The organism is Pseudomonas sp. HLS-6 TE3448 (assembly GCF_053629555.1).
Map to the genome: position 1 here is coordinate 1,661,879 of NZ_JBRJIO010000001.1, position 57,671 is coordinate 1,719,549.

The window sequence follows — 57,671 nt, forward strand, 5'->3', positions numbered from 1 at the left end:
ATTGCCTGCTCGGTGCTTGACCCCTTTGACGGCATGCTCGGTGTGCGGGATGGCGCATTGCGTGCAGCGGCGCCTTGCCTGGCGATTGCCAGCGGCCTTGCGCGCAGGAGCTTTGACTGATGCGGCGGGTCAACCTGCTGCCGTGGCGCGAGGCCAGGCGCCAGGCACGGGGCAAGCAGTTGCAGGCAATGCTGGTTGCAACGCTCGTGCTGGGAGGCGCAGGCGTGTACCTGGTGGATCGTGCAGTCGAGCGGCGGCTAAGCGGACAGGAGGCGCGCAATGCAGGGTTGCAACAAGACAGTGAGCAGCTTGATGAGTTGATCGCCCGCCTGTCCGATCTGGCAGAGCAACGTGATGCCTTGCTGGAGCAGTTACAGGACGTTGAGGTGCTGCAGGAGGGCCAGGGATTCGACGTGCTTGAACGTTTGGTTTACGCCGTGCCGCAGGGTGTACAGCTTACCGGATTGCTCTTTGAGGCTGCGCAGTTGAATGTCTCGGGGTTGGCCCCTTCAAGTGCAGCGGTTGCCCGCTTCCTGCGTAACCTCGGCACCGTTCCGGGCTTGCAGAGGCCTGAGCTGCAGGATGTGCAGTCGAGCGGAACGGGGGTGGCTTTTCAACTGCTGGTGGGCGTGCAGTTAGCTGATTCGGAGCCTGCGCCATGAGCCGGTTGGTAATGCTTGCCGGCCTGGAGTGGGGCGTGCTGGGCAGTTGGTCCTGGCGGGCGAAGGCCGCGCTGCTGGCAGCCTCCTTGGCTGTCGTGACAGGGTTAGGCTACGGGTTTCAGGTGCGTGATGGGCTGCTGGATCTTGAGCGCTCCATGGGCCGAGAGGCAGCGCTCAGGGGCGAAATTGCCGAAAAGTCGGTGCAGGCCGCGCTGTCGGAGGGCTATCACCAGCAGATCGATGCCTTGCAGCACCGTCTTGAGTCTGCAAGGCAGCGGTTGCAGCAGGGCGGTGTTGCAAGCTTGCTGGAGGATGTCGCGCGGCTGGGCGACGGGCTTTGGGTCGAGCAGTTCAAACTGCTTGATGAGGTGCCTCATGCCTACTTTATCGAACAGCCGCTGGAATTGAACGCCATAGGCGCTTATCCACAACTGACGGCCTTGCTCGCCGGTCTGGCCGGGCTGTCCCGTATCGTCACCTTGACGTCGTTGCAACTGGCCCCGGCGGAGGCGAAGGCACCGGGGCAACTGCAGCTGCGCCTGCTTGCCAGTACCTATCGTGCTGGCGATCAGTCTAAGGCGCTGGAGCATGCCCTGTTGCCGGTGATCGTCGACGCTTCAGCGCCACTGCCACATGATCCGTTTGCTGCCGTTGAGCCACTTGAGTCGCGCACGCTGCTTGAGCGGCTTGCGCTTGAGCAGTTTGAAATGGTCGGCAGCCTGCGCGGCCGGCAGGGGAGAGTGGCTCTGCTAAGAGGGGCGGGTTCGATACACCGTATTCAGTTGGAGGATCGCTTGGGGCCTGATCACGGACGCGTCGTGGCCATCAGCGAGCATCAAGTGGAGCTTGTCGAGCAAGTGTTCATTGAGGGCAGGGGCTGGCTTGAGCGGCCCCGAACCCTTGCGTTGAAGCAGGCGTACCGAGGAGACGGTCGCTGACACTGGAGGTCATGGATGAGCAAGCGGTGTTGGGTGTTTGGGGTGTTTTTTTTAGTCATGGCAGACACAGATCTGCGTGCGGCTGTATCGACAGGCCCTTATGTTGGGGAGCCATTGTCGCTGAACTTTCAGGATGTCGAGGTGCGTTCGGTGTTGCAGGTGCTGGCCGATTTCACCGAGCTGAATCTGGTCACCAGCGATGCGGTGCAGGGCACTGTCACCCTGCGCTTGCAGGACGTGCCTTGGGATCACGCGTTGGACCTGGTGTTACGCAGCAAGGGGCTTGGCAGGCGTCTGGACGGTAATGTGCTGATGGTGGCACCGCTGGAAGAATTGGCGGGGCTGGCGACATTGCAGCGTGAGGTGTTGCAGGTCACGCATGCCAGGGCCGCAGATATCGCGGAGCTCTACCTGGGCTTGTTCACAGGGGATGCAGCAGGCGCTGAGCGCGGTGCGATCGTGATTGATGAACGCACCAACACGATTCTCGCGAGCCAGACTTCGGCGCGCCTTGACGAGTTGCGCCAGCTCGTCGCGCAACTGGATGTGCCCGTGCGTCAGGTGCTGATCGAGGCAAGGATCGTTGAGGCCAATGTCGACTACGAGAAAAGCTTTGGCATTCGCTGGGGCGGTGAGTTGAGCCTGGGCGCTGGCGTGGCGCTCTACGGGCCGGGTGAGGTGGGGCGGCCTTTTGTCGACCTTGGGGCGGAACGGGCGAGCTCGGGTATCGGCTTGGGGTTGGTTCGTGACAGCCAATTGCTGGACCTTGAGCTCACTGCGATGGAAAAATCCGGTAACGGGGAGATCATCTCGCAGCCCAAGGTGGTGACTGCTGACCGAGAGACTGCTCGGATCCTCAAGGGGACCGAAGTGCCTTATCAGGAGTCGGGCGCCAATGGCACCACCTCGATCACCTTTCGCGAGGCGTCCCTGTCACTTGAAGTGACGCCGCAGATCATGGCGGACAACCGTGTGGTGATGGCCGTCAAGGTGACCAAGGATGAGCCTGATTACCTCAATGCCCAGGCTCAGGTGCCGCCGATACGGAAGAATGAGGTCAACGCCAAGGTTCAGGTGGGTGATGGGGAGACCATCGTGATTGGCGGGGTGTACTCGACGGTGCAAAGTAAAGTGGTCGATAAGGTGCCATTTTTGGGCGATGTGCCGTATGTTGGGCGGCTGTTTAAGCGCGATGTCGTACAAGAAAAAAAATCTGAGCTGCTGGTCTTCCTGACTCCGCGTATCATGAGTGACCAGGCGATTGCTGTGAGTCGTTGATTCTGTGCGAAATTTGATACTTGTTGGGCCGATGGGTGCTGGCAAAAGCACCATTGGCCGTCTGCTTGCCAAAGAGCTGCGTCTGCCGTTCAAGGATTCCGATAAGGAAATCGAGCTGCGTACGGGCGCCAATATCCCATGGATCTTCGACAAGGAAGGCGAGCCGGGATTTCGTGATCGTGAGCAGGCGATGATCGCCGAGCTGTGCGAGGCCGATGGCGTTGTGCTTGCAACCGGCGGTGGTGCCGTGATGCGTGAAGCCAATCGCCGGGCATTGCATGCCGGTGGGCGAGTGGTTTACCTGCATGCCTCGGTTGAACAGCAAGTCGGGCGCACCGCGCGTGACCGCAATCGACCGTTGTTGCGTACCGCCGATCCTGCTGCGACCTTGCGTGCCTTGCTGGAGCTGCGCGATCCGCTGTACCGGGAGATCGCCGATCTGGTCGTCGAAACCGACGAACGGCCGCCGCGCATGGTGGTGCTGGATATTCTCGAGCGCCTGGAGAAGTTGCCGCCCCGTTAGGCTATCCTCGGCGGCCAGTCATGCCGTGACAGGGCACCTCGTTACTGCGCGGGCCGCGCTATTGCTCCCGCGCCCTAGTTCATTGTGGGGAAACATGCAGACACTTAAGGTCGAGTTGGGTGAACGTAGCTATCCGATCTACATTGGTGAGGGCTTGCTGGATCAGCCCGAGTTGCTGGCGCCGCACATAGCGGGTCGGCAGGTTGCCATCGTTTCCAACGAGACCGTTGCCCCCCTTTATCTGGAGCGCCTGACCCGTACATTGGGCGCTTATTCAGTGCTGCCAGTGGTATTGCCGGATGGCGAAGCCTTCAAGAACTGGGAAACCCTGCAGCTGATTTTCGACGCCCTGCTGACCGCGCGTCATGATCGTCGGACCACCATTATCGCCCTTGGCGGCGGTGTGATCGGTGATATGGCCGGTTTTGCGGCGGCGTGCTACCAGCGTGGCGTGGATTTCATCCAGGTGCCGACCACGCTCCTGTCGCAGGTCGACTCCTCGGTGGGCGGCAAGACCGGTATCAATCATCCGTTGGGCAAGAACATGGTCGGTGCGTTCTATCAGCCCAATGCGGTGCTGATCGATACCACCAGCCTGAATACACTGCCGGCCCGCGAACTGTCGGCAGGCCTGGCGGAAGTCATCAAGTACGGCCTGATCTGCGATGAGCCGTTCCTGGGCTGGCTGGAAGCGAATGTCGATGCCCTGCGCCGGCTTGATCAAGCCGCGCTTACCGTTGCCATTCAGCGCTCCTGCGCGGCCAAGGCTGCCGTGGTCGGCGCTGATGAGCGTGAGTCCGGCGTGCGCGCCACGCTGAACCTGGGACATACCTTCGGTCATGCGATCGAGACTCACATGGGCTATGGTGTCTGGTTGCACGGTGAAGCCGTTGCCGCTGGCACAGTCATGGCGCTGGAAATGTCCATGCGTCTGGGCTGGATCAGTCAGCAGGCCCGAGATCGGGCCATCCGCCTGTTTCAACGCGCAGGCCTGCCGGTGGTGCCTCCACAGGAAATGACCCCGGCGCATTTCATGGAGCATATGGCAGTCGACAAAAAGGTACTCGACGGTCGCCTGCGGCTGGTGCTGTTGCGCCAGTTGGGTGAGGCCGTGGTTACCGACGACTATCCAAGAGAGATTCTTCAGGCCACGCTGGACGCGGATTACCGCGCGATCGTGGCCCAGCTTTGAGGTTGATAAGAGTTCGATGACTAGTTTGCATGCCGACGAGGCCTTTCTCGGCCATTACCAGTTGAGCCACGACCCCTTCGCTGCGCGGGTGCCTGGTTTCAAATTCTTCCCGGCCCAGCGCAAGCCGGTGTTGGGCCAGCTCCATCACCTGGCGCGTTACAGTCAACTATTGCTGGTGGTCACCGGGCCACTGGGCAGCGGCAAGACCTTGCTGCGCCAGGCCCTGGTCGCCAGTACCAACAAACAGTCCGTACAGAGCATTGTGGTCTCGGCACGTGGGGCCAGCGATGCCGCCAGTGTGCTGGGGCAAGTCGCCCAGTCGTTGAACCTGGCCAAGGCCGAGGTTCCAGAGATTCTCGCTCAGGTGGTGCAGTTGGCGCTGACCGGGCAGGAAGTCTATTTGCTGGTCGATGATGCGGAACAACTCGACGAGTCGGCACTCCAAGCCTTGCTGGAACTGGCTGCGGGCACTCCTGAGGGGCGTCCGCACGTGTTCCTGTTCGGTGAGCCGTCACTGATCGCCGGGCTGGATGCGCTGAATGCCGAGCAGGAGCGCTTCCACATCATTGAGCTGCAGCCTTACAGCGAGGATGAAACCCGGGAGTACCTGGAGCAACGCCTGGAAGGTGCCGGAAGTGGCCTCAATGTGCTGACCAGTGAGCAGATCGCCGATATTCACGAGCATTCGGAGGGTTGGCCTGGCGTAATCAACCAGGTTGCCCGGGATGCCTTGATCGAAGCCATGATTGCCAGCCGCACGACGGCGAAGCGACCATCAATGGGGTTCAAAATGCCTAAGAAGCACGTACTGGCGTTGTCTGCTGTGGTAGTGGTCGCCGTTGCGGCGGCAGTGTTGATGCCCAAGAAGGGCGACCAGGCGCCTGCCGGAGCGCCTGCAGAGCAGGCACAGCTGCCATTGGGCCAGGGGCAGCCAAGCACTGCCCAGTCCAAAAATGGTGGCCCGGCCATCGAATTTGCTGGCTCCTCGCAGCCTATGCCATTGCCACTGGTGGGGCAGTCTCAACCGGTGATGCGTGGTCCGCTGGCTGAAGCGGCGGGCATGGGGGACGGTGATGAAAGTACGCCTGCTGGCGAAACTGCATTACAGCCGCCTACTGTGACGACCATCGCACCCCCTGCTGGTGTTCCCGCTGGCCCTGCACCGACACCTGCCCAACCAGTAGCGTCTACTCAGGTGCAACCTGCTGCGCACGCTCAACAAGCCCCCGTCGCCGCTGCCAGCAAGCCAGTTGCACCTGCGCCTGCACCTGCAGCGAAGCCTGCGTCTGCCCCTGTGCAGGTCGCCGCGGCCAAGCCGGCGCCGAAACCGGTAGAAAAGCCGGCGGAGAAACCAGTCGCGAAGGCCGCCGCCGGTGGTAACTGGTATGCCGGGCAAAAGCCGAGCAACTATGTGGTCCAGATCCTCGGTACCAGCTCTGAGGCGACGGCTCAGGCCTATGTCAATTCTCAGGGTGGCGACTATCGCTACTTCAAGAAAAACCTGCAGGGCAAGCCGCTGTTCGTCGTTACCTACGGCAACTTTGCCAGCCGTGATGCCGCACTTGCTGCAATCAAGGCCTTGCCAGCCAAGGTCCAGGCTGGTAAACCTTGGCCTCGTAGTGTTGCCAGCGTCCAACAAGAGCTGGCAGCGACCCGCTGAAATAGCTCGGTGGCACCACCCCCGCCACCTGCTGAGCGTCTCCTGAATTTCGGTCAAGCCTGCTGCGCCATGCGCGGCAGGCTTTTCTGTCCCAGACTGACGGCCAAAAGCCATTGCAGTCCAGGCTGAAACGCTTCAGACTCAAGCGAAGCCGCTATCACGGCAGTGCTTATAAAACATTCAAAAATGCGACATGGATTTGCGCGATTTCGTCGCCAAATTTGTGGGCTACCTTGTCGCTGTGCAACAATGACTGCCCTTTTGCCCCCGCAAAGCTGGCGTTCGTTCGGCGTGGATGGTAAGTGGTTGTACTAAAAAGAGATTTGCCTTGGTGAGAGGCGAACCTGGTGAGAAAGTGTCTATGAAAACAGGTCTGTACCATCCCGAAGAATTCAAGGATAACTGTGGTTTTGGCCTGATCGCCCATATGACGGGCGAACCCAGCCACCACCTTTTGCAAACGGCCATCGAGGCCCTGACCTGCATGACCCACCGTGGTGGGATCAACGCCGACGGCAAGACCGGTGACGGCTGCGGTCTGCTGATGCAGAAGCCCGATCAGTTCCTGCGAGCCGTCGCTCGCGAGCAGTTCGGCAGCGACCTGCCCAAGCAGTACGCCGTGGGCATGGTCTTCTTCAATCAGGATGATGCCAAGGCGCAGGCGGCACGCGCCAACATGGACAAGGAAATCCTTGCCGCGGGCCTGCAATTGCTGGGCTGGCGCAAGGTGCCGATCGATACCAGCGTTCTGGGCCGTCTGGCCTTGGAGCGCCTGCCGCAAATCGAGCAGGTGTTCATCGGCGGTGAAGGCCTGAGCGATCAGGAATTCGCCATCAAGCTGTTCAGTGCGCGTCGGCGCTCGTCGGTGGCCAACGCCGCCGATACCGACCACTACATCTGCAGCTTCTCGCACAAGACGATCATCTATAAGGGCCTGATGATGCCGGCAGACCTTGCCGCCTTCTATCCGGACCTCAGCGACGAGCGCCTGCAGACTGCGATCTGCGTGTTCCACCAGCGCTTCTCCACCAACACCCTGCCGAAATGGCCGCTGGCTCAGCCATTCCGCTTCCTCGCCCACAACGGCGAGATCAACACCATTACGGGTAACCGCAACTGGGCCCAGGCGCGTCGAACCAAGTTCGCCAACGAACTGATCCCTGATCTGGAGGAGCTCGGCCCGCTGGTCAACCGCGTCGGTTCCGACTCTTCGAGCATGGACAACATGCTGGAGTTGATGGTCACCGGCGGTATCGACCTGTTCCGTGGCGTGCGGATGATCATTCCGCCAGCGTGGCAGAACGTCGAGACCATGGACGCTGACCTGCGTGCGTTCTATGAGTACAACTCCATGCATATGGAGCCATGGGACGGCCCAGCCGGTGTGGTCATGACCGAAGGTCGCCACGCCGTATGCCTGCTCGACCGCAACGGCCTGCGTCCAGCCCGTTGGGTCACCACCAAGAACGGCTACATCACCTTGGCGTCGGAAATCGGCGTGTGGGACTACAAGCCCGAAGACGTGATCGCCAAGGGCCGTGTCGGCCCAGGCCAGATCTTCGCCGTGGACACTGAAACCGGGCAGATCCTCGACACCGACGCCATCGACAACCGGCTGAAGTCGCGTCACCCTTACAAGCGCTGGCTGCGCCAGAACGCCCTGCGTATCCAGGCAACCCTGAGCGATGACCAGGGCGTGGCCAGCTACGATGCTGACCAGCTCAAGCAGTACATGAAGATGTTCCAGGTCACCTTCGAGGAACGTGACCAAGTGCTGCGTCCGCTCGGTGAGCAAGGCCAGGAAGCTGTGGGCTCGATGGGTGACGACACGCCGATGGCAGTGTTGTCGCAGCGCGTGCGTTCGACGTACGACTACTTCCGTCAGCAGTTTGCCCAGGTCACCAACCCGCCGATCGACCCGCTGCGCGAAGCGATCGTCATGTCCCTGGAAATCTGCCTCGGTGCCGAGCGCAACATCTTCCAGGAATCGCCTGAGCATGCCTCACGGGTGATCCTCAGTTCCCCAGTGATTTCGCCTGCCAAGTGGCGTTCGCTGATGAGCCTGGATCGTCCAGGTTTCGAGCGTCAGTTGATCGACCTCAACTATGAGGAAAGCCTCGGCCTTGAGGCAGCGGTCCGCAACATTGCCGATCAGGCTGAAGAAGCGGTGCGCAGTGGCAAGACTCAACTGGTGTTGAGCGACCGCCATATTGCCCCGGGCAAGCTGCCGGTGCATGCATCGCTGGCTGTCGGTGCCGTACACCACCGCCTGACCGAGCAAGGCCTGCGCTGCGACAGTAACATCCTGGTGGAAACCGCGACCGCGCGTGACCCGCATCACTTTGCGGTACTGATCGGTTTCGGCGCGTCTGCTGTCTACCCGTACCTGGCGTACGAAGTGCTGGCCGACCTGATCCGCACCGGGGAAGTGCTGGGTGACCTGGATGAGGTCTTCAAGTACTACCGTAAAGGCATCTCCAAGGGCCTGCTGAAGATCCTGTCGAAGATGGGTATCTCCACCATTGCTTCTTACCGCGGCGCCCAGTTGTTCGAGGCCGTTGGCCTGTCGGATGAAGTGGTCGCGCTGAGTTTCCGTGGCGTTGCCAGCCGCCTGAAAGGCGCACGTTTCGTTGATATCGAGAACGAGCAGAAGCTGCTCGCTGCCGAAGCCTGGAGCCCGCGCAAGCCCATCCAGCAAGGCGGTTTGCTCAAGTTCGTTCACGGTGGCGAATACCACGCCTACAACCCGGATGTGGTCAACACCCTGCAGGCCGCTGTGCAGCAGGGCGACTATGCCAAGTTCAAGGAATACACCGCGCTGGTCGACAAGCGCCCGGTGTCGATGATCCGTGACCTGCTGAAGGTCAAGGTCGCAGACCAGGCCCTGGCGCTGGACGAAGTCGAGCCACTGGAAGCGATCCTCAAGCGTTTCGACTCTGCTGGTATCTCGCTTGGCGCCCTGTCGCCAGAGGCGCACGAAGCGCTGGCTGAAGCCATGAACCGCCTGGGTGCGCGTTCCAACTCCGGTGAGGGCGGTGAAGACCCAGCCCGCTATGGCACCATCAAGAGCTCCAAGATCAAGCAGGTGGCCACAGGCCGTTTCGGCGTGACGCCGGAATACCTGGTCAACGCTGAAGTGTTGCAGATCAAGGTGGCCCAGGGCGCCAAGCCGGGTGAGGGTGGGCAGCTGCCTGGTGGCAAGGTCAACGGCCTGATCGCCAAGCTGCGTTATGCCGTACCTGGCGTGACCCTGATCTCGCCGCCGCCGCACCACGACATCTATTCCATCGAAGACTTGTCGCAGCTGATTTTCGACCTCAAGCAGGTCAACCCGCAGGCGTTGGTTTCGGTGAAGCTGGTGGCAGAAGCGGGCGTCGGTACCATCGCCGCTGGCGTGGCCAAGGCCTATGCCGACCTGATCACCATCTCCGGTTACGACGGTGGTACTGGTGCTTCGCCACTGACCTCGATCAAGTACGCCGGTGCCCCGTGGGAGCTGGGCTTGGCCGAGACTCACCAGACCCTGCGCGGCAACGATTTGCGTGGCAAGGTTCGCGTGCAGACCGACGGCGGCCTGAAAACCGGCCTGGACGTGATCAAGGCAGCCATTCTGGGTGCTGAAAGCTTCGGCTTCGGTACGGCGCCAATGATCGCCCTTGGCTGCAAATACCTGCGTATCTGTCACCTGAACAACTGCGCCACTGGTGTAGCGACCCAGAACGACAAACTGCGCAAGGACCACTACATCGGTACCGTCGACATGGTGGTGAACTTCTTCACCTACGTCGCCGAAGAAACCCGTGAGTGGCTGGCCAAACTGGGCGTGCGTAGCCTCGGTGAGCTGATCGGGCGTACCGATCTGCTGGAAATGCTCCCGGGCGAAACTGCCAAGCAGCAGCACCTGGACCTCAGCCCGCTGCTGGGCAGTGAGCATGTACCGGCTGACAAGCCGCAGTTCTGCCAAGTTGACCGCAACCCACCGTTCGACAAGGGTGCGCTGGCCGAGAAGATGGTCGAGATGGCCCTGCCAGCGATCAAGGATCTGGCGGGCGCCGAATTCAACCTGGACATCTGCAACTGCGACCGTTCGATCGGCGCGCGGATTTCCGGCGAGATCGCCCGTCTGCACGGCAACCAGGGCATGGCCAAAGCGCCTGTCACCTTCCGCTTCAAGGGTACTGCAGGCCAGAGCTTCGGCGTCTGGAACGCAGGTGGCCTGAACATGTACCTGGAAGGCGACGCCAACGACTATGTCGGCAAAGGCATGACTGGTGGCAAGCTGGTGATCGTACCGCCAGCGGGCAGCCCGTTTGCTACGCAGCACAGCGCGATCATCGGCAACACCTGCCTGTATGGCGCCACTGGCGGCAAGCTGTTTGCCGCGGGTACTGCCGGCGAGCGTTTTGCTGTGCGTAACTCCGGCGCCCACACGGTTGTGGAAGGCACTGGCGACCACTGCTGCGAATACATGACTGGCGGTTTCGTTTGCGTACTGGGCAAGACCGGCTACAACTTCGGTTCTGGTATGACCGGTGGTTTCGCCTACGTGCTCGACCAGGACAACAGCTTCGTTGACAAGGTCAACCACGAACTGGTGGAAATCCAGCGGATCACCGGCGAAGCGATGGAAGCGTACCGCAGCCACTTGCAGCGCGTGCTCGGCGAGTATGTCGAAGAGACGGGTAGCGAGTGGGGACGTGAGCTCTGGGAGAACCTGGACGACTACGTGCGCCGCTTCTGGCTGGTCAAGCCGAAGGCTGCGAGCCTGAAGAACCTGCTGTCCAGCACCCGTGCCAACCCGCAGTGATATGCGCCTGAAGAGTTTGATGAGGTTTAAACATGGCTGAACGTCTGAGTAATGACTTCCAGTTCATCGAGGTCGGGCGCAAGGATCCGAAGAAGAAACTGCTGCGTCAACGCAAGAAAGAGTTCGTGGAGATCTACGAACCCTTCAAACCCCAGCAGTCGGCCGAACAGGCCCACCGCTGCCTGGGCTGTGGTAACCCGTACTGCGAATGGAAGTGCCCGGTGCACAACTTCATTCCCAACTGGTTGAAGCTGGTGTCCGAGGGCAACATCCTGGCGGCGGCGGAACTGTCGCACCAGACCAACACCCTGCCGGAAGTCTGCGGCCGGGTGTGCCCGCAGGACCGCCTGTGCGAGGGTGCCTGCACCCTCAACGACGGTTTTGGTGCGGTGACCATCGGTTCGGTCGAGAAGTACATCACCGACACCGCGTTCGCCATGGGCTGGCGCCCGGACATGTCCAAGGTCAAGCCGACCGGCAAGCGTGTCGCGATCATCGGTGCCGGTCCGGCTGGCCTGGGCTGTGCCGACGTGCTGGTGCGTGGTGGGGTAACCCCGGTGGTGTTCGACCGGAACCCGGAAATCGGCGGTCTGCTGACCTTCGGTATCCCCGAGTTCAAGCTGGAAAAGACCGTATTGAGCAATCGTCGCGAAGTCTTCACCGGCATGGGCATCGAGTTCCGCCTGAACACCGAAGTGGGCAAGGACATCAGCATGGAACAGCTGCTGGCCGAGTACGATGCCGTGTTCATGGGCATGGGTACCTACACCTACATGAAAGGCGGTTTCCCTGGTGAAGACCTGCCGGGCGTGCATGATGCGCTGGACTTCCTGGTGGCCAACGTCAACCGCAACCTGGGCTTTGAAAAGTCGCCGGAAGATTTCGTCGACATGAAAGGCAAGAAGGTCGTGGTGCTGGGCGGTGGTGACACGGCGATGGACTGCAACCGCACGTCCATCCGTCAGGGTGCCAAGGCGGTAACCTGCGCCTATCGCCGTGACGAAGCCAACATGCCAGGCTCGCGCAAAGAGGTGAAGAACGCCAAGGAAGAGGGTGTGAAATTCCTCTACAACCGTCAGCCAATCGCCATTGTGGGCGAAGACAAGGTTGAGGGCGTGAAGGTTGTCGAGACCCGTCTCGGCGAGCCGGATGCCCGTGGCCGTCGCAGCCCTGAGCCGATTCCCGGCTCCGAGGAAATCATCCCGGCAGACGCCGTGGTGATCGCCTTTGGCTTCCGTCCAAGCCCCGCGCCATGGTTCGAGCAGTTCAGCATCCAGACCGATAGCCAGGGCCGTGTGGTGGCGCCGGAGCAGGGCGCGTACAAGCACCAGACCAGCAACCCGAAGATCTTCGCCGGTGGCGATATGGTCCGTGGGTCTGACCTGGTGGTGACTGCGATCTTCGAAGGGCGCAATGCCGCTGAAGGGATCCTGGACTACCTGGGCGTCTGAAAAAACATCGCGGGGCGAGCCCGCTCCCACAGGGTCAGCCCCATCGCGACCGTGGTGGGGCGAGCTCGTCCGGCGATGAAGTTTAGAAAATCTATTGACCTAGTGCAGGTCGATAGACAAAAGGCACGGTTCATACCGTGCCTTTTACGTTGGTGTCTGAGAAAATGCCCCCACTTTTTTTCCGGATGCCGACATGACTGCCTTGAAGAACGATCGTTTTCTGCGCGCCCTGCTCAAGCAACCCGTAGACGTTACCCCTGTATGGATGATGCGCCAGGCCGGCCGTTACCTGCCGGAGTACCGCGCCAGCCGCGCCAAGGCCGGCGATTTCATGAGCCTGTGCATGAACCCGCAGTTTGCCTGCGAGGTCACCCTGCAGCCGCTGGAGCGCTATCCGCTGGACGCGGCGATCCTGTTCTCCGACATCCTCACCATTCCCGACGCCATGGGCCAGGGCCTGTACTTTGAAACCGGCGAAGGCCCGCGTTTCAAGAAGGTCGTCAGCACCCTGGCTGACATCGAAGCCTTGCCGATCCCCGATCCGCAGAAGGACCTGGGCTACGTGATGGATGCGGTCAGCACCATCCGCCGTGAGCTCAATGGCCGGGTGCCGCTGATCGGCTTCTCCGGCAGCCCATGGACCCTGGCCACCTACATGGTCGAAGGCGGCTCGTCGAAAGACTTCCGCAAGACCAAGGCCATGCTCTACGACAACCCGCAGGCCATGCACCTGTTGCTGGACAAGTTGGCGCAGTCGGTGACCTCGTACCTCAACGGGCAGATCCTCGCCGGAGCACAAGCCGTACAGATCTTCGACACCTGGGGTGGCAACCTGTCGGCTGCGGCCTACCAGGAGTTCTCCTTGGCCTACATGCGCAAGATCGTCAGTGGCCTGATCCGCGAGCACGAAGGGCGCAAGGTTCCGGTCATCCTGTTCACCAAGAATGGCGGCCTGTGGTTGGAAAGCATTGCGGATGCTGGCGCCGACGCCCTTGGCCTGGACTGGACCTGCGACATTGGCGAAGCCCGCCAGCGCGTCGGCGCCAAGGTTGCCCTGCAGGGCAACATGGACCCGACCGTACTCTACGCCAAGCCTGAAGCCATCCGTGCTGAAGTGGGGCGTATCCTGGCCAGCTACGGGCATGGCACCGGTCACGTGTTCAACCTCGGCCATGGCATCACCCCGGAAGTCGATCCTGAGCATGCTGGTGCCTTCATCAACGCCGTTCATGAGTTGTCGGCGCAGTACCACCAGTAAGTACTGTTGAATAAAAAAACGCCCGGCCAATGCCGGGCGTTTTGCATTAAGTTTGAATTCAGCGTGCCTGCTTATGCTGGTCCCATCGAAACCAAGATTGGATCACACTTATGAAAACCCGCTATCTCGCACTGCTTCTCGCTCCCCTGTTCAGCACCGCTGCCCTGGCCGCTGGCTACACGGGCCCTGGCGCACAATCGGTGGCCACGGTTGCCGAGGCCCACAACGCGGCTGACGACACCCCAGCCGTGCTGCAAGGTCACATCACCCAGAAGCTGAAGAACGAGAAGTACGAGTTCAAGGATGCTACCGGCAACATCATTGTCGAAATCGACGACGAAGACCTGCCGCCAGTGGCCTTCAACGACAAGACCCTGGTCAAACTGACTGGCGAAGTCGACAAGGGCCTGGTGAAGCGCGATGTCGATGTGGATCTGGTCGAGGTATTGAACTGAGTCTGCGCAGGAACGGCCTCTAACTTTTCGCCGGCAACTTGCTCAGGTGCAGTGCCACCAGCAGGGCAATGACCAGCAAGCTGCCGATGAAGAGGCCGATGCCGTTCCAGCCGCCCTGGTGCCAGAACACACCACCGGCGGTGCCGGCGACACTGGAGCCGGCGTAGTAGCTGAACAGGTACAGCGACGAAGCCTGGCCCTTGGCCTTGAAGGCACGGCGACCGATCCAGCTACTGGCCACCGAGTGTGCGCCGAAGAAGCCGAAGGTGAAGATCAGCATGCCGATGACGACTAGTGGCAGGGGTTCGAGCAGGGTCAGCAGCAGGCCACCGAACATCAGCACAATAGTTGCCCAGAACACCTTGCGCCGGCCCAACTTGTCAGCCAGCGCGCCAATTTGTGCCGAGCTGTAGATGCCCGACAGGTAAACCACCGACAGCAGCCCGACCAGGGCCTGGTTCATGTGGTAAGGCTCTGCCAGCAGGCGGTAGCCGATGTAGTTGAACAGGGTAACGAAGGCGCCCATCAGCAGGAAGGCTTCAAGGAACAGCCAGGGCAGCCCGGCATCGCGAAAGTGCAAGGTGAAGCCGTCCAGCAGGCTGCGAGGATTCAGCGGGCGCGCACGGAAGTTGCGCGACTCGGGGAGCATTTTCCAGAACAGTACCGCGGCGATCAGTGCCAGTCCACCGATGGCCAGCAGTGCCGTGTGCCAACTGACGAAGTCGATCAGTACGCCGGTAATCAAGCGTCCGCTCATGCCACCAATGGCATTGCCGCCGATGTACAGGCCCATGGCCAGGCCAAGATGCTGAGGGTAGATCTCTTCGCTGAGGTAGGTCATGGCCACCGCAGCCAGCCCGCTCAAGGACAGACCGACCAGCGCGCGCATCGCCAGAACCCCTTCCCAGGTGGGCATCAGCGCACTGGCGATTGTGCACAGTGCAGCGCAGAACAACGCTGCAACCATCACGGGCTTACGACCAATACGGTCTGAAACAGGCCCAGTGACCAGTAGACCGAACGCTAGCAGCGCAGTCGACACCGACAGCACCAGGCTGCTCTGCGCCGCATTGATGGAGAATTCCCGGGACAGCAGCGGCATCATGGGTTGCACGCAATACAGCAGCGCGAAGGTGGCGAAGCCACCACAGAACAATGCCAGCACTGTGCGCATGAACGCCGGTGTGCCCTTTTCGATCCACTGGTCAGTGGTGGAGGCTGCGTCCGTGGTGGGTGCAGGGGGCACGTCGTGGGCGAGGGGAGCAACAGCAGTTTTCACGGTAAACCTCGGAAGGGCTACGGCCAGTCAGGCAGTAAAAAAAGAATATAGCTAGCTAATGATCATTTCCAATATATTGTTCGACCTGTTTAAGAGGTTTTACGACCTGTTGAGGGTGTTATGGAATTACGCCACTTGCGGTACTTCATTGCAGTTGCCGAAGAGCTCCACTTCGGGCGGGCGGCACAGCTGTTGGGCATCTCCCAGCCACCCTTGAGCCAGCAGATCCAGGCCCTGGAGCAGGAGTTGGGAGCGCGTTTGTTCGAGCGGACCAACCGACGGGTGGAGCTGAGTGAAGCTGGCCGCTTGTTCCTCGATGAGGCCCGACAGGTGCTGGCTCAGGTCGATAAGGCTGCCGATGTCGCTCGGCGCGCCCAGCTTGGCGAGCTGGGTGAAATGAAAATTGGCTTCACGACCTCGGCCCCGATTAATTCGGGTATCCCCAAGGCGATTTATGCCTTTCGTCAGCGCTTTCCCGCTGTGCACCTGAACCTCAAGGAAATGAGCAGCCGTGATGTTGCCGATGCGCTGCTCGACGAGACCATCGAGATCGGCCTGATGCGCCCGCTGGCCTTGCCGGAGAGCCTGCTCGCCACGGAGTTGTTCCGTGAGCCTCTGGTGGCGGTGCTCAGCGCTACACACCCGCTGGCGGAGGGCAGCGAGCGTGGCTTGTTGTTGTCGACGTTGGCCAATGAGCCGTTTGTGTTTTTCCCCCGCAGCTATGGCAGTGGCCTGCATGCGCAATTGATGAGCCTGGCACGGCAGGCCGGCTTCAGCCCGCACTTTGCCCAGGAGGCGGGTGAGGCCATGACGATTATTGGCTTGGTGGCAGCGGGCCTGGGGGTGTCAGTGTTGCCGGCCTCTTTTCAGCGCATGCGTATTGACGGTGTGGTCTATCGGACCCTGCTTGATGCCGACGCGGTTACCGCTGTGTGGTTGGTGCAGCGACGCGAGTCGGCCTCGGCCATGGCCCGTGCCTTTGTCGAGCTGCTGGCGGGCCAAGGGCTCAATGGTGCTGGCTAAACCGCCGTCACGCCCACATACTCGGTCATTCACTGATACACGGAGGTCATTCCATGCGGCGCGTGGTGTTTAATCAGAAAGGTGGCGTGGGTAAGTCGAGTATTGCTTGCAACCTGGCGGCGGTGAGTGCCAGTGAAGGCTACCGAACCCTGTTGATTGACCTGGATGCCCAGGCCAACTCGACCCAGTACCTCACCGGCCTGACTGGCGAGGATATCCCCATGGGGATTGCCGATTTCTTCAAGCAGACATTGTCGTCCGGCCCCTTTGCCAGGAAGAACAAGGTCGACATCTACGAGACGCCGTTCGACAACCTCCATGTCATCACCGCTACTGCGGAGTTGGCTGACCTGCAACCCAAGCTCGAAGCCAAGCACAAGATCAACAAGCTGCGTAAGTTGCTCGATGAGTTGTCCGAAGACTACGACCGGATTTATCTCGATACGCCGCCAGCGTTGAACTTTTATGCGGTATCGGCATTGATTGCGGCCGATCGGGTACTGATTCCCTTCGACTGCGACAGCTTCTCGCGCCAGGCCCTATACGGTCTGCTGGCCGAAATCGAGGAACTGCGTGAGGACCACAATGAGCACCTGCAGGTCGAGGGCATTGTGGTCAACCAGTTCCAGGCCCGGGCCAGCCTGCCCCAGCAGATGCTCGACGAGTTGCTGGCTGAAGGCTTGCCGGTGCTGCCGGTCTACCTGAACAGCTCAGTGAAGATGCGCGAGTCGCATCAGGCCAACCTGCCGTTGATCCATCTGGAACCACGGCACAAGTTGACACAGCAGTTCGTTGAGCTGCATTCGCTGCTGGAAGAAAACGCTTAAATCCCCTGACTGCGCAGCCACTCCAGCAAGTGCTGGAGTGGGAAGGCGCCGCTTTGGCGTGCGACTTCGCGGCCATTTTTGAACAGGATCAGGCTGGGGATTGAGCGAATACCCAATTGCCCGGCCAGTTGCGGGTTGGCCTCGCTGTCGAGCTTGGCCAGGCGACAGCGCCCGCTTAGCTGGCTGGCCGCTTGTTCAAAGATTGGCGCAAAGGATTTACACGGGCCGCACCAGTCGGCCCAGACATCAACCAGCAGTGGCAGATCGCCTTTGATCTGGCTGGCATAGTCACCCTGTTTCAATTCAAACGGTTTGTTCAGCAGCACGGCGCCTTTGCAGCGTCCGCACTTCGGCGCGTCGCCCACGCGTGCGGCGGGGATGCGATTCAGGCCATTGCAATGAGGGCAGGGTATCAGCAGCGGGTCGGTCATGGTGGCGTCCGGGAAGCGAGTCGATAGTTGTTATCTGGAGCGTACGCGCAGCTTTTTCAATGTCGGCTTCGGGTGATTCTCGTCTGATCCATTGGTGTTGGCAGTTGCTCACGAGGAGCAACTGATCTCCAGATGCTTGCCCCATTCGGGTGGCCGCTCTGCGTACGCCGCCATGCCCGGCTGTTCGTCGAATGGCGTGCAGAGCACCTGATGCAGGCGACGCACCTCGCTGTAGTCACCCGCTTCAGCGGCTTCTATCGCGCGTTGGGCCAGGTAGTTGCGCAGGATGTACAGCGGGTTGACCGCATGCATCCGGGCGCGGCGTTCTTCGCTGTTGCCCGGTTCACGGGCGATGCGTGCCAGGTAGTCCCCAGACCAACGGTCAAAGCCGGCGAGGTCGACGAAGTCGTCGCGAACCACACGCAGCGCCGCTTCTGCGGGCTGGTCGCCGAGCTTTCTGAAGAACAATGTGTAATCCACCGCACCCTGTTGCATGACCTGCAGGAGCCCCTCGATCAGCGCCTTGTCGGCGTCTTCAGCGTGCGTCAGGCCAAGTCGACGACGCATCAGGTCCAGGTAGTGGGCTTCGTAAAGCGGCAGGAACAACGCCAGGGTTTCGCGCAGGGCCTCGACGCTGATGAAGGGCGTCAGGGCCTGGGCCAGGGCGCTGAGGTTCCAGTGGGCAATCGGTACTTGATTGCTGTAGCTGTAACGTCCCTGGTCATCCGAGTGGTTGCAGACGAAGCGTGCGTCGAAATCGTCCAGGAATGCAAAGGGGCCGAAATCAAAGGTGATGCCCAGGATCGACATGTTGTCGGTATTCATCACGCCGTGGCAGAAACCATAGGCTTGCCAATGGGCGATCAGTTCGGCGTTGCGCTCAACGATACTACGGAACATCGCCAGGTACGGCTCGGGCTGATCACGGCACTCGGGGAAGTGGTGGTTCAGCACGTGCTCGGCGAGGATCTTCTGCTGCTCCGGCTGGCGGGTGTAGTAGAAGTATTCGAAGTGACCGAAGCGAACATGGCTGGGTGCCAGGCGCAACAGCATGGCCGCGTGCTCCTGGGTTTCGCGCCACACAGGTGTGTTCGAGCCGATTACGCACAGCGCTCGGCTGCTGGCGATACCCAGGGCATGAAGGGCCTCGGAGGCGAGGAACTCGCGAATCGAAGAGCGCAGAACCGCACGACCATCTCCCATGCGCGAATAGGGCGTTTGCCCGGCGCCTTTCAGGTGCAGGTCCCAATACTCGCCTGCGTCATTGCGCACTTCGCCCAGCAACAGGCCGCGGCCATCGCCCAGGCGAGGGTTGTAGGAGCCGAATTGGTGACCGGAGTAAACCATCGCCCGAGGTTCAGTCTCGGCCCAGAGTTTGTGGCCACTGAAAAGCTCGGCAAACACCGGTGAGTGGGCCTCGGTAGGGTCGAGGTCGAGCAGGGCCATGGCGGCATCGCTGGCAACCACCAGACGTGGCTCGGCAATCGGCTCGGGCAGTACCGACGTGGAGAACGCATCGCCCAGACGGGCGAAGCGGTTATCGAAGGTGAGTTCGTCGAGGGCTTTCAACGGCCATCTCCAGGAGAATGTCCGAGCATTCTGCAAGGGTATGGCCGTTGACGTCCAGTCAGGCGGGATTGGAACCTGATGCCAGATCACCCGGCTTGCCAATCAAAGGGATTGGCACGGCGGTTTTCTGATCCTCTGCGGGAACGATGTTGAACACCTGTCCCTGCATGTTTTTCAGGTAAATCTCCAGTTGGCGGTACGCGATGTTGATGTTGTTTTTCTTGAACTCGCTGTTGATGACGCGGTTGACCTCATCCAGCGCCGGGTTGCGGTCACCGAGGTCGCGGACATGCATGCGCAGTTCGTGGTCCAGTGTGCTTTCGCCAAAATTGAGGAAGTAGACCGTCGGGGCCGGCTCCTTGAGCACGCGTGGGTTGTCGTTGGCGGCCTTGAGCAGCAGGTTGCGCACCAGCTCCAGATCCGAGCCATAGTCGACGCCGATCTTGAGCGTGACTCGGGTGATGGTGTCAGTCAGCGACCAGTTGATCAGTTGCCCGGTAATGAAGGTCTTGTTCGGGACAATGATGTCCTTGCGGTCGAAGTCGGTAATGGTGGTCGCTCGGATGCGGATCTTGCTCACGGTACCGGACAGGTTGCCGATGGTGATGGTGTCCCCGATACGCACTGGGCGTTCGAACAGGATCATGATCCCCGAGATGAAGTTGGCGAAGATTTCTTGCATCCCGAAGCCCAGGCCGACCGACAGCGCAGCCACCAGCCACTGCAGCTTGTCCCAACTGACGCCGAGGGTCGATAGCGTGGTGACGAAGCCGATTCCGGCAATTGCATAGGACAACAGCGTGGTCGTCGCGTAGGCACTGCCTTGGGCCAGGTTCAGCCGCGACAGTACCAGCACTTCCAGCAAGCCTGGCAGGTTGCTGGCCAGGGCAAAGGTGATACCGACGATTACCAGTGCACCCAACAGGTCACCGAGGCTGATCGGGACCATGCTCATGGCTGCACCGGTGCCGCTGGTGTATTCGTAGAGGGTGATGTTGTCGAGGTAGGCAAACACACTGATCAGGTCTGCCCAGACCCAGTACAGGGCGCCAATGAAGATGCCGAGCAGCGCGAGGCGGATCAGTCGCAGCGACTGCTGGTTGACCTGTTCGATGTCCAGGGTCGGCTCTTCAATCATCGTTTCACCGTCCGGGCCTTCCTTGACGGCCTGACGTTTACTCTGCGCACGCTGATAAGCCAGGCGGCGTGCGGCAACTGCCAGGCCACGGACGAATGCAGCCTCGATCACCAGCCAGAGCATCAACAGATACAGCGTGTCGATCAGCCGGTCGGTGAGTTTCAGCGCGGTGTAGTAGTAACCAAAACAGACCGCGACGAACAGGGCGATTGGCAATACGGTGAAGGCCAGCCCCACGGCCATGCGAAACAGCGAGGCCTGGTTATGGTTCGGGCTACTGAGCAGCAGGCGGCTGAGCAACCAGGTCATCAGGGCGTAGCAGGTCAGTACTACGCCGATACCCAGCACGTCATCGGCCAAGGCCGAGGGTTGGTGCTCGGCGACCGCCACCACGGCCACCAGTGCCAACACCACTGCGCCAAGACGCCGGATCCAGCTGCGGAGGAACTCCACCTGCGGTTTCTCCCAGCGAAAATGCAGCTCGGCAACCCCCGCGGGCGCGAGAATCCGGTACGCGGTGTAGAACACCATCCAGGCTTGGGCAATCTGTAGCAGGGCGGCACCGAGGTTGGCATTCTGACCGCGTGCGTCGATCTGCAAGGCAAAGCCGCACAGGGCCAGCGCCAGGCTGATCGGCAGCGCCAGCAGCACGTTGATCAGGAGCGCCTGAGGGGTGTGCCACTGACTATCGCGCTTGAAGTGACCGATATCCCGATGGACCTTGCTCAGGCGCGCATACAGGTAGTTGCGGCGCCATAGCAGGGCACCGATCAGCAACAGCAGCGGCAGGAACAACAGCGGGCGCTGCACCAGACCGTCAGCCAGTTCACTCACACTTGAGGCCCACGGCAGGCTCACGACCTGCTTTTGCAGGCGCTCAGGTACGCTGCGTAGCCATTCCAGTTCCAGCGGCTTGTTGCTGGGGATCCAGAACATCTGCTCGTCGAGGGTGGCGCGCAGGTTCTGCGCTGTGCTCAGCAGCTGTTTCTGGTTCAGTTGCAGGGTGATGGATTCGTTGAGCAGTGCACTCAGTTCACGGTTAAGTCGCTCAAGCAGGTCACTGCGGGTGATCGCGACTTCAAGCAACGCCTTGCGCAATTGCGGCGTAGCGCTTTCCTCTGGGTGGCTGGCCAGCAGTTTGTCGACATAGCTACTCGGGCTGCTGATCTGCTCGCGCTGCTGGTTGATCTCAAACTGGTAGAGGCGGATATCGGCAATCTGGTCAGCCAGGTCACCGTCGACTTTCAAGTGCGGCAGGGACTGTTTCTGTTTGTAGAGAATCTTGGACAGCAGCAGGCTGCCCTTGAGCACACTGATTTGTTCGTCCAGCGCCAGATCGCTCTGGGTCAGGGCATCAAGTTGCTGCTTGGTCTTGAGGTTTTCCTGAGTCAGTTGGTTGAGCCGGTCTGTGCTCAGCAGCAGGTAGTCGGAGAGCTTGAGGTTGGCAGCACTTTCGGTGGCCAGAACACTGCTGCCCCCGGCTTTCTGCGCCTCGATGGATTGTTCGGTGACGGTCTGCTGCGACTGGGCCAGGCGCTTCTGGTTGATCAGGGTCTGCAGGTCCTGAATCTCTTGCTCCAGGCGTGCCGCGCGCTCGATCAGCAAGTCATGCTGGCTGCTACCCAGATCTTGCAGCAAGCTGTTGCCGGCCAGTTCCTGCCGGCGTAGCAGGGTCAGGGCGTTGAGGGCGGCTAGCTCGGCATTGAGTTGGTTGCGCTGTTCTGGCGACAGCACCTTCCCGGCTTCTTTGCCCAGTTTCAGGCTGGTATTGATCTGTTGGCTGCGTGTCTGGTTGTCGCTGATTTCGGCCTGGGCCCGCTCCGGGCGAGTCTGGGAGGTAATGGTCAGGCTGTTGGCTTCGGAGAGTGCCTTTTGCAGGTCACTCTGTTGGGTCGTGCGTTCGGTGAGCAACTGTTCCAACTGGGGAACATCAAGGCTGGCATAACGCTCAGCCACCGGAATGACCGTGCTGCTCTTGAGCTTGGCCAGTTCGCGCTGGTTTTCACCGGTCTTTTTTGGGGCATCGCTGAGTTGCTGCTTGAGCGCGGCCAGGCGTTTTTCACTGTCATCCTTGCTGTTGAGGAAGACCAGGGTTTGTTCCAGCACCTGACGCAGGGCTTTCTGCTCCGCCTCAGGCAGCTTGCGCTCGGCAATTTTGTCGAGACTTTGCTGAACAGCGGCAGCGTTGGGTGGCTCCGCAGCGAAGGCGAAGGTTGCAGAAAGGCACAGCCCCAGCAGGGCTGCGCAGACAAGCGTGCGCAAGGACATAGGCAGAAAATTCGTACAAGCAGATGTAAGAAAGCGGAGTTTAGAGGAACAGGCCCGGGCCGGGGCGACTTCCTTCGGGAAATTTGACGCCCACTTTGAGGATCTTGTTCCCCTCCATTAGCGCAACGGTCCACAAGGTGTTGTTCCATTCGATCTGGTCACCCACTACCGGCGCACCACCAACCTTCTGTTGGATGAAGTGGCTCAGAGGCGTGTGTGGGTCCTGACCGTCGAGCTTGAGGCCGTACAGGGCCGCTACAGCCCCCAGTTCTGCGTCACCTTCAAGGACGAAGTCACCGAAGAAGCGCAGGTCCAGACCACGTTGTGGTGCCTGGCTGAACAGCTTGCCCAGGGCCGGGAGATCGTGTTCATGGCCGATGACACAGAGCAGGTCACCTACCTCCAGTGTGGTACTTCCCGACGGGTGGAGCAGTTGCTGACCACGGAACAGCGCTGCAATGCGGGTGCCCTCAGGCATTTTCAACTCACGCAGCGCTGCGCCGATGCACCATTTTTCAGCACCCAGACGGTAGACGAACAGCTCCCATTCACTGGTGATGTGCACTTCCAGTGCAGAGCGGGAGATGGGCGCCGGGTCAGGTGGCACGGTGACCTTCAGCAGCTTGGCCACCCACGGCAGGCTGGTGCCTTGCACCAGCAGCGAGACCAGGACGATGAAGAAGGCCAGGTTGAAATACAGTTGCGCGTTGGGCAGCCCGGCCATCAGCGGGAACACCGCCAGAATGATCGGTACCGCGCCGCGTAGGCCGACCCAGGAAATAAAGGCCTTTTCGCGGCCATGGAAGGCCTTGAATGGCAGCAACCCGGCCAGCACCGACAGCGGGCGGGCGAAGAGGATCATCCACAAGGCCAGGCCCAGTGCCGGCAGGGCAATTGGCAGCAGGTCGTGCGGAGTGACCAGCAACCCCAGCACCAGGAACATGCCGATCTGTGCCAGCCAGGCCATGCCGTCGAGCATGTGCAGAATGCCGTGGCGGCTGCGGATCGGGCGGTTGCCCAGTACCAGGCCGCAGAGGTACACGGCGAGGAAGCCACTGCCGTGCAGGGCGTTGGTCAGGGCAAATACCAGCAGGCCACCACTGATCACCAAGATCGGATAGAGCCCGCCGGCCAGGTTGATCCGGTTGACCAATTGCAGCATCAGCCAACCGCCGCCCAGGCCGAGCACTGCGCCAATGCCAAACTCGCGCACCAAGTGCCCGAGCAGGCCCCAGTGCAGGCCTGTCTGACCGCTGGCGAGCATGTCGATCAGGGTCACGGTGAGGAACACCGCCATGGGGTCGTTGCTGCCCGATTCGATTTCCAGCGAGGCGGTGACCCGTTCGTTCAGGCCCTTGCCGCCCAGCAGGGAGAACACCGCAGCAGCGTCGGTCGAACCGACAATGGCGCCGATCAGCAGGCCCTGGATCAGGTTCAGGTCAAACAGCCAGGCCGCCATCATGCCGGTCAGGCCGGTGGTAATCAGTACCCCGACGGTCGCGAGCGATAACGCTGGCCACAAGGCAACACGGAAGCTCGCGACCCGCGTACGCAGGCCGCCATCGAGCAGAATCACGGCCAGTGCCAGGTTGCCGACGAGGTAGGCGGTGGGGTAGTTGTCGAAGATGATGCCGCCACCATCGACCCCGGCTGCCATGCCTACGGCGAGGATGATCACCAGAATGGGGATGCCCAGTCGCGAAGACAGTGAGCTGACCAGAATACTTGCACCTACCAGCAACGCGCCGATCAAGAACAGGCTGTTGATGGCGGTCGCATTCAAAGGCAGTACTCCAGGACAATCGGCGGGAAAGGTGTGCAGAAACAAGCAGGTCGCGTGCCAAGGATTCTAACCTGAGCGCTTGGCAAACTGTCTAGATAGTTACCACCGTGATGTGCTTGATAGCGTTTGCAATGCCGTATCAGCAACCAATACGGCAATTATCATGACATCATTCGCATCCGCTTCTCTGCAGAACATCGCTCAAGGCTTCCTCGGGGCCTATCCCGATATCCATAGCCTGGCCCGGCTTGGCGCAGGCCATATCATCGAAAAGGCACTCGGCTATTGGCTCGATCCCGACCAGGTCTACTGGCACCGCTTTGATCATGCCGTCAGCAGCAACCGAACCTTCAGTGGTTGGGCGCACTACGGTGCGCCGATCGAGTCGATGACGTTGAGCGAGCTGATTCAACGTCGTTTCACCCTCAACGACCAGCTCAATCCCGACCTGCTCAGCAACTACGGTGGGTTTTACCGAGTGGGTGCGGGCCATGGACATTATGACGAGCGTGTCGAGGTTCGCCTGGCACCTGAAAATGTCATGGAGGCCTTCTGGGCGCTCGACCTGCAGTCGGTGTACCTGCAAACCCTGGAGCGGTTCTGGGCGCAGCATGCCGATAACTTCTGTCTGCTTGCCCGGGCACAGTTTCTGACAGCATTGGCGCATGCACGAGAGAAGGAGGGCTTGTCCGACGCCGAGCAACAGGCGGTGTTGCGTGCGGCAGTCGGTTCGATCCGCTTCCCGGCAACGCTCGCGCGCTTGCGCCAGTCGCAGGGGGAGGGTGTGAACTCCGGCTTCAGCGCCCTCAGCTTCAGTGGGCAGGTGGCGCGCGATATGTTCTGGTTGGTACTCCCGAGCAATGCCTTGCTGCTGTACCTGGCCAGCGAGACGCCTGCCCTGATCCGTTTTACCGGTAAGGACCAGCTCTATGCCTGGATAAAGGAGCAAGTGGCGGACGAGCCAGGTCGGCAGCGTTTTCAGCAACACTTTCCTGACCTTGATCCGGTCGCGGGGAAGGTGTTGTGTGAGCGTCTATCAGCCGGTAAGCGATTGCTCAATTGGGATGTCGCGCCCGTTGCAGGGGATGTCTTTGTGCATCTGCGGGAGGCCGCCAAGCAGGAACTCAAGGCTGTTGCCTTGGCACGAATCACCGCCAATAGTGACTTGCGCAAGGCCAAATGGCTGGCATGGCTGGGGGTTGTCAGTCGTGTGGTTTCACCGCTGGCGCCGCTGGGCTGGCCGCTGGCCCTGGCGGCGGTCGGTGCCGGGGCGGCAAGCCTGGGATTGCACCTGGACCAGGCGGTCAACGCGAGCGATATACGCCAGCGTCGGCGCGGTTGGGTGTTGGCGGTTGTGGACCTGTTGTTTGTGTTGCTGGATGCCAAGATGCTTGAAGCCGATGCCTTCAACGGTGAAGCGCGTGCTGTTCGTGCGCCGGGCGATTCTGAGGCTGTGCCATTGACCCGAGCCCCGGAGGTGGCGTTGCCGCCGCTCCCGGTTGATGCGCTGCCTGTGGGGGCGCCGCCGCTCTCTGACGGCAATTCTACGTTCTGGACGGCCTGCATGCGGCCCGCCGCCGATGAATTGCTGGCACTGTCCGATCAGGCGTTGGCTCGTCAGCGAAGCCTGTTGACGCACCTGCCTGAAGCCGATCTGGAGCGGGTCTCGGCCAGCGGCGACTACCTGGATCCCTTTGGTGAGCCTTATGTGGTGTACCGTGATGAACTGGGTTTTGGCGCACGTCACATCAAGCAGTACAGCCATTCGCCGCAGCGCTACAACAACCTCTTGCGCGGCCTGCCGCTGGAAGGCTCAGTTGACGCTAATGTGGCCAGGATTCATGCGTTGTCCAAGGAGTTGGGCATGGTTGGCTGCGATAATCAGGTGCGGCTGTATCGAGCTGCGTCCGCGGCGAGAGGCACATCCGGTGCATGGCTCAAGCGTGGGCAGGTGAAGGTTGGGGACGTGCTCCTGACGACTGACTTTACGTCGTTTACAGAAAACCCGTACACCCTGTGGGAGTTGTTCCGCGAAGACAGGAGTGCCGTTCAGGCACGTTTCGATGAAAGCTCCGTGGTGTTCGTTCTGGAGCCTGGTGGGCCTGCCTATGCGTCGCCCGTAGCAGCCTTTTCCGACCTGGAACATGAGGCCGAGGCACTGATCTTGCCGGGTCGGCCGCTGCGCATTCTCGACATTGCCGAGATCGTCGGGGCGGATTTTCGCTTCACTCAAGTCCGTTTGCAGGGTGTTGAGTCGGTTGGTCCTGACGAGTCGATGTTCGAGTTTCGTACCGGGGAGCCGTTCCAGCGAGCGGCGTATGCCCGACGCCTTGGGGACGCCGGGCAGAGCCTGGTCGAGCGCTTTTTTCCGCAGCCTTAGCTTATGCCTGCTTCACTTCACGCAGCGGCTTGCCCTTGACCGGCGCACCGTTGGCCACGTAGTACTTGGCGGCGCTGCGTGGCAGTGGCTGACGCCCACGAATCTTGTCGGCGATTTTCTCGGCCATCATGATCGTTGGGGCATTCAGGTTGCCGGTAGTGATGATCGGCATGATCGAGGCATCGACCACGCGCAGGCCTTCCATGCCATGTACGCGACCCTGGCCATCGACCACGGCCATGTCGTCGGTGCCCATTTTGCACGAGCAGGACGGGTGGAACGCGGTTTCGGCGTGCTCGCGAATGAACGTGTCCAACTCTTCGTCGGTTTGCACATGCGCACCCGGGCTGATTTCACGACCACGGTATGCGTCCAGCGCCGGCTGCGCCATGATCTCACGGGTCAGGCGGATACCATCGCGGAACTCCTGCCAGTCCTGTTCGGTTGCCATGTAGTTGAACAGGATGCTTGGGTGTTGGCGTGGGTCCTTGGACTTGACCTGAATGCGCCCACGGCTTGGCGAGCGCATCGAGCCCATGTGGGCCTGGAAGCCGTGCTCCTGCACACCGTTGCTGCCGTTGTAGTTGATCGCGACCGGCAGGAAGTGGTACTGGATGTTCGGCCACTCGAATTCAGGACGGGTGCGGATGAAGCCACCAGCCTCGAACTGGTTGCTGGCGCCGATACCGGTTCCGGCAAACAGCCACTGGGCACCGATAGCAGGCTGGTTCCACCACAGCAGCGAGGGGTACAGCGAGACCGGCTGGGTGCAGGCGTACTGCAGGTACAGTTCCAGGTGGTCTTGCAGGTTTTCACCCACGCCCGGCAGGTCGTGGACCACCGGAATGTCCAGGCTCTGCAGCAGTTTGGCCGGGCCGACACCGGAGCGTTGCAGCAACTGCGGCGAAGCAATGGCGCCGCTGCAGACGATGACTTCCTTGCGTGCACGGGCTTCGACACGCTCTTCGCTGTCGCCTTGCAGGTAGGTCACGCCAATAGCGCGTTTGCCGTTGAACAGCACGCGATCGGTCAGGGCATGAGTGACGATGGTCAGGGTCGAGCGCTTCTTGGCGATGTCCAGGTAGCCGCGTGCGGTACTGGAGCGACGGCCTTCAGGGGTCACCGTACGGTCCATCGGGCCAAAGCCTTCCTGCTGGTAGCCGTTCAGGTCTTCGGTGCGCGGGTAGCCGGCTTGCACGCCAGCTTCAACCATGGCGTGGAACAGCGGGTTGTTGCCCGCCTTTGGCGTGGTCACGCGGACCGGGCCTTCGCCGCCATGGTAGTCGTTCGGGCCGATGTCACGGGTTTCCGCTTTACGGAAATACGGCAGGCAGTCCAGGTAGCTCCAGTCTTCCAGGCCTGGCAGTTTGGCCCAGCCGTCATAGTCCATGGCGTTGCCACGGATATAGCACATGCCGTTGATCAGTGATGAGCCACCCAGGCCCTTGCCCCGGCCACATTCCATGCGACGGTTGTTCATGTAGGGCTCTGGATCGGTCTCGTAGGCCCAGTTGTAGCGGCGGCCCTGCAGCGGGAAGGCCAGTGCGGCAGGCATCTGGGTACGGAAGTCGAAGCGGTAATCCGGGCCGCCGGCTTCAAGCAGCAGTACGGTGACGCCTTCGTCTTCGGTCAGGCGGGTGGCCAGGGTGTTACCGGCCGAGCCTGCACCGACAATGATGTAATCGAATTCTTGGGACATGAATGTACCCTCTTGGCAGTGAACGAGGTGAGCGGATGGCGCCCGGGTCTCGCGACTCGGGCGCGGCTACAAGGGTGCTTAGAACACCGAGTTGTAGTTGCCCAGCTCGACCTGTACCGACTTGATGCGAGTGTACTGAGCCAGCGAGCTGATACCGTTCTCACGGCCGACACCGGACTGCTTGTAACCGCCGACCGGCATTTCGGCAGGCGACTCGCCCCAGGCGTTGATCCAGCAGATACCGGCTTCCAGCTGGTGGATGATGCGATGCGCACGGGTCAGGTCGTTGGTGCAGACACCCGCGGCCAGGCCGAAGTCGGTGTCATTGGCGCGACGGATGACTTCTTCTTCGGTTTCGTAGGTGAGGATGCTCATCACCGGGCCGAAGATTTCCTCGCGAACAATGGTCATGTCGTCGCGGCAGTCGGTGAATACGGTCGGTGCAACGAAGGCACCCTTGGCGAAGTCACCGGTGGTCAGGCGTTCGCCACCGCACAGTACGCGTGCGCCTTCTTCCTTGCCCTTGGCGATGTAGCCGAGGACATTTTCCATGTGGGCGAAGCTGACCAGTGGGCCGAAGTTGGTGTTTTCGTCTTCCGGGTTACCCACACGGATGCGCGCAACGCGCTCAACGATCTTGGCTTCAAAGGCGGCTTTCAGAGCGGCAGGCACGAACACGCGGGTGCCGTTGGTGCAGACCTGACCGGAGCTGTAGAAGTTGGCCATCATGGCGATGTCGGCGGCGCGATCCAGGTCGGCGTCGGCGCAGATGATCAGTGGCGACTTGCCGCCCAGCTCCATGGTGACTTCCTTGAGCGAGGAGCTCGAAGCACTGGCCATGACCTTCTTGCCGGTGTCGGTGCCGCCGGTGAAGGATACTTTTTCAACGCGTGGGTGCTCGGTCAGCCAGGTACCGACTTCGCGACCGCTGCCGGTCAGGACGTTGAACACGCCATCTGGCAGGCCGGCCTCGGTGTAGATTTCGGCCAGTTTCAGGGTGGTCAGCGAGGTGACTTCACTGGGTTTGAAGATCATCGCGTTACCAGCGGCCAGGGCCGGGGCGGATTTCCACAGGGCGATCTGGATCGGGTAGTTCCAGGCGCCGATACCGACGGTCACACCCAGTGGTTCGCGGCGGGTGTAGACGAAGGAGCTGTCGCGCAGCGGGATCTGCTCGCCTTCGATGGCCGGTACCAGGCCGGCGTAGTATTCGAGTACGTCGGCACCGGTCACGATGTCGACGTAGCGGGTTTCGGAGTAGGACTTGCCGGTGTCCAGGGTTTCCAGCGCGGCCAGCTCATCGTTGCGCTCGCGCAGGATGTCGACGGCACGACGCAGGATGCGCGAACGCTGCATGGCGGTCATCGCGGCCCAGACTTTCTGGCCACGTTCGGCGCTCTCGACGGCGCGCTCGACGTCTTCTTTGGTGGCACGTTGCACGTGGGCGAGGACTTCGCCGTTGGCCGGGTTGATGGCTTCGAAGGTGGCATCGCCGCCAGCGTCGACATAACCACCATCAATGTAGAGTTTTTGCAGTTCGAAACGGGCCATAGTGTCCTCGCAAGTGCATTGTGGTTTGGCTATCCGCGCAGCGCTCCTGCCTGTGTGGCAATCGCCGGGCGCGGTGCATCAGAGGCCTGGTTGTGTGTGTCCGGGCTCGTCTGTTTTGCCAGTTGTAGATCCATGTATTCGTAAGCGATTTGCTGCGCCTGGTCGGTGTCGAAGGCGTCTCCGGATAACGCACCACGCAGCCACAGGCCGTCGATCAAGGCTGCCAGCCCGCGTGCTGCACTGCGTGCTTCAGGCAACGGCAGGACGCGGCGGAACTGACAGCACAGGTTGGAATACAAGCGGTGATCGTTGATCCGCTGCAACCTGTGCAAAGACGGCTGGTGCATGCTGGTTGCCCAGAATGCCAACCAGGTTTTCATTGCCGGGCCGTTGACCTGGCTGGCGTCGAAGTTGCCTTCGATGATCACCCGCAGGTGGGCGCGCGGGCTGTTGTCCTTGAGCGCATGCCGACGTGCGGCGACGCTCTCGGTGAGCACGCTCATCAAGTACCGCATGGTCGCTGCGATCAGGCCGTTCTTGTCCTGAAAGTAGTGACTGATGATGCCATTCGACACACCGGCCAAACGGGCGATCAGCGCAATGCTGGCATCTCCCATGCCGACCTGATCGACCGCCATCAACGTGGCTTCGATCAACTGCTGGCGGCGGATGGGTTGCATACCGACCTTGGGCATCTTGCAAATCTCCTCAGGCCTGCGGGCAGACGACAAGCGGCTGCCTCGGCGAAGGCCAGTCTATTTTGTTTTGATTGAACGTTCAATCAACAAAGAATAAGCTCTGCGACAATCTGCACCATTGACAGGTTTTTCTGACCTTCTGTTGGCGCAAATTGGCACCCCAAAATGACGTGTAAGCCCCGTAAAACAAGGCGTTGACGGTTTTTTGCGGAATATTGAACAGATCGGCCGAACGGCACGCGGCCATGCGGCAAACCTTCTGGTCGGGGTTTTCGGTCTGTTTTTTAACGCAATCGTTCGGGATTACGGTTTTTTCCAAGGTGCTTTTATAACACCTGAGACAATGTGGCTATTGCACCATTTGCTCAGGTAACGGGTCGTTCTGTTGTTTTCTCTCGCACTGCCTGGAGCCTCTGTGCAATGAGTTCTGCCTCTTTGATAAAGACCCCTGTTGAGAGGGTCCGGGTCAATAGCGTGGTGTTCTTCACCTCGGCGCTGTTGATTCTTGTACTGACTGCCTTGCTGATCGCGGTTCCTGAAACTGCAGGTCGTGTGCTTGGCCAGGCCCAAGCCTGGTTGTCGCGTAGTTTCGGTTGGTACTACATGCTGGTGATTGGCGGCTACCTGCTGTTCGTCATCGTTCTGGCGTTTTCCTCCTTCGGCAAGTTGAAGCTGGGCGGCAAGGACGACACACCGGACTTCAGCTACGGCGCCTGGGCCGGCATGCTGTTCTCCTCCGGTATCGGTATTTCGCTGCTGTACTTCGGCGCCTCCGAGCCGCTGGATCACTACTTCAACCCGCCAGAGGGCGCACCGGCCAGCCTGCAAGCGGCCCGTCAGAGCCTGCAGTTGACGTTCCTGCATTGGGGGCTGCATGGCTGGGCGATCTACGCGTTGGTTGGTCTGTCGGTGGCCTACTTCGCCTATCGTCACAACCAGCCGCTGGCCCTGCGTTCGGCGCTGTACCCGCTGATGGGCGAGCGCTGGGTCAAGGGCGCAGCCGGTCACACCGTTGATATCTTCGGGATGTTCGTGACCCTGCTGGGCCTGGTGACCAACCTGGGTATCGGCTCGATGCAGGTATCGTCGGGCCTGGAGTACCTGTTTGGGATCGACCATAGCAAGACCAACCTGCTGATCGTCATTCTGGTGATGAGTACGGTGGCCACCATTGCTGCGGTATCGGGTGTGGAAAACGGTATTCGTCGCCTGTCCAACCTGAACATCCTGCTGTTCAGCGGCCTGCTGCTGTTCGTGCTGTTCAACGGCCCGACCCTGCACCTGCTCAACAGCTTCGTACAGAACACGGGTGACTACCTCAACGGCGTGATCCTGAAGACCTTCGACCTTTACGTCTATGAGGGCGACAGCGCCAAGTCGGAGCGCTGGTTGGGCCTGTGGACGGTGTTCTATTGGGCCTGGTGGATCTCCTGGGGCCCATTCGTGGGTATGTTCATCGCGCGTATTTCCCGTGGTCGTACCGTGCGTGAATTGGTGGCTGGCGTGCTGCTGATTCCGTTGGGCTTCACCTTGGCCTGGCTGTCGATCTTCGGCAATACCGCGCTGGACCTGGTGATCAACCAGGGCGCGGTGGAGTTGGGACGCACGGCGCTGGAGCAGCCCTCAATGTCGATCTATCAACTGCTGGAGCACTATCCAGCGGCCAAGATCGTCGTGGGTGTGGCCGTGTTTGTCGGTTTCGTGCTGTTCCTGACCCCGGCCGATTCCGGTGCAGTCATGATGGCCAACCTGTCTTGCAAGGGTGGCCAGGTCGACGAAGACGCACCGCACTGGCTGCGTATTCTCTGGTCGGCGATCATCACTCTGGTGACCATCGGCCTGCTGTTCGCAGGCAATTTTGAAGCCATGCAGACCATGGTGGTGTTGGCAGGCTTGCCGTTCTCCGTGGTGCTGGTGGTGTTCATGTTCGGCCTGTTCAAGGCGATGAAACAGGATACTCAGGTAGAGCAGGAGCAAGCCGAATTGGCGGCCCGGGGCCGTCGCGGCTTCAGCGAGCGCCTGAGCCAACTGGACCTGCAGCCGACCCAGGCGATGGTTCAGCGCTTCATGGACAAGCAGGTCAGCCCGGCGCTCAAGGAAGCGGCCGAGCAACTGAAGACCCTGGGCTATGAGGTGCAGACCCGCCTGGGCCAGTCGCGTGCGGCGATGGGCCTGCGGATCGACATGGAGGAGGGCAACCCCTTTGTCTATGAAGTCAGCCTGGATGGCTACCTGGCCGCGCCGAACGAAGCGCCGGTTGACGGTGCCAGCGATGTACGGCAACGCTTCTATCGGGCCGAGGTTTACCTGCATAATGGTAGCCAGGAGTACGACCTGATGGGCTTCACGCCGGAGCAGATTACCCGGGATGTACTCGATCAATTCGAGAGCCATCGTCAGGTGTTGGGTCGGGTGTACAGCTGACCATTATCCGCTGAAAGCCAAGGGCTCTGTTCGCAGGAACAGGGCCCTTTCTTTTTCATGTGTGCTGCGGTGCTGGACAGCCGCTCAGGTGCCCGGCACTCTTGAAGGCGCCAAGGATTCCGGTGCCTGCCATGTTCAAGCTTCCTGCTTTTCTGATCTTCAGCGTATTCCTGCTCAGCAGTGTTGCTCGTGCAGACGAGCCATTGGTGCTGCTGACCGAGAACTTTCCGCCTTACAACATGGCCACGAACGGCAAGAGCTTCGCTCAGGATGCCAATATCGAAGGCATTGCGGCTGATATCGTTCGGGAAATGTTCAGGCGTGCGGATGTCTCCTATAGCATGACTCTGCGCTTTCCTTGGGAGCGTATCTATAAGCTGGCCCTGCATACGCCAGGCTACGGTGTGTTTGTCACGGCCCGTCAGCCGGAGCGCGAGGCGCTGTTCAAATGGGTAGGCCCTATCGGGCCGGATGACTGGATCCTGCTGGCGCGTGAGGGCAGCCCGATCACCCTGGAACGCCTGGAAGACGCTCGTGGCTATCGGATAGGCGCCTACAAGGGCGATGCCATTGCCGAACACCTGAGCAAGCAAGGGCTACGACCTTCCATCGTGCTTCGGGATCAGGACAATGCCGGGAAGCTGCTCCGGGGGGAGATCGACCTGTGGGCAACGGGTGACCCGGCGGGTCGCTACCTGGCCCGCCAGATCGGCATCAACCAGCTCAAGACGGTGCTGCGTTTTAATGGTGCAGAGTTGTACCTGGCGCTGAACAAGAGCGTTTCGGACGCGGTTGTCAGCCGGCTTCAGCAGGCACTGGAGCAGATGCGCAAGGATGGGTTTGTTGACGCGACGTTTGCCCGCTATCTGTAAGGCGAGAAGGGCGCTTCTGCCTGGTGGTAGATAGTTATTGATCGGCCGTACAAGGCTGACGTTACGCTCCTGTATGTGTTCTATCGCACTGACAGGAGTTGTGCATGTCTGGTTCTTTACACCCCAGTGATATCAACATTCAGGCGATGGTTGCCTTGCAATTCGCCTCGCGCCCTACCTTGCGTAGCGTGCTTGAGCGGCGGATGCTTGAGGTGCTTTTCGCACGTTACCCATCCCTCGCCCGGAACTACCCCGGCCTGGTCTCGGCCAGTCAAATCAGCCTGATGGTGCCCGAAAGGCGTGAGAAGCGCCTGTTCTATTCGCGCCAGTCACTGCTTGATGTCTTCATGCTGCATTTCGCACAGGGCAAAACGCTGGTATTTGCCAATGAGACTCAGGAGGCGTACCGGCTCAGCTATGACTACCCCGCAGTCATGCAATCGGGTGACCTGAAGAATCGTCTGAACATGGAGGATGTGGCTCAGTCGCTGAATGAGTTGCAGGCGACGATTCATATCAATTTGCAACAAGCCTTGGTCGATTACTGGCAGCAGACGGGCAGCACACAGGTGCCACGGACGCTGTGGCTCAGCGAGGTGCTCAAGACCGTTTTGACTGCAAGCCAGTCTACTGCCGAGTTAGGGCGTGAGGAGCGTGCTGCACTGTCCCAAGTCGTCGAAGTACCGCTGAAAATGAGTCGACAGCGGCGCTATGGCAATGACTGTACGCAAGCCTACCTGATTGATATCCATGTGGATGGGGCTGCCGGTCCCTACGCCTTGCTGAGTGGTGACGTGCTGTTGACGTCTCGGGTAGACGGGCACGACAGGTTCCTCTGGTGTCAGCCGTCGGGGCGGGTGGAGTCGTTTACCAGCGAAGAGGCGTTTTCCAAGGCCTTGCATGTGTGGGTCGCCAAGCGTTTCGTGGTGACTCAGGTGACCTGGAGCTGTTATGAGCCTGAAGAAAACCTGTTCGAGGTGCAGGCCAGTGTACTGTTGAATCGTCAGTTAGAGGCATTGACGCCGCTGGCGTCGCGTCGATTTGCCGATGTGCAGGCGCTGGAGCAAGGCTTTAGTGCGCTCACGGATCCTTCGGTGTTCTTCCAGCCCGCCGCGCTGCTGACGGTGGTGCCACAGGCCACACTCAGCGACAGCCTGCCAGACTGGTTAAGTGATGCCTCGGCATCCGATCAGTTTGCCTATCTGGGCCTTTTGCAGGGGCTGGCCAATGCGCAGGCAGCGTCTTGTGGGCAATCATTTTTTTATGATGTGCCGAGCTTGAAGGTCTTTACAGCTCAGTCACTGCGCGATCAGCTACTGAATGATCACGCAACGGACGGCGACTACTTTGCGGATGATCTGATGCTGATGTTCACGATTGCCGAAGGGCAACTGGGAACAGCTGGCATGATCAGGCACAAGGTCATGACCTTGACCGAGTATGCCATCGGCAATCTGGTCTCAAAGCCCAGTGGCACTGTGGTCATCAGCCATCGGAACGACAAACCGATCATGGCCTGGATGACACCTGAGTACATTGATGAACTGGTGCAACGGGTGAACATCGGTGAGGTGTACCCCAAGCACGTTGCGGTGTTACTGGGCGACCCTGCCCAGCTCAAGCATCGACAACAGCTGTTTTGTCGTGAACTTGAAGTGCAATTGCCGCTTATGGCGCTGCAGGCCAAAATCCGTGGACAGGCCGGTTTCAGTGAAGCGGGCTACCACTGTGTGCGGAGTGCCGCGCAGGGGCTGAGTGATGATTTAGCGGGCGATGAGGCCGCCGTGTTGATCAGGCCGCTTGCCTTCAAGCGCGAGCCCGACAGCGAGGTCGCGGATGAGGTCGTCAATTTCTTTGTCATTGGTCCCCGTGATACGACAACAGGTCCGTGCGTGCTGTACCGACCGCATGACACCGAGCAACCGTTGCTACAGTTCCCCAGCACTGAGGCGCTGTTTGATGCCATCAAGGAAGAGGGGGCGTTGCAGGAGAGTGTCCTCAGCTGGTTCAGTGATGACGCCCGTCGAGTCTACGCCAACGGTGGTTTCGATGAACCGCACATACCCAGGGTGATCATTGACACGCTCTTGCCGCTGGAACGCTCAGCACCTGCCCGGTTGGTGGCGGTGGACGTGGCGGGAACGGCCTGTGAGCGGCTCTTTGAGGGCAACACCCGGATGTTGGTCGAGCTGGCCAACCGAGACTCAGTGTCCAATGCCGAAAGCCGCTGGGCACTGCTTCAGAAAGGCGCGTGGCTGCTGTTTGGCGCGGTAGTGCCACTGCTGCGTGGTCCTGTCGCCATGGTCATCTGGATCGTTCAAATGGTCGACAGCCTGTACAAGGATTTCAAGGCGCTGCGCAGCGGGGATGAGTTTCAGCGGGACGCGGCGATTGTTGATGTGCTGTTCAATCTGGGCATGCTCCTGTTGCACCGCTCATCGCCGCCCGCTGAGGCCGCGCCGCCCAAGCCTGTTGCCTTGCCCGAGATTGTCGGTCCTACGCGCAGGCTTGAGGGTGATGTGGTGCCATTGGTGAAAGTGCAAAAAGACCAGTCGTTCTCGACTACCGCCACGCTTGGCGGCAATGGCACCGCACTGGATTTTTCCTGGAGCAACCCCGCGAACCACCTGAGCGCAGTGCAGCGTGAAAAGCTTCGGCGCTGGCAGGTGGACCCGATGACGGACCTGGGAGGCTATCGCGAGGATGGCGAGGCGCGGGGGCTGTATGGTACCGATGACAACCTGTATGCCAAGGTCGCAGGGGCTGTCTACCGTGTCGACCGGGCGGCAGGGGAGGTCTGGGTGGTCAACCCCATTTACCGTCTTCAGCGTGGCCCGCGGTTGCGGCACCTGTCGGCTGATGAATGGGCGCTGGATTTGAGATTGGCCTTGCGTGGCGGCGGCCCGAAGCGTCAGATCAGTGCATTGGCCGAGGCCAACAAGGCGCATTACGAAGCGACGCTCGAGCAGATGAGCAAGGCCATGCAAGACTACGTGACGGAGAAAGACGCTTTCGAGAAACTGCTCGAGACCTCGCGGAGTTTGGTGGCCGAAAAAGACAACGCAGAGAAGACTCTGGCGGGGTTCAAGGCTAAGCATGAGGTCGCTGATGGGCCGGCCAAGGCGGTGCTTGAAGGGGTCATCGCAAAAGTACAAGCGCTTCAGCTTGGGCGGGAAGATGTGCTGTTGGCGCAGTACAAGAACCAGATCACGCATCTACGGCGGATGGTGGATATTCAATGGCAAGTCAGGGACATCGTTATCGACTTGGGTAAGCCTCAATACGCCAAGTTCTATACGCGCACGGGGGTCTCCAAGAACCTCGACTCGGTGTTGACCCAGTTGGCCATTGATTCTGCCACCCTGCACCAACGGCTGTACCTTTGCACCGATTGGGACACGCTTGCCGAGAGTCGTGAGCGTGTTGTCAGATGGCCGCGTAGTGAGCTTGAAATCGACCATTACAACCAGTTTGTCGAGGCATTGACGACCAACCTCCAGGAGCAGAAGGAAATCCTGGGCTTCATGGAGCAACTCGATCGTCTGGACGGCTTGTTGGTTGAGGCGGGGTTGAGCGACGCCGTTGCCACGGTGCGTGATGACCGTATTTTCACTACGAAAGAGCTTCGCTTTGCCTACCTGACCGACCTTGGCGAGTTGGTCATGAACAGGGCTGCGATGTCCGATCCGGATGACTTCCTGTGGCTGGAACATCTGCTGATCGGTTCTGATTTAAAGCGTGCAGGGTATTCCCATGCCTCCCTGGAGCAGGAGGACGTTTCGCTGTCTGATCGAATCAGCATTTTGAACAGTAGCCTTGAAGTCTATGACACAACATTACAGATCTGTGAGTTTCTTCAGGAAAACCCGTACGACAACGTGCGTGCCGACGCGCTGGAGCGCTACAGGGCGGAGCTGAAGGATTTGAAACACAGCGCCGAGACAGACTTGGCGCTCGCGATCAGGGCCCAGGAGCTGGATCAACCCCGTACCCCTGCCAGGCCGCGTCCGACGCCGAAGTTTTCCGCAAAATCGCGCACCATCACCACGCATGACCAGCGCGTACTGGTAGGGAAGGAAGTGACCGAGGGTGATCAGGTCTATGTTGAGCAGCGTAATAAGGTGACGGGGGAACGCCTGAGCCGCTTTCACCAGCATGGTGATCAGTGGGTCGAAGTGGTTGAGCAGGCGCAAGGCAGCAATGAGTTGCCCGCTCCTCAGGAAGGTGCGCCCTCTGCTGATGCATTGCGCCTGGCCAGGGAAAAAGCCAATCGCATGTTGAAAAGGCGTGAAGGTGCGTTGCGCAAACTGCGTGGTTACCTGAAAAAAACCGATTCGCTGAAGAGCCTTGAGCACATTTTTGAGCATGAAGAGCGTAATTTCCGTGAGGCGGCTCAGCAGCTTGAGGCACTAGGGGAGCAGTTGACTGAGGGCGACCTGGGCAAAATCGTCGCGCTTCGTGAGGCAGCCGATACCCTCCGCGAGGATTTGATTACCTTCTACATGGAGAGCCCGCCACAGGCCGAGAGCCTGAAGTACCTGTACAAGTATGCAAAGCTGCAGATCGCGCGGGTAGGGAGTCGAACGCCGGTCGAAGGGCATGCCAATGACTTCATTGAAAAATATGAAATCAGAACGCAAAAGCTGGAGCCGCTGTGGGAAATACACCTCCACTACCCGGACAATGCCACGCCACGTCGGCAGTTCGTCAAAGGCCACCTGAAGGCCTGGAAGGACCGAAACCTTGGGCGCCGCTATCAGTTGGCCAATGCGCGGGATGACGGAAGCCTTATCAATATCCACCGGGGCGATGTGACGTTGGCTGACGTGGACAAGATACTGCAGCTCGACTGATCGTCGCCTGGAGCACGAGCGGGAGCGTTCAGCGGGCGGGCAGGTACCGGCCATGTTTGCCATGGCCGGGCATGGCCTGGTTGCTGCGTTCGGCAATCATCTGGTGTATTTCAATCCAGGTGATGCCCTGGGCTTTCAGTTTCGGCAGCTCGCGCTCCAGCACGTCAAGTGTTTGCGGGTAAGGGTGGCCAATCAGTACCGCCGAGCCCTGTTTGTGCGCCAGGTCGATGCCCTGTTGCAACTGCGCGGCGATGGCGGCAGTGGTGCGGACATCGTCCAGAAACACATCACGTGAGACGCTGGCCAGGCCCTTTTCCTGGGCCTTGGCTGCGGCCACCGTCCTGGCACTGGTGCGGCTGTCGACAAAGAACAGATCGCGTTGGTGCAGTTCATCCATCAGCCAACCCATGGCCTCGGGCTCTGCGGTCATCCGGCTGCCCATGTGGTTGTTCAGGCCCGCCGCGAAGGGCACCTTGACCAGGGCGGCGTCCAGGCGGCGCATCAGTTCAGCCTGTGGCATGCCTGGATGCCAGGCATAGGGCCCTGTTGCCGGGTCCATGGGCATGTGCAGAATGACTGTCTTGCCCGCCCGGTGAGCCTGGCGAGCAAACTCGCTGGCGTGTGGCGTGTCGGGCATCACGGCGAGTGTCACCGGGCCGGGCAGGGCGAGCACGCGGCTGTCCCGTGCCGGGTTTTGTCCCAGGTCATCGATGATCAGGCTCAGGTAGGCCGGCGCCGCAGAGGCGGCACCGGCCAGCCCGCACAACAGTACGAGCGCGAGGCAGCGCAAGAACACCTTACTTGTCGCGCGTGATGCTCAAGCCCTTGAGCAGGCTGAGGGCCTGGCTGAGCTGGAAGTCGTCATCCTGCGGCCGTGCCTTGCGTGCTGAGCCTTTGCCCGATGGACGGTCTGCGCCACCATTGCCATTGCCCAGGTGACCTTGCAGGTCGGCTTCCTTGAAGTTCTCGCTGTCCTGCTCGCTGGTGATCTTGGCGCGGCGCACCTCGATGTCAGGAACAATGCCTTGGGCCTGGATCGAACGTCCGTTGGGGGTGTAGTACAGCGCGGTAGTGATCTTCAGTGCGCGGTCATTGTTCAGCGGCAGTACCGTTTGCACGGAGCCTTTACCGAAGCTGTCGGTGCCCATCAGTACACCCCGTTTCTGATCCTGGAGTGCGCCGGCCACAATTTCGGATGCCGAAGCACTGCCACCGTTGATCAGCACCACCAGCGGCACGCCTTCACTGGCGTCGGCCGAGTCAGCCGAGAAGCGCAGTTCGGAGTTGGCGATACGGCCCTTGGTGTAGACGATCAAGCCTTTGGTCAGGAAGTGGTCGGCCACCTCGACTGCCGACTGCAGCACGCCGCCGGGGTTGTTGCGCAAGTCCAGGATCAGGCCACGCAGTTTCTTGCCGTTGTCCTTGCGCAGCTTGGCCAGCGCCTTGCCGACTTCCTCGCCGGTCTTGACCTGGAACTGGGTGATACGGATGTAGCCATAGCCGTCTTCGAGCATCTGGCTCTTGACGCTCTTGACCTGGATGATGGCGCGGGCCAGTGTCACGTCGAACGGCGTGCCACCATCGCGGACCAGTGTCAGGGTAATTTTCTCGCCGACCTTGCCACGCATTTTATCGACGGCTTCGGTCATGGTCTGGCCACGGGTCGGCTGGCCGTTGATCTTGACGATCAGGTCGCCGGCCTCGATGCCTGCACGGGACGCCGGGGTATCGTCGATGGGCGACACCACCTTGATGAAGCCATCCTCGCTGCCGACTTCGATACCCAGGCCACCGAACTCGCCGCTAGTGCTTTCCTGCAGTTCCTGGAAGTCTTCCGGGCCCAGGTAGGCCGAGTGCGGGTCGAGGTTGCTGAGCATGCCCTTGATGGCATTCTCCAGCAGGGTCTTGTCATCGACGGGTTCGACATAGGCTGCCTTGATGCGGTCCATCACCTCGGCGAAGGTGCGCAGCTCATCGAGTGGCAGTGGCGCCTTGGCGCTGACGGTCGTGGCCGGCATCGCTGCTGGCTGTGCCGGTTCGGCGGCGTTGGCCAGAGGCGCGCCGATGACCAGGGCAGCAGCCAGGGCCAGCGAGGTGAGGCGGGGCGAGTGCAGCATGTCGAACGAACTCCTGATCCGGGTTTCGCCCCGTTCGGGGCATCGGCATGACAGATAGCGGTCAGGCCGTGAACAATAAGGTAATGCCTATCCCTGGGACCTGCACCATTGCGCCGGATCGCTCGGGCGACCCTGCTGGCGAATGGCGAAATACAACGCCGAAGTATTTTGGCCACCGCTGTTGCCGACGGTGGAGATGGCCTCACCGGCTTTGACGATGTCGCCGGCATCCTTGAGCAGGGTCTGGTTATGGCCATAAAGGCTCAAGTAACCATTGCCATGGTCGAGGATGACCAGAAGTCCGGCACCGCGCAACCAGTCGGCGAAGACCACGCGGCCCCCGTGTACGGCATGCACCTGGCTGCCCGCAGAGGCGCTGATCATCACGCCGTCCCACTTGGCCCGCGAGTCATCGCCACGGGTTTCACCAAAGCGAGCCAGCAACCGGCCATTGACCGGCCATGGCAGTTTGCCACGGGCTGCGGAAAATGCCCCGCCAAATGCGGCTCCATCACTGGAGACCAGCGGGCCAGGGGTTGTCTGGGGCTTCTTCGGCGCATCGTTTTCGCGGGCCGCAAGGGCTTCGCGCTGGCGTTGTTTCTCGGCTTCCTGTTGGGCAAGCAATGCACGCTGGCGTGCTTCTTCGGCCTCGCGCGCCTGACGGGCCAGGGTTTCCTCGATGGTCTTGAGGACGCGGCTCAGGTCAGCCTGCTCTTGCTCGCGCGCCTGTAGCTTCTGGTCACGGGCTTTTACGTCGGTGTCGAGCTTGGCCAGTACCTGCTGGCGTTCCTCACGGACCTTTTCCAGCTCCTGGCGCTGACTGTCGAGGCTGCCTTGCTGGGCCAGCAACTGGGCCTGCTGCAGGGCAATGTCGTTTTCCACATTGGCAAGCTGGCGCAGGGTTTCATTGAAGCTGCGCAACTGGCTCAAGCGCGCCTGACTCAAGTAGTCATAGTAGGTCAGGGTGCGGGCGAATTTTTCCGGGTTCTGCTGGTTGAGCAGCAGTTTGAGGTATTCCTCACGGCCATTCTGGTAGGCCGAACGCGCCTGGATCGCGATCAGGCGTTGCTGTTCAATGCGGGCGCTCTGGAGTTTTTTTTTCTCACTGTTCAGGCGCTCCAGCTCGCCCTCGGTCTTTTTTAGTTCCTTCTGCAGTGCCTCCACCTGTTTTTCCAGCTTGCCGATGTCGGTTTCGGTCGAGCGCAGGTCTTTCTGCACGCCGGATTTTTCCTGCTGCAACTGGCCAAGGAGCTTTTTCAGCTCGGCAATATCCTGACGCGTAGCGTCCAGTTGCTGCTGGGTTTGTGCGCGTTCATCGGCGAATGCCGGGCTGAACAGGCAGGTCAGGGCTAGAAGGATCAGGGCGCGAAGCATCTGAAGGGCGATACCAAGAGGGAGACCGGCCTAGTATGCCCGGCACGCGCCGCAAAAAAAACGCCTCAAGGCAACTGCCTTGAGGCGTTTGTCCGGAAAACCGACCGTTATGGCGGGTTTACGCAGGTCAGGCGTCGATCAGGATCGAGGTCCCTGTCATTTCCCGGGGTTGTTCCAGGCCCATCAGTTTCAGCAGGGTGGGGGCGACATCTGCCAGTACGCCGCCGTCACGAACGGTGAACGGGCGTTTACCGACGTAGATGAACGGGACCGGTTCGGTGGTGTGCGCGGTGTGCGCCTGACCCGTGCATTCGTCTTCCATCTGCTCGACGTTGCCATGGTCGGCAGTGATCAGCGCTTCGCCGCCGACCTTCTCCAGCGCTTCGACCAGCCGGCCGACGCAGGTATCCAGGCACTCCACGGCCTTGACCGCAGCCTCGAACACACCGCTATGGCCAACCATGTCGCCATTGGCGTAATTGACCACGATCACGTCATAACGCTGCTGCTCGATGGCTTCGACGATTTTGTCGGTCACCTCGGGGGCGCTCATTTCCGGTTGCAGGTCGTAGGTGGCGACCTTGGGGGATGGGATCAGGATGCGCTCTTCACCGGGGAACGGCTCTTCACGGCCACCGGAGAAGAAGAAGGTGACGTGGGCATATTTCTCGGTTTCGGCGATACGCAGTTGGGTCTTGCCCTGCTTGGCCAGGTATTCCCCGAGCACATTGTCCAGGCTTCCTGGGGCGAAGGCGGCCGGAGCCGGGATCTTTGCCGAGTACTGGGTCAGGCCGATGTAGGCCGCCAGCTTCGGCAGGCGTGCGCGAGGGAATTCATTGAACTCGGTCTCGACGAAGACCCGCGACAGCTCGCGGGCACGGTCGGCGCGGAAGTTCATGAAGATCACGGCATCGCCGTCTTCAACCTTGACGGCATCACCAATGCGTGTGGCTTTGACGAATTCATCGCTCTCGTCGCGGGCATAGGCTGCTTTCAGGCCAGCCTGGGCGCTGTCGGCGCTGAACTCGGCGACACTGTCGACGATCAGGTTGTAGGCCGCAGCGACGCGGTCCCAGCGGTTGTCACGGTCCATCGCGTAGTAACGACCGATCAGGCTGGCAATACGGCCCTTGCCCAGGCGGGCAAAGGTGGCGTCGAGCAGCTCGATGGACGATTGCGCACTCTTTGGTGGCGTGTCGCGGCCATCGAGGAAGGCGTGCAGGTAGATGTTCTCTGCGCCGCGCTGAACGGCCAGTTCTGCCATGGCGATCAGGTGGTCCTGGTGGCTATGTACGCCACCATCGGAGAGCAGTCCAAGGATATGTACGGCCTTGCCAGCACCGACCGCCTTGTCCACGGCACCACACAGTACGGGGTTCTGGAAGAACTCGCCGTCCTTGATCGCCTTGGTGACACGGGTGAAGTCCTGGTACACCACACGCCCGGCACCCAGGTTCATGTGGCCAACCTCGGAGTTGCCCATCTGGCCGTCCGGCAGGCCCACGTCCATGCCGGAGCCGGAGATCAGGCCATGCGGCTGGGTAGCGCGCAGACGATCATAAACCGGGGTGTTGGCCGAGTAGATGGCGTTGTACTCGTGGCTTTCGCTGTGACCGAAACCATCCAGGATGATCAGGACCAGGGGTTTTGGCGTGCTCGTCATGAATCCCACTCGCGCTTGTTCAGATGAAAAAGAAACGCATTTTAGGGCATCTTGGTCCCGGATGACGAATTCCCTTTGTGTGGTTAACGGAATAAGCCGACAAGCTGCAACACATTAAGCGGAATTACTGCAGGCGGGGTCGTCGGGCGGGCTTTGGCCGACCTTGGCGGCTGTGTATACTGGCCAACATTTTTAATGGCCCGGAACCCTCTGATGGTTGCTCACCTGATTGAATTCGCCACTAACCACTATTTGCTCGTCGCACTGTTCGCGGTGCTGCTGGTACTGCTGATTCTCACCGAGGCCCGTCGCGGCGGTCGCAGCCTCAGCAGCGGCGAACTGACCGCTCTGGTCAACAGCGAGAAGGGCCTGGTCATCGACATTCGCACCAGCAAGGACTTCGCTGCCGGCCATATCGTCGGCGCCCTGAACATTCCTCAGGACAAGCTGGCTGCACGCATTGGCGAGCTGGAAAAACACAAGGCCAAGACCTTGATCGTGGTCGACAACATGGGCCAGCATTCCGGTACTACCTGCCGTGAGCTGCTCAAGGCCGGCTTTACCGCTGCCAAGCTGTCTGGCGGTGTGTCCAGCTGGCGCGCCGATAACCTGCCATTGGTGAAGTGATCCATGCCTGATGTCATCGTCTACTCCAGCGATTACTGCCCTTACTGCTCGCGCGCCAAGCACCTGCTCCAGAGCAAAGGTGTAGCCTTCGACGAGATCAAGGTCGATGGCAAGCCGCAGTTGCGCGCTGAAATGAGCCAGAAGGCCGGGCGTACATCGGTGCCGCAAATCTGGATCGGCGCTACCCATGTGGGTGGCTGCGACGACCTGTATGCCCTTGAGCGAGCGGGCAAGCTGGACGCTTTGCTCAAGGCTTGATTCAGAACCCCTACAAGACCCTGGAAAGAAGGATCTGTCATGACTGATCAACAGAACAACGGCGCAGAAGCGCTGGATGAGAACGCACCGCAGTTTTCCATGCAGCGCATCTATGTGCGCGACCTGTCGTTCGAAGCGCCGAAAAGCCCGGCGATCTTCCGTCAGCAGTGGGAGCCGAGCGTCGCACTGGACCTGAACACCAAGCAAAAAGGTCTGGAAGGCGATTTCCACGAGGTCGTGCTGACCCTGTCGGTCACGGTCAAGAACGGTGAAGAAGTAGCGTTCATCGCTGAAGTGCAGCAGGCCGGTATCTTCCTGATCAAGAACCTCGATGCCGCTTCGATGAGCCACACCTTGGGCGCATTCTGCCCGAACATCCTGTTCCCTTATGCGCGTGAAGCGCTGGACAGCCTGGTGACCCGTGGCTCGTTCCCGGCACTGATGCTGTCGCCAGTAAACTTCGATGCCCTGTACGCCCAGGAAATGGCGCGTATGCAGGAGGCCGGTGAGGCGCCGTCGCTGCAATAAGCGACTGCTGTCACCTGAAAGCGCCCCACGGGGCGCTTTTTTCTTGGTTCAGGCAAAGCCTTGCTGGCGCCAGGCCTCGTAGACGGCCACCGCGACGGTATTGGACAGGTTCAGGCTGCGGCAGCCTTCGCGCATCGGCAGGCGCAGGCGTTGCTCGCTGCTCAGCGCGTCGAGCACTTCGGCTGGCAGGCCACGGCTTTCCGGACCGAACAAAAACGCATCGCCGGGCTGGAAGCTGGCATCATGGAAGGGCCGCGAGGCCTTGGTGGTGAACGCGAACAGACGCGGCTGTCCCAGGCTTTCCAGGCAGCTTGGCAGGTCGGCATGACGCTTGAGTGTGGCGTACTCGTGATAGTCGAGGCCCGCTCGGCGCAAGCGCTTGTCGTCCAACTCAAAGCCGATAGGCTCGATCAGGTGCAGGTGGCAGCCGCTGTTGGCGCACAGCCTGATAATGTTGCCGGTATTCGGCGGAATCTCTGGTTGAAAGAGGATGACGTGAAACATGCACGGCTCCGGGCAAAAAGACGAAGGGCATTCTACTCCTGAACCGGACCCACGTTCGCAACTCTGGCCGCGAGTGATGTTTTCGCTGGCAATCTTCGGCATGTTGGTCGGGCTGATGATCGGTCGCTTGACGGCGCCCGAGCCGCGGGAGTTGGAGCAGGTCGAGGTCATCGAAGGAGGGCTGAACCTGTGGTTCAACGAAGAACCCAAGCTGCATGGCGAAGAAGTCGAGGGTGCTGTTGCGCTGCTGTTCGAGGCTGATGGGCGGCCTCAGCGTGGTCAGTTGCAACTTGAGGGCAAGCCCGTGAGCTGGCGGGTACAGAAGACCGATAAGGGCTTGCTGGTGAACCTGGTAGCGGCCCGTCCTCTGCACGGCGATTGGGCCGGTGCAGAGCAGGACGGGCGTTGGCGCTTGCAGGTATTGTTGCGCGAATAAAAGAGGGGATTCCCCGGCCTGCCTGTACCAAGGTCCCCAAAACGGGTGATACCTATGTTATGCACTGTGTGTGCCAGTTTTGTTGCAGGGCTGGAAATGGCTGATTACAGCCGTTTTACCGGAAGAAGAAGGCTCTAGGACGGGGATTTTTGCCTTGTCGCGGTGCATCGCGAGCGGGTTTGGTGCAGGGGGGCGCGTTCAGCAGGAGAGGGCAGCTTCTACATCGGGGGCTGCAGGAGCCGGCGCCGCGTCAGGTGAAACGGGCGCCTTGATCGCCAGCAAGGCATGCTCCTGCAGAAATGGGGCGTCAGGCGTCGTCAGCCTCGTCCTCTTCGCCGCCCGCTACGTTCATTCCCAGCTCCTTGATCTTCCGGGTCAGGGTATTGCGCCCCCAGCCCAGCAGCACGGCGGCATCCCGGCGGCGCCCTGCGGTGTGTTTGAGGGCGGTTTCGATCATGATCCGCTCAAAACTAGGCACGGCACTGTCGAGCAGGTTCGACTGCCCGCGCGCCAGGGCCAGGTCTGCCCATTGCCGCAAGGCCTGCTCCCAGTTGGTGACGGGCGCGGCGTCCTGCGGCAGGTTCAGCAGTTCGGGCGGCAGGTCGCCAATGTGCACTTCCCGGCCTGAAGCCATGACGGTGATCCAGCGGCAGGTGTTCTCCAGCTGGCGAACATTGCCCGGCCATGGCAGGTTGCGAATGAACTCTTCGGTTTCAGGCTTGAGCAGCTTGGGCTCGACGGCCAGTTCCTGCGCGGCACGGCTGAGGAAGTGCCGGGCCAAGGTCGGGATGTCTTCGCGACGATCCGACAAACGTGGGATGTGAATACGGATCACGTTTAGGCGGTGGAACAGGTCTTCCCTGAACTTGCCAGCCTGAACCAGCGTTTCCAGGTTCTGATGGGTCGCAGCAATGATTCGTACATCGACTTTGACCGGTACGTGGCCGCCAACCCGATAAAACTCGCCGTCAGCCAGCACGCGCAGCAGGCGCGTCTGGGTGTCGGCTGGCATGTCGCCAATTTCATCGAGGAACAGGGTGCCGCCGTCCGCCTGCTCAAAGCGCCCCCGCCGCAGGTTGGCCGCGCCGGTAAAGGCGCCTTTTTCGTGGCCGAACAGCTCTGACTCCATCAGGTCCTTGGGGATTGCCGCCATGTTTAATGCAATAAACGGCGATGCCGCCCTTGGGCTGTGGCGGTGAAGGGCGTGGGCGACCAGCTCTTTGCCGGTGCCCGACTCGCCGTTGATCAGCACGGTAATGTTGGAGTGGCTCAGGCGACCAATGGCACGGAACACCTCCTGCATCGCCGGTGCTTCGCCGATGATTTCCGGGGTGCGGGTCAGGCTGGGTGCCACATCCATGCCCTGTTGCTCCTGGGCATGCTGGTTGGCACGTTTGACCAGTGATACGGCTTCGTCAACGTCGAAAGGCTTAGGCAAGTACTCGAAGGCCCCGCCCTGATAAGACGCAACGGCGCTGTCGAGGTCCGAGTGGGCGGTCATGATGATGACCGGCAGGCGAGGGTACTGCTCGCGAATCTGCGCGAGCAGGTCCAGGCCGCTGGCCCCAGGCATGCGGATATCAGAGATGATTACATCCGGCTGCTGCCGGGACAAACGACCCATGACGCCATCAGCGCTGTCGAAGCTCTGGGTGGTCATGCCTTCCTGCTGCAAGGCTTTCTCCAGAACCCAGCGGATGGAGCGATCGTCATCGACGATCCAGACAGTTTCACTACGGCTCATGAGGACATGGCTCCTTGTTCCAGCGGCAGGAAGATCGAAAAGTTGGTGTGACCAGGGTGGCTGTCACACTCGATCAGCCCTTGGTGCTGGCTGATGATGTTCTGGGTAATGGCCAGGCCCAGCCCGGTTCCGTCGGGACGGCCGCTGACCATTGGATAAAAGATGGTTTCCTGCAGTTCGGCGGGAATGCCAGGGCCGTTGTCGATGATTTCGACCTTGGCCACCAGGCGATGGCGTGTATGGCCAATGGTGAACTGGCGCATGGCCCGGGTACGCAGGCTGATACGGCCCAGGCGCAGTTCGTTCTGGGCGCTGATGGCCTGCATGGCGTTGCGAACGATGTTGAGCACGGCCTGGATCATCTGCTCGCGATCGATCAGGACGTCCGGCAGGCTTGGGTCATAGTCCCGCACCAAGGTGATGCAGCCTTGGCTTTCTGCTTCGACCAGGCTACAGACCCGTTCCAGTACTTCATGGATGTTGGTCATGGCCAGTGACGGCAGCTTGTTCGAGCCCAGCATGCGATCAACCAGGTTGCGCAGGCGATCCGCCTCTTCAATGATGACGTTGGTGTAGTCCTTCAGGCTTTCTTCGGGTAGCTCGCGAGCCAACAACTGTGCCGCGCCGCGAATACCGCCAAGCGGGTTCTTGATCTCGTGGGCCAGGCCACGGACCAGCATCTTGGTGGTCTCTTGTTTGGACAGCTGAGCCTCTTCCTTGGTGATCCGCAGCAAGCGGTCCCGCGGATGGACTTCAAGCAACAGCAGGGTCTTTCCGTTGCTCAGGATGGGCGTTACTGCGTAGTCGACGGTCAGGGTCTGGCCGGCCAAGGAGGTGAGCAGGGCTTCGCGTTTAGTGAACGGGTGAGCGTGTTCCACGGCCTGGCGCAAGGAGTTCAGCGCTTCGGTCGATTCCGTGAACAGCTCGCTGATGAACTGGCCATGGCTGCGCTGACCACTGATGGCGAGCAGCATCTCCGCCGCCGGATTCATGTACTCAAGACGCAGTTCGGCATTGAGCAGAATGGTGGCAGTGGTCAGGTTGTCCAGTAGCAGTCGGTGCAGAGCATCGCTGATGGTCATGGGGCGTCGTTGACCTCTTTTGGTACATGACAACCGTGGCTGAAGCCAGGGTCGCGCGCACTGGTAATCCGCTGATACGAAGAAAATGCAAAAAACAAACCAAGGCTCCGAAAAGAAGCGGATTCGCCTGAAAAAGACCTGTATATGCCCAAAAAAGGACTACAAAGCCCTAGGCTTGCGATTTTCTTGAACCAAAATGGGCTGTGAACAGCGGATGCAGGTGGCCCATCGCACCAATATAGAGCATTGAGCCAGGATCGGTTCTGCATTAAAGGCGTTGCCCGGAAAGATGCTTCCGAGGGCGCTTCAGGCTGCGTTTTCTGTGGGATGCAGGCTTGCCTGCGTTGGCGTCGACGGGTGTGCCAGCGAGTGCGTGGTGCCTGCATCGTTGGCAAGCCAACTTCCCGCAGGGCTCAGTGCCAGGCGTCTGGGCTTTGCGTAGGTGACACGTCAGAAACAAGAAAGGCCTCCCGAGGGAGGCCTTTCTTACGCCGCTTGCGCGAGCGTCACGGGATTAGCAGCTGTAGTACAGCTCGTATTCCAGTGGGTGTACGAAGGTGCGAACCTTGATTTCTTCTTCGCTTTTCAGGGCGATGTAGGCGTCGATGAAGTCGTCGCTGAAAACGCCGCCTTTGGTCAGGAACGCACGGCCCTTGTCCAGCTCTTCCAGGGCTTCTTTCAGGCTGCCACAAACCTGTGGGATTTCCTTGGCCTCTTCAGGCGGCAGGTCGTACAGGTTCTTGTCGGCGGCATCGCCTGGGTGGATCTTGTTCTGGATACCGTCCAGACCTGCCATCAGCAGCGCTGCGAAGCACAGGTATGGGTTGGCAGCCGGGTCCGGGAAGCGCGCTTCGATACGACGGGCTTTCGGGCTGGAAACGTATGGAATACGGATCGAGGCAGAGCGGTTGCGCGCCGAGTAGGCCAGCATTACTGGGGCTTCGAAGCCTGGGACCAGACGCTTGTAGGAGTTGGTCGAAGGGTTGGTGAAGCCGTTCAGTGCCTTGCCGTGCTTGATGATACCGCCGATGAAGTACAGGGCGGTGTCGGACAGGCCGGCATAGCCTTCGCCGGAGAAGGTGTTCTTGCCTTCTTTGGAGATGGACATGTGAACGTGCATGCCCGAACCGTTGTCACCGTACAGTGGCTTCGGCATGAAGGTAGCGGTACGGCCGTAAGCGTCGGCAACGTTGTGTACGCAGTACTTCAGGGTCTGAACTTCGTCGGCTTTCTTCACCAGGGTGTTGAAACGCACGCCGATTTCGTTCTGGCCGGCAGTTGCCACTTCGTGGTGGTGAACTTCGATGACCAGGCCCATTTCTTCCATGGCATTACACATGGCAGTACGGATTTCGTGGTCATGGTCGAACGGAGGAACTGGGAAGTAACCGCCTTTGACGCCTGGGCGGTGACCTTTGTTGCCGCCTTCGACGTCCTGGTCGGACATCCACGAACCTTGTTCGGAGAAGATCTTGAACATCGAGCCCGAGATGTCGGACTTGAATTTCACTTCGTCGAAGATGAAGAACTCTGGCTCCGGGCCGACCAGTACGGTGTCACCGATAGCGGTGGACTTCAGGTACTCCTCGGCACGCTTGGCGATGGCGCGTGGGTCGCGGTCGTAGCCTTGCATGGTCGAAGGTTCGATGATGTCGCAAACGATGATCAGCGTTGGCTCTTCGGTGAACGGATCGAGCACGGCAGTATCGTCGACCGGCATCAGGATCATGTCGGACGCTTCGATGCCTTTCCATCCAGCGATGGAGGAGCCGTCGAACATCTTGCCGGCTTCAAAGAAGTCTTCATCCAGCGCATCACGGGCTGGCATGGTCACGTGGTGCTGAGTGCCTTTGGTGTCAGTGAAGCGCAGATCAATCCATTTAACGTCATGATCTTTGATGAGTTGAACCGACTTCGACATAGTGTCCTCCGGGTGGGGTAGAGCTTGCCTGTGCAGCCCTTGAATTTGGGTGATGCCGGGCGCGAATAGTCCGCCAAGGCAACCTGCCTCACAAGGGAGCAAATTGCATGCCAGTGCCCCGACTTGGGTTTTTTGCCCCAAACATAGGCGTTTGCGCCGTAAATACTGAAAAAGCGGATTTTTTTCGCACTCTTATGATGCGATTTTTAATCAAGATGACCTGTTTTGGTGCGTTAGATGCCGTCCGTACAATAGTTGGTCAAACCTTGAGCAATTTCCGCTATAATCCGCGCCCCCCTTTTTCGCTTGGCACATTGCACGCAGTTTTTCATGAAACTAATCGTCAAGATTTTCCCAGAGATCACCATCAAGAGCGGCCCGGTGCGCAAGCGCTTCATTCGCCAGCTCTGCCGCAACATTCGTGTCGTGCTCAAGGACCTCGATCCAGAGCTCGTGGTCAAGGGTGTCTGGGATAATCTCGAGATCATCACTCGCCTGGACGATGAAAAAGTGCAGCGCGAGATGATCGAGCGTCTGTCCTGCACGCCGGGCATTGCGCATTTCCTTCAGGTCGACGAATACCCGCTGGTCGATTTCGACGATATCGTCGCCAAGTGCAAGCTTCATTATGGTGCGCAGCTGGCCGGCAAGCATTTTTCGGTTCGCTGCAAGCGTGCCGGCAAGCACAGCTTCACCTCCATGGATGTCGATCGTTATGTTGGCAGCCAACTGCGCCAGCAGTGCGGCGCCGCCGGGATCGATCTGCGCAACCCTGAAGTCGTGGTGCGTCTTGAACTGCGTGATGAGCGCCTGTTCGTGGTGCACAGCCAGCACCCGGGCATCGGCGGCTACCCGCTGGGCGCGCTGGAACAGACCCTGGTGCTGATGTCGGGTGGTTTCGACTCTACCGTGGCGGCCTATCAGATGATGCGTCGCGGCCTGATGACCCATTTCTGTTTCTTCAACCTCGGTGGCCGTGCTCACGAGCTTGGCGTAATGGAAGTCGCGCACTTTCTCTGGAAAAAGTACGGCAGCAGCCAGCGTGTGCTGTTTGTCAGCGTGCCGTTCGAAGAAGTGGTCGGCGAAATTCTCGGCAAGGTCGGTAACAGCTATATGGGCGTTACCCTCAAGCGTATGATGTTGCGTGCTGCAACCCGCATTGCCGATCGCCTGGAAATCGACGCACTGGTGACCGGTGAGGCGATTTCCCAGGTCTCCAGCCAGACCCTGCCGAACCTGGCAGTGATCGATTCGGCGACCGAGAAACTGGTGTTGCGCCCGCTGTTGGCCAGCCACAAGCAGGACATCATCGATCAGGCCTACCAGATCGGGACCGCCGAGTTCGCCAAGCACATGCCAGAATACTGCGGCGTGATTTCGGTGAACCCGACTACCTGTGCCAAGCGTCACCGCGTCGAAAGCGAAGAGCGCAGTTTCGACATGGCGGTGCTGGAGCGTGCGCTGGAGCGTGCCCGCCTGATCTCGATCGACAATGTCATCGATGAGCTGGGCCAGGATATTCAGATTGAAGAAGTCAGCCAGGCGTTGGCCGGGCAGGTGGTGATCGACATCCGTCACCCCGACGCCCAGGAAGACCAGCCACTGGTACTCGACGGTATCGAAGTTCAGGTGCTGCCGTTCTATGCCCTGAACAGCCGTTTCAAGGAACTGGATGCTACCCGCCAGTACCTGCTGTATTGCGACAAGGGCGTAATGAGCCGCCTGCATGCCCACCACTTATTGAGCGAGGGACATGCCAATGTGCGTGTTTATCGCCCGGCATAAGACGCCAGGGCTGTATGGCGGCAGCATCCGCCACCGCCCTCCCGACCGGCGGGCCCGTTGAGCGTTTTTCATTCATATTCGCCGCCTAAACTGGCGGCAACCCGAATCCTCTGCTCGAGATACACAAGTGATCGAAAATCTCCGTAACATCGCCATCATCGCCCACGTTGACCATGGTAAAACCACCCTGGTAGACAAACTCCTGCGTCAGTCCGGCACTCTGGAGCGCAACGAGCTCAACGACGAGCGCGTGATGGACTCCAACGACCAGGAAAAAGAGCGCGGCATTACCATTCTGGCGAAGAACACCGCCATCAACTGGAACGGCTACCACATCAACATCGTGGATACCCCCGGCCACGCCGACTTCGGTGGCGAAGTTGAGCGCGTAATGTCGATGGTCGACTCCGTGCTGCTGCTGGTTGACGCTCAAGACGGCCCTATGCCGCAAACCCGTTTCGTGACCAAGAAGGCTTTCGAAGCCGGCCTGCGTCCAATCGTGGTCATCAACAAGGTTGACCGTCCAGGCGCGCGTCCTGATTGGGTTCTGGACCAGATCTTCGACCTGTTCGACAACCTCGGTGCTACCGATGAACAGCTGGACTTCAAAGTCGTCTACGCCTCGGCCCTGAACGGCATTGCCGGTCTGGACCACACCGACATGGCGGAAGACATGACCCCGCTGTACCAGTCGATCGTCGACAACGTACCAGCGCCTTCCGTTGACCGTGACGGCCCGTTCCAGATGCAGATCTCTGCCCTGGACTACAACAGCTTCCTCGGTGTTATCGGCGTTGGCCGTATCGCCCGTGGTCGCGTCAAGCCGAACACCCCGGTTGTAGCCATCGACGTTGACGGCAAGAAGCGCAACGGCCGTATCCTGAAGCTGATGGGTCACCACGGTCTGCACCGCGTTGACGTTGAAGAAGCACTGGCGGGCGACATCGTTTGCGTCAGCGGTTTCGACGAGCTGTTCATCTCCGACACCCTGTGCGACCCACTGAACGTCGAAGCGATGAAGCCACTGACCGTTGATGAGCCAACCGTTTCGATGACCTTCCAGGTCAACGACTCGCCGTTCTGCGGTAAGGAAGGCAAGTTCGTCACCAGCCGTAACATCAAGGAACGTCTGGACAAAGAGCTGCTTTACAACGTTGCACTGCGCGTTGAAGAAGGCGACTCGGCTGACAAGTTCAAGGTTTCCGGCCGCGGTGAGCTGCACCTGTCGGTTCTGATCGAAACCATGCGTCGTGAAGGCTTCGAGATGGCTGTAGGCCGTCCTGAAGTAATCATCCGTGAAGTCAACGGCGTCAAGCAGGAGCCGTTCGAGAACGTAACCATCGACATCCCTGAAGAAGCTCAGGGCAAGGTCATGGAAGAGATGGGTCTGCGTAAAGGCGACCTGACCAACATGTCGCCGGATGGTAAAGGTCGTGTGCGTCTGGAGTACAACATTCCAGCCCGTGGTCTGATTGGTTTCCGTAACCAGTTCCTGACCCTGACCAACGGTGCAGGCATCCTGACCTCGATCTTCGATCGCTACGACACCATGAAGTCCGGCCATATGTCCGGCCGTCAGAACGGTGTACTGGTATCGGTTGAGACCGGCAAGGCACTGACCTACTCCCTGGAAACCCTGCAGGCTCGTGGCAAGCTGTTCATCGAGCACGGTCAGGACATCTACAACGGTCAGATCGTTGGTCTGAACAGCCGTGACAACGACCTGGGCGTCAACCCTACCAAGGGCAAGAAGCTCGACAACATGCGTGCTTCGGGTAAAGACGAAACCATCGCTCTGGTTCCACCGGTTCGTTTCACCCTGGAACAGGCTCTGGAGTTCATCCAGGACGACGAGCTGTGTGAAGTTACGCCGAAGTCGATCCGTCTGCGCAAGAAGATCCTCGACGAAGGCGAGCGTACCCGCGCTGCCAAGAAAGCCAAGGCTAACTAAGCTCGGCTAAATGAAAACGCCCCCGGTCGAAAGGCCGGGGGCGTTTTTTTATGTGCGTTTGTCGCCAGCCAGGCCGACGACTACCCGTTGGTAGCGCTTAGCGCGCTGGAGGCTTTGGCTTGTAGGCGCAATAGCCCGGCCGAGGGCCGATTTTCGGGTGGTTGCGGCAGGTGTCCGGGCGCTTGTCGTAGATGGTGCAGAGGCGGCTCTTGCGGTCCAGGTACAGGCAATCGTCGTTGCTCATCCGCGCCAGGGTGAAGATGCCCGACTTCTGATTGAAGCGCTCGACAATCCCTTCCTTTTGCAGCCGCTTGGCAACGTTCTTCGGCGGTTCGTCCTTTTCAAATTCGTCGACCACCCCGATACGGATCAAGTCCTTGATGCGCACTTCCACTGGCAGGGTGCAGCAACTGGACATGCAGCCTCCACACATGTGGCTGGCATATTTCTGCCAGGTATCCAGGCGGTCTAGTTCAGCTGCAGCGATCAGGGTCGGTTTCATCGGGTTCGACTTTCGGCGGTCATACGGGCGCGCGATGATACCGGGGTTGGTGAAAGAATGAACAACCATTTGCCGGTTTTTCTCGATGAAAGTTTCAGGCGTCACGCATAAAACCGCGAACCAGGGCTGTCGGTCTGTGCTGGAGCGTCTAGGCTGATAGATCGCACCCGAACGTCAACCTGCTTGAGGACGACGAATGTCTCAGGAAACGCTTGCTCGTGACGAAGAGGTGGCGGCCTTCCGCGCCGCTGTATTGGCCAAGCTGACGTATGCGGTTGGCAAGGACCCGGAGCACGCTTTCGACCATGACTGGTTTGAAGCCATTGCCCTGGCGGCCCGTGATCATATGGTCAACCACTGGATGGACCATACGCGGCAGATCTACCGAAGTAACCAGAAACGGGTCTATTACCTGTCACTGGAGTTCCTGATCGGTCGCCTGCTGTATGACAGCCTGAGCAACCTGGGCTTGCTGGACGTTGCACGCGAAGCCTTGACCGGGTTGAACGTTGACCTGGATCGTATTCGCCTGCTCGAACCGGATGCTGCTCTTGGCAATGGTGGCCTGGGGCGCTTGGCGGCCTGTTTCATGGAAAGCATGTCAACGCTCGGCATTGCGGCGCACGGCTACGGCATCCGTTATGAGCACGGTCTGTTCCGTCAGGCGGTCGTCGATGGCTGGCAACAGGAGCAGACGGAAAACTGGCTGGACTTCGGTAACCCCTGGGAATTTGAACGGGCCGAAGTCATTTACCCCATCAGTTTTGGTGGCAGCGTGGAGACCGTCAAGCAGGCTGACGGATCTTTCCGGCAAATATGGTGGCCGGCGGAGACGGTGCGCGCGGTGGCGTACGACACGCCGGTCGTCGGGTGGCGTGGCGCCAGTGTGAACACGTTACGCCTCTGGCGGGCACGGGCGCTGGAAGAACTGCACCTGGAGCGCTTCAATGCCGGTGACCACTTGGGTGCCGTGGCTGAGGTGGCGCGCGCCGAGAGCATTTCGCGGGTGTTGTACCCTGCCGACAGCACCGAAGCCGGTCAGGAGTTGCGGTTGCGCCAGGAGTACTTCTTCGTTTCGGCCTCGCTGCAGGACCTGCTGCGCCGCCACCTGAACATGCATGATGACTTCCTTAACCTGCCCAAGCAGGTGGCGATCCAGCTCAACGATACCCACCCCTCGATTGCCGTGGCTGAGTTGATGCGGCTGTTGGTCGATCAACACGAAGTGCCCTGGGATACCGCCTGGCAGTTGACCGTCGATACCCTGGCCTATACCAATCACACGCTATTGCCCGAAGCGCTGGAAACCTGGCCGGTGGGCCTGATGGAACGGATGCTGCCACGGCACATGCAGATCATTTACCTGATCAATGCCTTCCATATCGACGCCCTGCGGGCCAATGGCATTCATGATTTCGATGTGCTGCGGGCGGTCTCGCTGATTGAAGAGGACAACGGGCGCCGTGTGCGCATGGGTAATCTGGCGTTTCTAGGGTCACACAGCGTCAACGGTGTTTCGGCGCTGCATTCCAAGCTGATGCGCAGCACGGTGTTTGCCGAACTGCACAAGTTGTACCCCGACCGAATCAACAACAAGACCAACGGCATCACCTTTCGCCGCTGGCTCTACCAGGCCAATCCACGCTTGACCGGCATGATGGTGGAGGCACTCGGTGCCGACTTGCTCGACAATCCGGAGACACGTTTGAGGGGGCTTGAGCCTTTCGCTGAACAGGCCGGCTTCCGCAAGCGTTTCGCCGAGCAGCGCCTGCACAGCAAGCGGGTACTGGCGCAAATGATTCAGGACCGCTTGGGTATCACCATCAGCCCTGAGGCGATGTTCGATGTGCAGGTCAAGCGCATCCACGAGTACAAGCGCCAACTGCTCAACCTGTTGCATACCGTGGCGCTGTATCAGGCGATCCGTGCCGAGCCCGAGACCAACTGGGTGCCAAGGGTGAAACTGTTCGCGGGCAAGGCGGCAGCCAGCTACCACCAGGCCAAGCTGATCATCAAGCTGGCCAACGACATTGCCAAGGTGGTCAATAACGATCCGACGGTGCGGGGCCAGCTCAAGGTGGTATTCCTGCCCAACTACAACGTCAGCCTGGCGGAGAGCATCATTCCGGCAGCAGACTTGTCCGAGCAGATCTCCACTGC

The 57,671-nt window shown here is 60.1% G+C and carries 41 protein-coding genes (2 of these 41 running past the window's edge); 24 read left to right on the forward strand and 17 right to left on the reverse strand.

The window, feature by feature from the left end; translation table 11 throughout:
• The 11 genes from pilM to AB7M23_RS07835 form a co-directional block, all read left to right on the forward strand.
• On the forward strand, positions 1 to 120 hold the final stretch of the coding sequence (gene pilM, locus AB7M23_RS07785) for a type IV pilus biogenesis protein PilM (protein ID WP_454240553.1). The gene continues 804 nt to the left of window position 1, outside the view; the window shows 120 of its 924 coding nt (coding positions 805-924); its start codon lies beyond the left edge, outside the window; the stop codon is at positions 118 to 120.
• Positions 120 to 662, forward strand: a complete 543-nt coding sequence (locus AB7M23_RS07790) for a PilN domain-containing protein (RefSeq protein WP_330522226.1) — start codon at positions 120 to 122, stop codon at positions 660 to 662. The genes pilM and AB7M23_RS07790 overlap by 1 nt, the downstream gene beginning before the upstream one ends.
• Positions 659 to 1,600 carry a pilus assembly protein PilP gene (locus tag AB7M23_RS07795; protein ID WP_454240554.1) on the forward strand — a complete coding sequence of 314 codons (942 nt, stop codon included), beginning with the start codon at positions 659 to 661 and terminating at the stop codon, positions 1,598 to 1,600. Before AB7M23_RS07790 ends, AB7M23_RS07795 begins: the two co-directional genes overlap by 4 nt.
• A 57-nt stretch (positions 1,601 to 1,657) precedes the next feature.
• Positions 1,658 to 2,878: a type IV pilus secretin PilQ gene (locus AB7M23_RS07800; RefSeq protein WP_454240555.1), complete on the forward strand. Its 1,221-nt coding sequence runs from the start codon at positions 1,658 to 1,660 to the stop codon at positions 2,876 to 2,878.
• 4 nt (positions 2,879 to 2,882) lie between these two features.
• Positions 2,883 to 3,401, forward strand: coding sequence for a shikimate kinase AroK (aroK, locus tag AB7M23_RS07805; RefSeq protein ID WP_065758209.1), 519 nt, complete (start codon positions 2,883 to 2,885; stop codon positions 3,399 to 3,401).
• 94 nt (positions 3,402 to 3,495) lie between these two features.
• A complete protein-coding gene (gene aroB, locus AB7M23_RS07810; RefSeq protein ID WP_099773337.1) occupies positions 3,496 to 4,593 on the forward strand; it encodes a 3-dehydroquinate synthase in 1,098 nt (365 codons plus the stop codon).
• Between the two features lie 16 nt (positions 4,594 to 4,609).
• Entirely contained in the window at positions 4,610 to 6,253 is a 1,644-nt protein-coding gene (locus AB7M23_RS07815) for an AAA family ATPase (RefSeq protein ID WP_454240556.1), read from the forward strand.
• 361 nt (positions 6,254 to 6,614) lie between these two features.
• The gene (gltB, locus tag AB7M23_RS07820) at positions 6,615 to 11,060 is read left to right on the forward strand and encodes a glutamate synthase large subunit (protein WP_454240557.1); all 4,446 of its coding nucleotides are present in this window, start codon (positions 6,615 to 6,617) and stop codon (positions 11,058 to 11,060) included.
• Positions 11,061 to 11,092: 32 nt separating this feature from the next.
• Positions 11,093 to 12,511 carry an FAD-dependent oxidoreductase gene (locus AB7M23_RS07825; RefSeq protein ID WP_099773340.1) on the forward strand — a complete coding sequence of 473 codons (1,419 nt, stop codon included), beginning with the start codon at positions 11,093 to 11,095 and terminating at the stop codon, positions 12,509 to 12,511.
• A 193-nt stretch (positions 12,512 to 12,704) separates the two neighbouring features.
• A complete protein-coding gene (gene hemE / locus AB7M23_RS07830) occupies positions 12,705 to 13,769 on the forward strand; it encodes a uroporphyrinogen decarboxylase (protein WP_454240558.1) in 1,065 nt (354 codons plus the stop codon).
• 110 nt (positions 13,770 to 13,879) lie between these two features.
• Positions 13,880 to 14,224, forward strand: a complete 345-nt coding sequence (locus tag AB7M23_RS07835; RefSeq protein WP_454240559.1) for a YgiW/YdeI family stress tolerance OB fold protein — start codon at positions 13,880 to 13,882, stop codon at positions 14,222 to 14,224.
• Positions 14,225 to 14,243: 19 nt separating this feature from the next.
• Here AB7M23_RS07835 and AB7M23_RS07840 read toward each other — a convergent pair whose 3' ends face one another.
• Entirely contained in the window at positions 14,244 to 15,470 is a 1,227-nt protein-coding gene (locus AB7M23_RS07840; RefSeq protein WP_454242156.1) for an MFS transporter, read from the reverse strand.
• A gap of 153 nt (positions 15,471 to 15,623) precedes the next feature.
• On the opposite strand from AB7M23_RS07840, the gene AB7M23_RS07845 reads away from it, so the two are divergent.
• Entirely contained in the window at positions 15,624 to 16,526 is a 903-nt protein-coding gene (locus AB7M23_RS07845; RefSeq protein WP_163938617.1) for a LysR family transcriptional regulator, read from the forward strand.
• Between the two features lie 53 nt (positions 16,527 to 16,579).
• Positions 16,580 to 17,353 carry a ParA family protein gene (locus tag AB7M23_RS07850; RefSeq protein WP_454240560.1) on the forward strand — a complete coding sequence of 258 codons (774 nt, stop codon included), beginning with the start codon at positions 16,580 to 16,582 and terminating at the stop codon, positions 17,351 to 17,353.
• Here the strand turns inward: AB7M23_RS07850 and trxC are convergent.
• The 4 genes from trxC to AB7M23_RS07870 all read right to left on the reverse strand — a co-directional run bounded on the left by trxC (position 17,350) and on the right by AB7M23_RS07870 (position 24,542).
• A complete protein-coding gene (gene trxC, locus AB7M23_RS07855; RefSeq protein WP_330522233.1) occupies positions 17,350 to 17,784 on the reverse strand; it encodes a thioredoxin TrxC in 435 nt (144 codons plus the stop codon). The genes AB7M23_RS07850 and trxC overlap by 4 nt on opposite strands.
• Positions 17,785 to 17,892: 108 nt before the next feature.
• Positions 17,893 to 19,353: a protein adenylyltransferase SelO gene (gene selO, locus AB7M23_RS07860; protein WP_454240561.1), complete on the reverse strand. Its 1,461-nt coding sequence runs from the start codon at positions 19,351 to 19,353 to the stop codon at positions 17,893 to 17,895.
• 58 nt (positions 19,354 to 19,411) lie between these two features.
• The gene (gene mscK / locus AB7M23_RS07865) at positions 19,412 to 22,759 is read right to left on the reverse strand and encodes a mechanosensitive channel MscK (protein ID WP_330522235.1); all 3,348 of its coding nucleotides are present in this window, start codon (positions 22,757 to 22,759) and stop codon (positions 19,412 to 19,414) included.
• Between the two features lie 40 nt (positions 22,760 to 22,799).
• Positions 22,800 to 24,542 carry a potassium/proton antiporter gene (locus AB7M23_RS07870; protein WP_065758222.1) on the reverse strand — a complete coding sequence of 581 codons (1,743 nt, stop codon included), beginning with the start codon at positions 24,540 to 24,542 and terminating at the stop codon, positions 22,800 to 22,802.
• Between the two features lie 163 nt (positions 24,543 to 24,705).
• Here AB7M23_RS07870 and AB7M23_RS07875 point away from each other — a divergent pair, with 163 nt between their 5' ends.
• Positions 24,706 to 26,922 (forward strand): dermonecrotic toxin domain-containing protein, encoded by a 2,217-nt coding sequence (locus AB7M23_RS07875; RefSeq protein WP_454240562.1) that lies wholly within the window; start codon positions 24,706 to 24,708, stop codon positions 26,920 to 26,922.
• Between the two features lies 1 nt (position 26,923).
• On the opposite strand, the gene betA is transcribed toward AB7M23_RS07875, so the two are convergent.
• The 3 genes from betA to betI form a co-directional block, all read right to left on the reverse strand.
• Positions 26,924 to 28,621 carry a choline dehydrogenase gene (betA, locus tag AB7M23_RS07880; protein WP_454240563.1) on the reverse strand — a complete coding sequence of 566 codons (1,698 nt, stop codon included), beginning with the start codon at positions 28,619 to 28,621 and terminating at the stop codon, positions 26,924 to 26,926.
• A gap of 78 nt (positions 28,622 to 28,699) precedes the next feature.
• Positions 28,700 to 30,172, reverse strand: a complete 1,473-nt coding sequence (gene betB / locus AB7M23_RS07885) for a betaine-aldehyde dehydrogenase (RefSeq protein WP_065758225.1) — start codon at positions 30,170 to 30,172, stop codon at positions 28,700 to 28,702.
• Between the two features lie 29 nt (positions 30,173 to 30,201).
• Positions 30,202 to 30,867, reverse strand: coding sequence for a transcriptional regulator BetI (gene betI, locus AB7M23_RS07890; protein ID WP_454240564.1), 666 nt, complete (start codon positions 30,865 to 30,867; stop codon positions 30,202 to 30,204).
• A 423-nt stretch (positions 30,868 to 31,290) separates the two neighbouring features.
• On the opposite strand from betI, the gene betT reads away from it, so the two are divergent.
• From betT to AB7M23_RS07905, 3 genes are all read left to right on the forward strand, one after another.
• Positions 31,291 to 33,294, forward strand: a complete 2,004-nt coding sequence (gene betT, locus AB7M23_RS07895) for a choline BCCT transporter BetT (protein ID WP_454240565.1) — start codon at positions 31,291 to 31,293, stop codon at positions 33,292 to 33,294.
• Positions 33,295 to 33,425: 131 nt separating this feature from the next.
• On the forward strand, positions 33,426 to 34,166 hold the full coding sequence (locus AB7M23_RS07900) for a substrate-binding periplasmic protein (protein ID WP_454240566.1): 741 nt from the start codon (positions 33,426 to 33,428) through the stop codon (positions 34,164 to 34,166).
• 104 nt (positions 34,167 to 34,270) lie between these two features.
• On the forward strand, positions 34,271 to 39,019 hold the full coding sequence (locus tag AB7M23_RS07905; protein ID WP_454240567.1) for a dermonecrotic toxin domain-containing protein: 4,749 nt from the start codon (positions 34,271 to 34,273) through the stop codon (positions 39,017 to 39,019).
• Between the two features lie 28 nt (positions 39,020 to 39,047).
• Here AB7M23_RS07905 and AB7M23_RS07910 read toward each other — a convergent pair whose 3' ends face one another.
• From AB7M23_RS07910 to gpmI, 4 genes are all read right to left on the reverse strand, one after another.
• Entirely contained in the window at positions 39,048 to 39,815 is a 768-nt protein-coding gene (locus AB7M23_RS07910) for a divergent polysaccharide deacetylase family protein (RefSeq protein WP_454240568.1), read from the reverse strand.
• A gap of 1 nt (position 39,816) precedes the next feature.
• Entirely contained in the window at positions 39,817 to 41,136 is a 1,320-nt protein-coding gene (locus AB7M23_RS07915) for a S41 family peptidase (protein ID WP_454240569.1), read from the reverse strand.
• A gap of 87 nt (positions 41,137 to 41,223) precedes the next feature.
• Positions 41,224 to 42,510: a murein hydrolase activator EnvC family protein gene (locus AB7M23_RS07920; protein WP_330522243.1), complete on the reverse strand. Its 1,287-nt coding sequence runs from the start codon at positions 42,508 to 42,510 to the stop codon at positions 41,224 to 41,226.
• A gap of 127 nt (positions 42,511 to 42,637) precedes the next feature.
• Positions 42,638 to 44,173 carry a 2,3-bisphosphoglycerate-independent phosphoglycerate mutase gene (gpmI, locus tag AB7M23_RS07925; protein ID WP_454240570.1) on the reverse strand — a complete coding sequence of 512 codons (1,536 nt, stop codon included), beginning with the start codon at positions 44,171 to 44,173 and terminating at the stop codon, positions 42,638 to 42,640.
• A gap of 213 nt (positions 44,174 to 44,386) precedes the next feature.
• On the opposite strand from gpmI, the gene AB7M23_RS07930 reads away from it, so the two are divergent.
• The 3 genes from AB7M23_RS07930 to secB are packed head-to-tail and all read left to right on the forward strand — an operon-like array spanning position 44,387 to position 45,586.
• Complete coding sequence (locus AB7M23_RS07930) at positions 44,387 to 44,800, forward strand: rhodanese-like domain-containing protein (protein ID WP_065761542.1); 414 nt, start codon at positions 44,387 to 44,389, stop codon at positions 44,798 to 44,800.
• Positions 44,801 to 44,803: 3 nt separating this feature from the next.
• Positions 44,804 to 45,058: a glutaredoxin 3 gene (grxC, locus tag AB7M23_RS07935; protein WP_065761543.1), complete on the forward strand. Its 255-nt coding sequence runs from the start codon at positions 44,804 to 44,806 to the stop codon at positions 45,056 to 45,058.
• Between the two features lie 39 nt (positions 45,059 to 45,097).
• Positions 45,098 to 45,586: a protein-export chaperone SecB gene (secB, locus tag AB7M23_RS07940; RefSeq protein ID WP_065761544.1), complete on the forward strand. Its 489-nt coding sequence runs from the start codon at positions 45,098 to 45,100 to the stop codon at positions 45,584 to 45,586.
• A gap of 48 nt (positions 45,587 to 45,634) precedes the next feature.
• Here secB and trmL read toward each other — a convergent pair whose 3' ends face one another.
• Positions 45,635 to 46,090 (reverse strand): tRNA (uridine(34)/cytosine(34)/5-carboxymethylaminomethyluridine(34)-2'-O)-methyltransferase TrmL, encoded by a 456-nt coding sequence (gene trmL / locus AB7M23_RS07945; protein WP_065761545.1) that lies wholly within the window; start codon positions 46,088 to 46,090, stop codon positions 45,635 to 45,637.
• Between trmL and AB7M23_RS07950 the strand changes: the two genes are divergently transcribed.
• Entirely contained in the window at positions 46,089 to 46,526 is a 438-nt protein-coding gene (locus AB7M23_RS07950) for a hypothetical protein (protein ID WP_099773351.1), read from the forward strand. The two genes, trmL and AB7M23_RS07950, sit on opposite strands and share 2 nt — an antisense overlap.
• A 307-nt stretch (positions 46,527 to 46,833) precedes the next feature.
• Here AB7M23_RS07950 and ntrC read toward each other — a convergent pair whose 3' ends face one another.
• From ntrC to glnA, 3 genes are all read right to left on the reverse strand, one after another.
• Positions 46,834 to 48,270: a nitrogen regulation protein NR(I) gene (ntrC, locus tag AB7M23_RS07955; protein WP_099773352.1), complete on the reverse strand. Its 1,437-nt coding sequence runs from the start codon at positions 48,268 to 48,270 to the stop codon at positions 46,834 to 46,836.
• Complete coding sequence (gene glnL / locus AB7M23_RS07960) at positions 48,267 to 49,352, reverse strand: nitrogen regulation protein NR(II) (protein WP_065761548.1); 1,086 nt, start codon at positions 49,350 to 49,352, stop codon at positions 48,267 to 48,269. The genes ntrC and glnL overlap by 4 nt, the downstream gene beginning before the upstream one ends.
• Positions 49,353 to 49,866: 514 nt before the next feature.
• Positions 49,867 to 51,273: a glutamate--ammonia ligase gene (gene glnA / locus AB7M23_RS07965; RefSeq protein WP_065761549.1), complete on the reverse strand. Its 1,407-nt coding sequence runs from the start codon at positions 51,271 to 51,273 to the stop codon at positions 49,867 to 49,869.
• A gap of 330 nt (positions 51,274 to 51,603) precedes the next feature.
• On the opposite strand from glnA, the gene thiI reads away from it, so the two are divergent.
• Both thiI and typA read left to right on the forward strand, forming a co-directional pair.
• The gene (gene thiI, locus AB7M23_RS07970; protein WP_102052678.1) at positions 51,604 to 53,058 is read left to right on the forward strand and encodes a tRNA uracil 4-sulfurtransferase ThiI; all 1,455 of its coding nucleotides are present in this window, start codon (positions 51,604 to 51,606) and stop codon (positions 53,056 to 53,058) included.
• Between the two features lie 127 nt (positions 53,059 to 53,185).
• Positions 53,186 to 55,009: a translational GTPase TypA gene (gene typA / locus AB7M23_RS07975; protein ID WP_099773353.1), complete on the forward strand. Its 1,824-nt coding sequence runs from the start codon at positions 53,186 to 53,188 to the stop codon at positions 55,007 to 55,009.
• Positions 55,010 to 55,106: 97 nt separating this feature from the next.
• Here typA and AB7M23_RS07980 read toward each other — a convergent pair whose 3' ends face one another.
• Positions 55,107 to 55,511 carry a YkgJ family cysteine cluster protein gene (locus AB7M23_RS07980; RefSeq protein ID WP_065760654.1) on the reverse strand — a complete coding sequence of 135 codons (405 nt, stop codon included), beginning with the start codon at positions 55,509 to 55,511 and terminating at the stop codon, positions 55,107 to 55,109.
• A gap of 196 nt (positions 55,512 to 55,707) precedes the next feature.
• On the opposite strand from AB7M23_RS07980, the gene AB7M23_RS07985 reads away from it, so the two are divergent.
• Positions 55,708 to 57,671: the 5' portion of a glycogen/starch/alpha-glucan phosphorylase gene (locus AB7M23_RS07985; RefSeq protein ID WP_454240571.1), read on the forward strand. 487 nt of this gene lie beyond the right edge of the window; 1,964 of the gene's 2,451 nt are visible here — the first part of the coding sequence; it begins with the start codon at positions 55,708 to 55,710; its stop codon lies off the right edge, out of view.

Excerpts from the sequence above, each read along its gene's own strand:
- betI (WP_454240564.1), bottom strand. The coding sequence starts at position 30,867 with ATGCCCAAGGTCGGTATGCAACCCATCCGCCGCCAGCAGTTGATCGAA.
- secB (WP_065761544.1), top strand. The coding sequence starts at position 45,098 with ATGACTGATCAACAGAACAACGGCGCAGAAGCGCTGGATGAGAACGCA.
- trmL (WP_065761545.1), bottom strand. The coding sequence starts at position 46,090 with ATGTTTCACGTCATCCTCTTTCAACCAGAGATTCCGCCGAATACCGGC.
- trxC (WP_330522233.1), bottom strand. The coding sequence starts at position 17,784 with ATGACCGACCCGCTGCTGATACCCTGCCCTCATTGCAATGGCCTGAAT.
- AB7M23_RS07825 (WP_099773340.1), top strand. The coding sequence starts at position 11,093 with ATGGCTGAACGTCTGAGTAATGACTTCCAGTTCATCGAGGTCGGGCGC.
- aroB (WP_099773337.1), top strand. The coding sequence starts at position 3,496 with ATGCAGACACTTAAGGTCGAGTTGGGTGAACGTAGCTATCCGATCTAC.
- glnA (WP_065761549.1), bottom strand. The coding sequence starts at position 51,273 with ATGTCGAAGTCGGTTCAACTCATCAAAGATCATGACGTTAAATGGATT.
- AB7M23_RS07900 (WP_454240566.1), top strand. The coding sequence starts at position 33,426 with ATGTTCAAGCTTCCTGCTTTTCTGATCTTCAGCGTATTCCTGCTCAGC.
- AB7M23_RS07920 (WP_330522243.1), bottom strand. The coding sequence starts at position 42,510 with ATGCTTCGCGCCCTGATCCTTCTAGCCCTGACCTGCCTGTTCAGCCCG.
- AB7M23_RS07800 (WP_454240555.1), top strand. The coding sequence starts at position 1,658 with ATGGCAGACACAGATCTGCGTGCGGCTGTATCGACAGGCCCTTATGTT.
- glnL (WP_065761548.1), bottom strand. The coding sequence starts at position 49,352 with ATGACCATCAGCGATGCTCTGCACCGACTGCTACTGGACAACCTGACC.
- AB7M23_RS07915 (WP_454240569.1), bottom strand. The coding sequence starts at position 41,136 with ATGCTGCACTCGCCCCGCCTCACCTCGCTGGCCCTGGCTGCTGCCCTG.
- AB7M23_RS07950 (WP_099773351.1), top strand. The coding sequence starts at position 46,089 with ATGCACGGCTCCGGGCAAAAAGACGAAGGGCATTCTACTCCTGAACCG.
- AB7M23_RS07980 (WP_065760654.1), bottom strand. The coding sequence starts at position 55,511 with ATGAAACCGACCCTGATCGCTGCAGCTGAACTAGACCGCCTGGATACC.
- AB7M23_RS07835 (WP_454240559.1), top strand. The coding sequence starts at position 13,880 with ATGAAAACCCGCTATCTCGCACTGCTTCTCGCTCCCCTGTTCAGCACC.
- AB7M23_RS07790 (WP_330522226.1), top strand. The coding sequence starts at position 120 with ATGCGGCGGGTCAACCTGCTGCCGTGGCGCGAGGCCAGGCGCCAGGCA.
- hemE (WP_454240558.1), top strand. The coding sequence starts at position 12,705 with ATGACTGCCTTGAAGAACGATCGTTTTCTGCGCGCCCTGCTCAAGCAA.
- AB7M23_RS07815 (WP_454240556.1), top strand. The coding sequence starts at position 4,610 with ATGACTAGTTTGCATGCCGACGAGGCCTTTCTCGGCCATTACCAGTTG.
- AB7M23_RS07930 (WP_065761542.1), top strand. The coding sequence starts at position 44,387 with ATGGTTGCTCACCTGATTGAATTCGCCACTAACCACTATTTGCTCGTC.
- AB7M23_RS07795 (WP_454240554.1), top strand. The coding sequence starts at position 659 with ATGAGCCGGTTGGTAATGCTTGCCGGCCTGGAGTGGGGCGTGCTGGGC.
- ntrC (WP_099773352.1), bottom strand. The coding sequence starts at position 48,270 with ATGAGCCGTAGTGAAACTGTCTGGATCGTCGATGACGATCGCTCCATC.
- AB7M23_RS07875 (WP_454240562.1), top strand. The coding sequence starts at position 24,706 with ATGACATCATTCGCATCCGCTTCTCTGCAGAACATCGCTCAAGGCTTC.
- betT (WP_454240565.1), top strand. The coding sequence starts at position 31,291 with ATGAGTTCTGCCTCTTTGATAAAGACCCCTGTTGAGAGGGTCCGGGTC.
- AB7M23_RS07845 (WP_163938617.1), top strand. The coding sequence starts at position 15,624 with ATGGAATTACGCCACTTGCGGTACTTCATTGCAGTTGCCGAAGAGCTC.
- AB7M23_RS07850 (WP_454240560.1), top strand. The coding sequence starts at position 16,580 with ATGCGGCGCGTGGTGTTTAATCAGAAAGGTGGCGTGGGTAAGTCGAGT.
- betA (WP_454240563.1), bottom strand. The coding sequence starts at position 28,621 with ATGTCCCAAGAATTCGATTACATCATTGTCGGTGCAGGCTCGGCCGGT.
- thiI (WP_102052678.1), top strand. The coding sequence starts at position 51,604 with ATGAAACTAATCGTCAAGATTTTCCCAGAGATCACCATCAAGAGCGGC.
- betB (WP_065758225.1), bottom strand. The coding sequence starts at position 30,172 with ATGGCCCGTTTCGAACTGCAAAAACTCTACATTGATGGTGGTTATGTC.
- AB7M23_RS07905 (WP_454240567.1), top strand. The coding sequence starts at position 34,271 with ATGTCTGGTTCTTTACACCCCAGTGATATCAACATTCAGGCGATGGTT.
- gpmI (WP_454240570.1), bottom strand. The coding sequence starts at position 44,173 with ATGACGAGCACGCCAAAACCCCTGGTCCTGATCATCCTGGATGGTTTC.
- grxC (WP_065761543.1), top strand. The coding sequence starts at position 44,804 with ATGCCTGATGTCATCGTCTACTCCAGCGATTACTGCCCTTACTGCTCG.
- mscK (WP_330522235.1), bottom strand. The coding sequence starts at position 22,759 with ATGTCCTTGCGCACGCTTGTCTGCGCAGCCCTGCTGGGGCTGTGCCTT.
- gltB (WP_454240557.1), top strand. The coding sequence starts at position 6,615 with ATGAAAACAGGTCTGTACCATCCCGAAGAATTCAAGGATAACTGTGGT.